Source organism: Paenibacillus vini (assembly GCF_018403325.1).
Classification (GTDB): Bacteria; Bacillota; Bacilli; order Paenibacillales; family Paenibacillaceae; genus Fontibacillus; species Fontibacillus vini.
In genome coordinates this window covers 1-55,984 of sequence record NZ_BOSL01000023.1, presented here as the reverse complement: position 1 = coordinate 55,984, position 55,984 = coordinate 1, and the positions used below count along the sequence as shown (strand labels likewise).

At 49.2% G+C, this 55,984-nt stretch carries 64 protein-coding genes, 1 rRNA gene and 1 other annotated feature (1 of these 66 cut by a window edge); of the genes, 2 read left to right on the top strand and 63 right to left on the bottom strand.

Annotated features, from left to right (window positions below; translation table 11 throughout):
* The 54 genes from rpsM to KJS57_RS23685 form a co-directional block, all read right to left on the bottom strand.
* Positions 1-363, bottom strand: the 5' portion of a protein-coding gene (gene rpsM, locus KJS57_RS23950) for a 30S ribosomal protein S13 (RefSeq protein WP_211025606.1). 6 nt of this gene lie to the left of the window's left edge; only the first 363 of its 369 coding nucleotides appear in the window; its start codon is at positions 361-363; its stop codon lies beyond the left edge, outside the window.
* 20 nt (positions 364-383) lie between these two features.
* A complete protein-coding gene (gene rpmJ / locus KJS57_RS23945) occupies positions 384-497 on the bottom strand; it encodes a 50S ribosomal protein L36 (protein WP_003333770.1) in 114 nt (37 codons plus the stop codon).
* Between the two features lie 152 nt (positions 498-649).
* The gene (gene infA, locus KJS57_RS23940; protein ID WP_006676514.1) at positions 650-865 is read right to left on the bottom strand and encodes a translation initiation factor IF-1; all 216 of its coding nucleotides are present in this window, start codon (positions 863-865) and stop codon (positions 650-652) included.
* Between the two features lie 2 nt (positions 866-867).
* On the bottom strand, positions 868-1,182 hold the full coding sequence (locus KJS57_RS23935) for a KOW domain-containing RNA-binding protein (protein ID WP_213656563.1): 315 nt from the start codon (positions 1,180-1,182) through the stop codon (positions 868-870).
* A gap of 3 nt (positions 1,183-1,185) precedes the next feature.
* Positions 1,186-1,938 (bottom strand): type I methionyl aminopeptidase, encoded by a 753-nt coding sequence (map, locus tag KJS57_RS23930; protein WP_211025602.1) that lies wholly within the window; start codon positions 1,936-1,938, stop codon positions 1,186-1,188.
* Positions 1,939-1,942: 4 nt separating this feature from the next.
* Positions 1,943-2,587, bottom strand: a complete 645-nt coding sequence (locus KJS57_RS23925; RefSeq protein WP_211025600.1) for an adenylate kinase — start codon at positions 2,585-2,587, stop codon at positions 1,943-1,945.
* 95 nt (positions 2,588-2,682) lie between these two features.
* On the bottom strand, positions 2,683-3,984 hold the full coding sequence (gene secY, locus KJS57_RS23920) for a preprotein translocase subunit SecY (protein ID WP_211025598.1): 1,302 nt from the start codon (positions 3,982-3,984) through the stop codon (positions 2,683-2,685).
* A complete protein-coding gene (gene rplO / locus KJS57_RS23915; protein ID WP_211025596.1) occupies positions 3,984-4,424 on the bottom strand; it encodes a 50S ribosomal protein L15 in 441 nt (146 codons plus the stop codon). Before rplO ends, secY begins: the two co-directional genes overlap by 1 nt.
* A 108-nt stretch (positions 4,425-4,532) precedes the next feature.
* On the bottom strand, positions 4,533-4,718 hold the full coding sequence (gene rpmD / locus KJS57_RS23910; RefSeq protein WP_211025594.1) for a 50S ribosomal protein L30: 186 nt from the start codon (positions 4,716-4,718) through the stop codon (positions 4,533-4,535).
* Positions 4,719-4,730: 12 nt separating this feature from the next.
* Positions 4,731-5,228, bottom strand: coding sequence for a 30S ribosomal protein S5 (gene rpsE, locus KJS57_RS23905; protein ID WP_211025591.1), 498 nt, complete (start codon positions 5,226-5,228; stop codon positions 4,731-4,733).
* Positions 5,229-5,253: 25 nt separating this feature from the next.
* The gene (gene rplR, locus KJS57_RS23900; protein WP_211025637.1) at positions 5,254-5,622 is read right to left on the bottom strand and encodes a 50S ribosomal protein L18; all 369 of its coding nucleotides are present in this window, start codon (positions 5,620-5,622) and stop codon (positions 5,254-5,256) included.
* Positions 5,623-5,705: 83 nt separating this feature from the next.
* Positions 5,706-6,248 carry a 50S ribosomal protein L6 gene (rplF, locus tag KJS57_RS23895; RefSeq protein WP_211025589.1) on the bottom strand — a complete coding sequence of 181 codons (543 nt, stop codon included), beginning with the start codon at positions 6,246-6,248 and terminating at the stop codon, positions 5,706-5,708.
* A 30-nt stretch (positions 6,249-6,278) separates the two neighbouring features.
* Positions 6,279-6,677, bottom strand: coding sequence for a 30S ribosomal protein S8 (gene rpsH / locus KJS57_RS23890; protein WP_211025587.1), 399 nt, complete (start codon positions 6,675-6,677; stop codon positions 6,279-6,281).
* Positions 6,678-6,708: 31 nt separating this feature from the next.
* A complete protein-coding gene (locus KJS57_RS23885; RefSeq protein WP_009226651.1) occupies positions 6,709-6,894 on the bottom strand; it encodes a type Z 30S ribosomal protein S14 in 186 nt (61 codons plus the stop codon).
* A 49-nt stretch (positions 6,895-6,943) separates the two neighbouring features.
* Complete coding sequence (rplE, locus tag KJS57_RS23880) at positions 6,944-7,483, bottom strand: 50S ribosomal protein L5 (protein ID WP_211025585.1); 540 nt, start codon at positions 7,481-7,483, stop codon at positions 6,944-6,946.
* Positions 7,484-7,516: 33 nt separating this feature from the next.
* The gene (rplX, locus tag KJS57_RS23875) at positions 7,517-7,870 is read right to left on the bottom strand and encodes a 50S ribosomal protein L24 (protein WP_211025583.1); all 354 of its coding nucleotides are present in this window, start codon (positions 7,868-7,870) and stop codon (positions 7,517-7,519) included.
* 39 nt (positions 7,871-7,909) lie between these two features.
* Positions 7,910-8,278, bottom strand: coding sequence for a 50S ribosomal protein L14 (gene rplN, locus KJS57_RS23870; protein WP_211025581.1), 369 nt, complete (start codon positions 8,276-8,278; stop codon positions 7,910-7,912).
* A 36-nt stretch (positions 8,279-8,314) separates the two neighbouring features.
* Positions 8,315-8,578 carry a 30S ribosomal protein S17 gene (rpsQ, locus tag KJS57_RS23865; protein ID WP_211025579.1) on the bottom strand — a complete coding sequence of 88 codons (264 nt, stop codon included), beginning with the start codon at positions 8,576-8,578 and terminating at the stop codon, positions 8,315-8,317.
* A 50-nt stretch (positions 8,579-8,628) separates the two neighbouring features.
* Positions 8,629-8,829: a 50S ribosomal protein L29 gene (rpmC, locus tag KJS57_RS23860; RefSeq protein WP_044482515.1), complete on the bottom strand. Its 201-nt coding sequence runs from the start codon at positions 8,827-8,829 to the stop codon at positions 8,629-8,631.
* Complete coding sequence (gene rplP, locus KJS57_RS23855) at positions 8,819-9,253, bottom strand: 50S ribosomal protein L16 (RefSeq protein ID WP_059040326.1); 435 nt, start codon at positions 9,251-9,253, stop codon at positions 8,819-8,821. Before rplP ends, rpmC begins: the two co-directional genes overlap by 11 nt.
* A gap of 2 nt (positions 9,254-9,255) precedes the next feature.
* The gene (rpsC, locus tag KJS57_RS23850) at positions 9,256-9,924 is read right to left on the bottom strand and encodes a 30S ribosomal protein S3 (protein WP_211025577.1); all 669 of its coding nucleotides are present in this window, start codon (positions 9,922-9,924) and stop codon (positions 9,256-9,258) included.
* A gap of 13 nt (positions 9,925-9,937) precedes the next feature.
* Positions 9,938-10,270 (bottom strand): 50S ribosomal protein L22, encoded by a 333-nt coding sequence (rplV, locus tag KJS57_RS23845; RefSeq protein ID WP_211025575.1) that lies wholly within the window; start codon positions 10,268-10,270, stop codon positions 9,938-9,940.
* A 35-nt stretch (positions 10,271-10,305) separates the two neighbouring features.
* On the bottom strand, positions 10,306-10,584 hold the full coding sequence (gene rpsS / locus KJS57_RS23840) for a 30S ribosomal protein S19 (RefSeq protein ID WP_211025573.1): 279 nt from the start codon (positions 10,582-10,584) through the stop codon (positions 10,306-10,308).
* Between the two features lie 76 nt (positions 10,585-10,660).
* On the bottom strand, positions 10,661-11,491 hold the full coding sequence (rplB, locus tag KJS57_RS23835; RefSeq protein WP_211025571.1) for a 50S ribosomal protein L2: 831 nt from the start codon (positions 11,489-11,491) through the stop codon (positions 10,661-10,663).
* 27 nt (positions 11,492-11,518) lie between these two features.
* Positions 11,519-11,809, bottom strand: a complete 291-nt coding sequence (rplW, locus tag KJS57_RS23830; RefSeq protein WP_211025569.1) for a 50S ribosomal protein L23 — start codon at positions 11,807-11,809, stop codon at positions 11,519-11,521.
* Positions 11,809-12,432 (bottom strand): 50S ribosomal protein L4, encoded by a 624-nt coding sequence (rplD, locus tag KJS57_RS23825; protein WP_211025567.1) that lies wholly within the window; start codon positions 12,430-12,432, stop codon positions 11,809-11,811. Before rplD ends, rplW begins: the two co-directional genes overlap by 1 nt.
* Positions 12,433-12,458: 26 nt before the next feature.
* On the bottom strand, positions 12,459-13,082 hold the full coding sequence (gene rplC / locus KJS57_RS23820; RefSeq protein WP_213656562.1) for a 50S ribosomal protein L3: 624 nt from the start codon (positions 13,080-13,082) through the stop codon (positions 12,459-12,461).
* Positions 13,083-13,125: 43 nt separating this feature from the next.
* Positions 13,126-13,434 (bottom strand): 30S ribosomal protein S10, encoded by a 309-nt coding sequence (gene rpsJ, locus KJS57_RS23815; protein ID WP_009226637.1) that lies wholly within the window; start codon positions 13,432-13,434, stop codon positions 13,126-13,128.
* Between the two features lie 271 nt (positions 13,435-13,705).
* Positions 13,706-15,049, bottom strand: a complete 1,344-nt coding sequence (locus tag KJS57_RS23810) for a globin-coupled sensor protein (protein ID WP_213656561.1) — start codon at positions 15,047-15,049, stop codon at positions 13,706-13,708.
* A 203-nt stretch (positions 15,050-15,252) separates the two neighbouring features.
* Positions 15,253-16,443: an elongation factor Tu gene (gene tuf / locus KJS57_RS23805; RefSeq protein WP_211025561.1), complete on the bottom strand. Its 1,191-nt coding sequence runs from the start codon at positions 16,441-16,443 to the stop codon at positions 15,253-15,255.
* A 104-nt stretch (positions 16,444-16,547) separates the two neighbouring features.
* The gene (gene fusA / locus KJS57_RS23800) at positions 16,548-18,626 is read right to left on the bottom strand and encodes an elongation factor G (protein WP_211025559.1); all 2,079 of its coding nucleotides are present in this window, start codon (positions 18,624-18,626) and stop codon (positions 16,548-16,550) included.
* A 44-nt stretch (positions 18,627-18,670) separates the two neighbouring features.
* Positions 18,671-19,141 (bottom strand): 30S ribosomal protein S7, encoded by a 471-nt coding sequence (gene rpsG / locus KJS57_RS23795; protein ID WP_044482526.1) that lies wholly within the window; start codon positions 19,139-19,141, stop codon positions 18,671-18,673.
* A 66-nt stretch (positions 19,142-19,207) separates the two neighbouring features.
* Complete coding sequence (rpsL, locus tag KJS57_RS23790) at positions 19,208-19,630, bottom strand: 30S ribosomal protein S12 (protein WP_211025557.1); 423 nt, start codon at positions 19,628-19,630, stop codon at positions 19,208-19,210.
* Positions 19,631-19,770: 140 nt separating this feature from the next.
* Positions 19,771-20,022, bottom strand: coding sequence for a ribosomal L7Ae/L30e/S12e/Gadd45 family protein (locus KJS57_RS23785; RefSeq protein WP_211025555.1), 252 nt, complete (start codon positions 20,020-20,022; stop codon positions 19,771-19,773).
* A 223-nt stretch (positions 20,023-20,245) separates the two neighbouring features.
* The gene (rpoC, locus tag KJS57_RS23780; RefSeq protein WP_211025552.1) at positions 20,246-23,860 is read right to left on the bottom strand and encodes a DNA-directed RNA polymerase subunit beta'; all 3,615 of its coding nucleotides are present in this window, start codon (positions 23,858-23,860) and stop codon (positions 20,246-20,248) included.
* Between the two features lie 84 nt (positions 23,861-23,944).
* Positions 23,945-27,490, bottom strand: coding sequence for a DNA-directed RNA polymerase subunit beta (gene rpoB / locus KJS57_RS23775; RefSeq protein ID WP_211025549.1), 3,546 nt, complete (start codon positions 27,488-27,490; stop codon positions 23,945-23,947).
* A gap of 323 nt (positions 27,491-27,813) precedes the next feature.
* On the bottom strand, positions 27,814-28,419 hold the full coding sequence (locus KJS57_RS23770) for a class I SAM-dependent methyltransferase (protein WP_213656560.1): 606 nt from the start codon (positions 28,417-28,419) through the stop codon (positions 27,814-27,816).
* Positions 28,420-28,623: 204 nt separating this feature from the next.
* Entirely contained in the window at positions 28,624-28,989 is a 366-nt protein-coding gene (gene rplL / locus KJS57_RS23765) for a 50S ribosomal protein L7/L12 (RefSeq protein WP_211025545.1), read from the bottom strand.
* Positions 28,990-29,046: 57 nt separating this feature from the next.
* The gene (gene rplJ, locus KJS57_RS23760) at positions 29,047-29,550 is read right to left on the bottom strand and encodes a 50S ribosomal protein L10 (RefSeq protein ID WP_213656559.1); all 504 of its coding nucleotides are present in this window, start codon (positions 29,548-29,550) and stop codon (positions 29,047-29,049) included.
* 37 nt (positions 29,551-29,587) lie between these two features.
* Positions 29,588-29,739: a sequence feature (ribosomal protein L10 leader region), on the bottom strand.
* Between the two features lie 82 nt (positions 29,740-29,821).
* Complete coding sequence (rplA, locus tag KJS57_RS23755) at positions 29,822-30,514, bottom strand: 50S ribosomal protein L1 (RefSeq protein WP_211025541.1); 693 nt, start codon at positions 30,512-30,514, stop codon at positions 29,822-29,824.
* 211 nt (positions 30,515-30,725) lie between these two features.
* On the bottom strand, positions 30,726-31,151 hold the full coding sequence (gene rplK, locus KJS57_RS23750; RefSeq protein WP_044482537.1) for a 50S ribosomal protein L11: 426 nt from the start codon (positions 31,149-31,151) through the stop codon (positions 30,726-30,728).
* Positions 31,152-31,222: 71 nt separating this feature from the next.
* Positions 31,223-31,756 (bottom strand): transcription termination/antitermination protein NusG, encoded by a 534-nt coding sequence (nusG, locus tag KJS57_RS23745; protein ID WP_044482538.1) that lies wholly within the window; start codon positions 31,754-31,756, stop codon positions 31,223-31,225.
* Between the two features lie 23 nt (positions 31,757-31,779).
* Complete coding sequence (gene secE, locus KJS57_RS23740; protein ID WP_211025536.1) at positions 31,780-31,971, bottom strand: preprotein translocase subunit SecE; 192 nt, start codon at positions 31,969-31,971, stop codon at positions 31,780-31,782.
* A 21-nt stretch (positions 31,972-31,992) separates the two neighbouring features.
* Positions 31,993-32,142, bottom strand: a complete 150-nt coding sequence (gene rpmG, locus KJS57_RS23735) for a 50S ribosomal protein L33 (RefSeq protein ID WP_071784256.1) — start codon at positions 32,140-32,142, stop codon at positions 31,993-31,995.
* Positions 32,143-33,137: 995 nt separating this feature from the next.
* Positions 33,138-33,791 (bottom strand): RNA polymerase sporulation sigma factor SigH, encoded by a 654-nt coding sequence (sigH, locus tag KJS57_RS23730; protein ID WP_373316857.1) that lies wholly within the window; start codon positions 33,789-33,791, stop codon positions 33,138-33,140.
* A 158-nt stretch (positions 33,792-33,949) separates the two neighbouring features.
* Complete coding sequence (locus KJS57_RS23725; RefSeq protein WP_211025532.1) at positions 33,950-34,471, bottom strand: NYN domain-containing protein; 522 nt, start codon at positions 34,469-34,471, stop codon at positions 33,950-33,952.
* Positions 34,472-34,477: 6 nt separating this feature from the next.
* A complete protein-coding gene (gene rlmB / locus KJS57_RS23720) occupies positions 34,478-35,236 on the bottom strand; it encodes a 23S rRNA (guanosine(2251)-2'-O)-methyltransferase RlmB (RefSeq protein ID WP_213656558.1) in 759 nt (252 codons plus the stop codon).
* A gap of 31 nt (positions 35,237-35,267) precedes the next feature.
* A complete protein-coding gene (locus KJS57_RS23715; RefSeq protein ID WP_244861690.1) occupies positions 35,268-35,741 on the bottom strand; it encodes a Mini-ribonuclease 3 in 474 nt (157 codons plus the stop codon).
* A 65-nt stretch (positions 35,742-35,806) separates the two neighbouring features.
* Positions 35,807-37,216, bottom strand: a complete 1,410-nt coding sequence (gene cysS / locus KJS57_RS23710) for a cysteine--tRNA ligase (protein WP_211025528.1) — start codon at positions 37,214-37,216, stop codon at positions 35,807-35,809.
* 91 nt (positions 37,217-37,307) lie between these two features.
* Positions 37,308-37,964, bottom strand: coding sequence for a serine O-acetyltransferase (cysE, locus tag KJS57_RS23705; RefSeq protein ID WP_211025526.1), 657 nt, complete (start codon positions 37,962-37,964; stop codon positions 37,308-37,310).
* Positions 37,965-38,641: 677 nt separating this feature from the next.
* Positions 38,642-40,102, bottom strand: a complete 1,461-nt coding sequence (gltX, locus tag KJS57_RS23700; RefSeq protein WP_211025524.1) for a glutamate--tRNA ligase — start codon at positions 40,100-40,102, stop codon at positions 38,642-38,644.
* A 29-nt stretch (positions 40,103-40,131) separates the two neighbouring features.
* Positions 40,132-40,620 carry a 2-C-methyl-D-erythritol 2,4-cyclodiphosphate synthase gene (ispF, locus tag KJS57_RS23695; protein WP_211025522.1) on the bottom strand — a complete coding sequence of 163 codons (489 nt, stop codon included), beginning with the start codon at positions 40,618-40,620 and terminating at the stop codon, positions 40,132-40,134.
* Positions 40,617-41,336 carry a 2-C-methyl-D-erythritol 4-phosphate cytidylyltransferase gene (gene ispD, locus KJS57_RS23690; RefSeq protein WP_213656557.1) on the bottom strand — a complete coding sequence of 240 codons (720 nt, stop codon included), beginning with the start codon at positions 41,334-41,336 and terminating at the stop codon, positions 40,617-40,619. The genes ispF and ispD overlap by 4 nt, the downstream gene beginning before the upstream one ends.
* Before the next feature lie 95 nt (positions 41,337-41,431).
* Positions 41,432-42,520 (bottom strand): PIN/TRAM domain-containing protein, encoded by a 1,089-nt coding sequence (locus KJS57_RS23685; RefSeq protein WP_211025518.1) that lies wholly within the window; start codon positions 42,518-42,520, stop codon positions 41,432-41,434.
* Positions 42,521-42,725: 205 nt separating this feature from the next.
* Here KJS57_RS23685 and KJS57_RS23680 point away from each other — a divergent pair, with 205 nt between their 5' ends.
* Complete coding sequence (locus tag KJS57_RS23680) at positions 42,726-43,121, top strand: nucleoside triphosphate pyrophosphohydrolase family protein (RefSeq protein WP_211025516.1); 396 nt, start codon at positions 42,726-42,728, stop codon at positions 43,119-43,121.
* Positions 43,122-43,456: 335 nt separating this feature from the next.
* On the opposite strand, the gene pssA is transcribed toward KJS57_RS23680, so the two are convergent.
* From pssA to KJS57_RS23640, 8 genes are all read right to left on the bottom strand, one after another.
* On the bottom strand, positions 43,457-44,188 hold the full coding sequence (gene pssA, locus KJS57_RS23675) for a CDP-diacylglycerol--serine O-phosphatidyltransferase (RefSeq protein WP_211025514.1): 732 nt from the start codon (positions 44,186-44,188) through the stop codon (positions 43,457-43,459).
* A 51-nt stretch (positions 44,189-44,239) separates the two neighbouring features.
* On the bottom strand, positions 44,240-45,316 hold the full coding sequence (disA, locus tag KJS57_RS23670; RefSeq protein WP_211025633.1) for a DNA integrity scanning diadenylate cyclase DisA: 1,077 nt from the start codon (positions 45,314-45,316) through the stop codon (positions 44,240-44,242).
* 13 nt (positions 45,317-45,329) lie between these two features.
* Complete coding sequence (gene radA / locus KJS57_RS23665) at positions 45,330-46,697, bottom strand: DNA repair protein RadA (protein ID WP_211025513.1); 1,368 nt, start codon at positions 46,695-46,697, stop codon at positions 45,330-45,332.
* Positions 46,698-46,963: 266 nt separating this feature from the next.
* A complete protein-coding gene (gene clpC, locus KJS57_RS23660) occupies positions 46,964-49,408 on the bottom strand; it encodes an ATP-dependent protease ATP-binding subunit ClpC (protein ID WP_213656556.1) in 2,445 nt (814 codons plus the stop codon).
* 36 nt (positions 49,409-49,444) lie between these two features.
* Positions 49,445-50,503, bottom strand: a complete 1,059-nt coding sequence (gene mcsB / locus KJS57_RS23655) for a protein-arginine kinase McsB (protein ID WP_211025511.1) — start codon at positions 50,501-50,503, stop codon at positions 49,445-49,447.
* A 12-nt stretch (positions 50,504-50,515) separates the two neighbouring features.
* Positions 50,516-51,040, bottom strand: coding sequence for a protein-arginine kinase activator protein McsA (gene mcsA, locus KJS57_RS23650; RefSeq protein WP_211025510.1), 525 nt, complete (start codon positions 51,038-51,040; stop codon positions 50,516-50,518).
* A 243-nt stretch (positions 51,041-51,283) separates the two neighbouring features.
* The gene (locus KJS57_RS23645; protein WP_211025509.1) at positions 51,284-51,742 is read right to left on the bottom strand and encodes a CtsR family transcriptional regulator; all 459 of its coding nucleotides are present in this window, start codon (positions 51,740-51,742) and stop codon (positions 51,284-51,286) included.
* 271 nt (positions 51,743-52,013) lie between these two features.
* Complete coding sequence (locus KJS57_RS23640) at positions 52,014-54,290, bottom strand: Kelch repeat-containing protein (protein WP_213656555.1); 2,277 nt, start codon at positions 54,288-54,290, stop codon at positions 52,014-52,016.
* A 351-nt stretch (positions 54,291-54,641) separates the two neighbouring features.
* Between KJS57_RS23640 and KJS57_RS23635 the strand changes: the two genes are divergently transcribed.
* Entirely contained in the window at positions 54,642-55,352 is a 711-nt protein-coding gene (locus KJS57_RS23635) for an HAD family hydrolase (protein WP_213656554.1), read from the top strand.
* Between the two features lie 507 nt (positions 55,353-55,859).
* Here the strand turns inward: KJS57_RS23635 and rrf are convergent.
* Positions 55,860-55,976, bottom strand: a 5S ribosomal RNA gene (rrf, locus tag KJS57_RS23630).
* Positions 55,977-55,984 lie beyond the last annotated feature (8 nt).

Sequence of the window (55,984 nt, the reverse complement as noted above, 5' to 3'; positions counted from 1 at the left end):
CTTCTTGTTCGCTACAGTACGACGAGGACCCTTACGAGTACGGGCATTCGTTTTAGTACGTTGTCCACGAACCGGCAATCCACGACGATGACGAACACCGCGGTAGCAGCCGATTTCAATCAGACGCTTAATATTTAAGGAAATTTCACGACGAAGGTCACCTTCAACCTTGACCGTCTTGTCGATCGTTTCGCGTAGTTTGCTAACCTCATCTTCCGTCAAGTCACGAACACGAGTGTTCGCACTGATGCCTGTTTCAGACAGGATTTTCTGAGAAGTCGTTTTACCGATTCCGAAAATGTAAGTTAAGGCGATCTCAACGCGTTTATCACGTGGCAAATCCACACCAGCTATACGTGCCATTTTACGCTACACCCCCTTCTTTAACCTTGTTTTTGTTTGTGTTTCGGATTTTCGCAAATCACCATGACATTGCCTTTGCGACGAATGACTTTGCATTTTTCGCAAATTGGCTTCACAGAAGGTCTTACCTTCATGTTGATTACCTCCCTAAAGTTTTGCGAAGCAAAACTCTCTTCGTAGGATGAATATGAACTAAGTTTTACGGATGTAAAACGAACTTCCCAAAGTGCTTAAATTACTCAACCTGAATATCATAACATAAAACTGTTCCAAATGGTATTGGAATCTATTTGCGGTACGTAATACGACCTTTACTAAGGTCATAAGGTGACAATTGAACAACCACTTTGTCTCCCGTCAGGATCCGGATAAAGTGCATCCGCAATTTCCCGGAAACATGCGCGAGAATTTGATGACCGTTCTCAAGCTCTACTCTAAAAGTAGCATTAGGCAACGGTTCGATAACCGTACCTTCAACTTCAATAACATCTTCCTTGGCCACTGTCATTCTCCTTTCTCTTCGGCGTTTGAGTTGGCGGATTCCATATATACGTTCACTGCATAGCGCAATTTCCCGTTCGTTACCCGACCGCTTTCTTGCAAACTATGAACTACTTCGCTGCTGATCATCGACTGAAGCTCGAGATGCTGTAAATTTTTCCGTTTAGGCTGGTCAAACTTTCGTTTGTCCCCATCCGCAATAAGTACGAATCTTTCATCCACAATCCCGATGATCACATAAACGGTACCTGCGTCTCTACCCCTCAGTGTTTTCACGATTTGGCCAACTTGAGGCTCTGGATGGTGTTTCACCTTCATCACCTACGCATCCAGCTTCGTGAGAATTTCCAGTCCGTCAGCCGTAACTGCCACCGTATGCTCAAAATGAGCGCACAAGGAACCGTCAACGGTAACGACTGTCCAATCATCTTCCAACGTTCTCACATACCGCGTACCGGCGTTGACCATCGGTTCGATCGCCAGCACCATGCCGGGTTTCAACCGCGGCCCACGATCCGGTGTGCCGTAATTCGGAATTTGCGGTTCTTCATGAAGCTCTGTTCCTATGCCGTGACCGACATATTCCCGAACCACCGAGAATCCCGCATCTTCGATAAACTGCTGGATCGCATGCGAAATGGTGTACAAGCGTACATCAGGTTTGACAAGTGCAAGGCCTGCATAGAGAGATCCTTCGGTAACTTCCAGAAGCCGTTTGGCTTCATCAGATATAGTCCCGACCGGATAAGTCCAAGCCGAATCACCGTGGTAACCGCGATATTCGGCGCCAATGTCAAGGGTGATGATGTCGCCTTCGTTCAATTTGCGTTTGCCGGGAAATCCATGTACCAATTCTTCGTTGACCGAAGCGCAAATGCTGTAAGGAAAACCGTTATAACCTTTGAAAGACGGCACAGCGTTTTGACTGCGAATGAATTTGTCGGCGATTTGATCGAGTTCCCCCGTCGTAATTCCAGGCTCAATCGATTGAGCTATGAGCCTATGCGTTTCCGCTACGATTCGCCCCGCTTCTCTCATGAAGCCCAGTTCACTTTCGGATTTACAAATGATCATTAAGCTAACCTCGCAGTATGGATACGATCTCTGACGAAACCGTTCCGATTTCCTGTTCTCCATCTACTTGACGCAGCAGGCCCTTATCTTCATAGAACGTGAGGAGAGGTGCCGTTTTGTTGATATATTCGTCCAGCCGTGTTCCTACGCTCTCTTCGTTATCGTCGGAGCGCTGGTACAGCTCGCCGCCGCACTTATCACAAACACCTTCCTGAACAGGAGGATTAAAGATCACATGATAAGTGGATCCGCAAGACTTACAAATGCGGCGTCCCGTAAGACGCGCCAGCAACTTGTTCCGGTCCACTTTCAGGTTGATGACATGATCCAGTTTTTTATCTAATCCGCTTAGCAGATCCTCCAGCGCTTCCGCTTGCGAAAGGGTTCTTGGAAAACCGTCCAATAAGAAACCTTTTTCGCAATCGGACTGCTGCAGACGTTCGCGGACGATACCGACCGTTACATCATCAGGCACCAGAAGGCCTTGATCCATGTATTCCTTCGCCTTGATCCCAACAGGAGTACCCTGTTTGATTGCAAGACGGAACGCATCACCGGTGGAGATGTGAGGAATGCCGAATTCGTTTACGATGACCTCTGCTTGTGTTCCTTTTCCTGCTCCAGGAGGTCCCATGAATAGAATGTTCATGTCTATCACTCCCTCCAAGAATGAATCAACTATAAGAAACAGAACAATAGGCGCCAGGTGAGTTCAGAATCGAGCTCGTACCTGGAACCTATCGCTTACTTATTGATAAAGCCTTTATAGTGGCGTTTGATCAATTGGCTTTCGATTGTCTTCATCGTATCCAGTGCAACACCGATTACGATCAGGATCGAAGTACCCCCGATTTGAACGCTTTGTGGCAGTCCGGCCAATGCACCAAGGCCCATTGGAAGGATCGAGATCAACGCAAGGAAGATAGCACCCGTCATCGTCAAACGGGTCAAAACCCGAGTGAGATAAGTCGCTGTCGTTTTTCCTGGACGGATCCCCGGAATGTATCCGCCGTTCTTCTTCATGTTGTCAGCCATCTGCTGCGGGTTCATCTGTACGAAAGTATAGAAGAATGTGAAACCGATGATCATGACGACATAAAGCACCATGCCGAGCGGGGCGCTGGTTGCCAGGTTCTTAGTAATCCATTGTGCCCAAGCATGCGTCGACCAAAAGCTGGCGAGCACAGCAGGGAACTGAAGCAAGGAAACCGCAAAGATTACCGGAATTACACCCGCTGCGTTAATTTTGAGCGGAATATGTGTATTCTGGCCACCGTACATTTTGTTACCTACAACCCGTTTAGCGTATTGTACCGGAATCTTCCGGATCGCTTGTTGAATGTAGATAACACCAATAACGATCAAAACACATACAAGCACGATTGCAATCGACTTCACCACGTTCATGAAGGCTTGACCTTCCACGATGAACTCGGATTTGGAAATCGTTTGGATCTGCGAAGGAATCCCCGCAACGATCCCGGCAAAGATAATCAGTGAAATTCCGTTACCGATTCCTTTTTCCGTGATCTGTTCGCCCAGCCACATCAAGAAGGACGTACCTGCTGTCAAGACAATCGCAATCACCAGATAGTCCGCAAAGCTTGCATTTGGCACCATCTCGACATTGTACATCCGGTTAAAACCGACCGACGTAGCGAATGCCTGGATTATCGCCAAAATCACCGTACCATAACGGGTAACCTGAGCCATCTTCTTCTTACCGTGCTCGCCTTGTTTCGCCCATTCCGCGAATTTCGGAATGACGTCCATGGAGAGCAACTGAACAATAATGGAGGCCGTAATGTACGGCATAATCCCGAGCGCAAAGATCGAGAAGTTCTTGAGTGCGCCGCCCGAGAAGGTGTTCAAAAGCCCGAACAGATTATTCGCCGCATTACTATCCATTGATTCAAACACCGAAGTATCTACACCCGGAACCGGAACAAACGAACCGATCCGATAGATAAGGAAGATAAACAGTGTGAAGAGAATACGGTTGCGCAGGTCTTGAACATGCCAAATGTTCTTAATGGTTTTAAACATTAGATCACCTCGGTTTTACCGCCGGCAGCCTCGATTTTCTCTACCGCAGATTGAGAGAACTTATTCGCTTTAACTGTCAGTTTGACAGTAACTTCACCGTTGCCAAGAACCTTGATTCCGCTTTTTGCGTTCTTCACGATTCCTTGTTCAAACAACAGTTCAGGAGTTACTTCCGTACCCGCTTCAAAGCTGTTCAGTTCTTCGATGTTCACAATCGCGTACTCTTTCCGCGTCGGATTGTTAAATCCGCGTTTTGGCAAGCGACGATACAACGGGTTTTGTCCGCCTTCGAAGCCCGGACGTACACCACCGCCGGAACGAGCGTTTTGACCTTTGTGACCACGCGTAGATGTTTTACCCATACCGCTACCTGTACCGCGACCTACGCGTTTGCGTTCTTGGCGGGATCCAGGAGCTGGGGAGAGCTCATGTAACTTCATCGTTCGTTGCACCTCCTTATTTATTGTTTGGCATTTGAGCGTGCCGATAATCCGGTTCTCGGATTATCTAGGCGGGCTCAATGCGACGATTCGCAGCTAGTGCTAGGATTATTCGGCGATTTCTTGAACCGCAACCAAGTGGCTTACTTGATTAACCATACCACGAATGGCAGGGCTATCGTTGTGAACCACGGATTGGTTAATTTTGCGAAGTCCCAAAGTTTTTACGGTAGTACGTTGGTTCTCCGGACGACCGATCAAACTACGCACGAGGGTAATTTGCAGTTTAGCCATGAGATTCCCTCCTTAACCGAGAAGTTCTTCGACGGATTTACCGCGTAATTTCGCAACATCCTCAGCACGCTTCAGGCGGGACAAGCCCTCTAAAGTCGCATTGACCATGTTGATGGAATTCGAAGAACCTAAAGATTTTGTCAAAATGTCGCCAACGCCTGCAAGTTCAAGTACGGCACGAACAGGACCGCCAGCGATAACCCCGGTACCTTCGGATGCTGGTTTCAAAAGCACACGGCCAGCACCGAAATGACCAACTACTTGGTGAGGGATCGACGTTCCTACGAGTGGAACATGCACAAGATTTTTCTTAGCATCTTCAATTCCTTTGCGAATCGCATCTGGAACTTCGCCTGCTTTGCCGATACCGGCGCCAACCCAGCCTTTGCCGTCGCCGACAACCACGAGTGCGCTGAAACTAAAACGGCGTCCGCCTTTAACTACTTTAGCTACGCGGTTAATGTTTACAACTCTTTCAGTCAGTTCTAAAGTGTTCGGATCTACACGCAAGTCGTTAACCTCCTTTTAAAATATTTTAGAATTCAAGGCCTGCTTCGCGCGCTGCATCAGCCAGCGCTTGAATACGTCCATGGTACAGATATCCACCGCGGTCGAATACAATGCCTTTTACGCCTTTTTCTTGGGCGCGTTTTGCAACCAGTTCACCGACTTTACGTGCAGATTCCACGTTACCGCCGTTGCTGATTTCGCTGCTCAATTCTTTATCGATGGTCGAAGCAGATGCGATCGTTACGCCAGCTACATCGTCAATCAGTTGAGCATAGATATGTTTGGAAGAACGGTATACGTTAAGTCTTGGACGTTCAGCCGTTCCTTGGATTTTTTTCCGCACACGCAAATGTCTTTTCAGACGGGCTTTATTTTTATCGCCTTTTGTAATCATGACTTCCATTTCACTCCCTTCGGTTTACCTTCACAAGCCGTTCAATTCAAGACGCTAGGAGGATTAGCCCGCTAAGAAGAAGTTTATTTCTTCTTACCGGCTTTACCTTCCTTACGAATAATGCGTTCGCCTTCGTACTTAATCCCTTTACCTTTGTAAGGCTCAGGCTCGCGAACAGCACGAATATTCGCAGCATATTCGCCTACGCGTTCTTTGTTAATCCCGCTTACGATGATTTTCGTATTCGAAGGAACTTCGAATGCGATACCTGGTTCCGGAGTGATTTCAACCGGGTGGGAATAACCCACGTTCAGAACGAGTTTCTCGCCGGATTTGCTTGCGCGGTATCCAACGCCAACCAGTTCGAGGGTTTTTGTGAATCCTTCGGTAACCCCGCTCACCATGTTGCTTACTACACTGCGTGTAGTGCCATGCAGGGAGCGATGCAATTTATTGTCGGAAGGACGTTCAACCACGATTTCATTGTCTTGAACGGTTACCTTCATATCCTTGTGAAGCTCACGAGTCAAAGTGCCTTTCGGCCCTTTCACTGTAATGACGCTATGATCAAGTGTGACATCCACACCACTTGGTACTGTAATTGGTTTGCGACCAATACGAGACATTTGCTGCACCTCCTTGTTTTGTGACGTTAATTACCAAACGTAGCAGACAACTTCGCCGCCGGCTTTCGCCTGACGAGCTTCTTTATCGGTCATAACTCCCTTAGAAGTGGAGATAATCGCGATACCCAAACCGCCGAGGACACGAGGAACTTCGTTGCTCTTCGTGTAAACGCGAAGGCCTGGCTTACTGATTCTTTTCAACCCCGAGATAACGCGCTCGTTGTTAGGGCCGTATTTCAAGAAAATACGGATGATCCCTTGTTTATTATCATCGATATATTCTGCATCACGGATAAAACCTTCACGCTTCAAGATCTCAGCGATTTGTTTTTTGATCGTGGACGCAGGCAGTTCTACTGTTTCGTGGCGAACAGTGTTCGCGTTACGAATACGAGTAAGCATATCTGCAATTGGATCTGACATAGTCATACGTGTAAACCTCCTTCCCGTTGTTGATGGATTACCAGCTTGCTTTTTTCACGCCAGGAATCTGGCCTTTATAAGCTAATTCACGGAAGCAAATTCTGCAAATTTTGTACTTCTGCAATACCGAGTGTGGACGACCGCAACGCTCACAACGGGTGTATGCCCGTACTTTGAATTTCGGTGTGCGTTGTTGTTTAACTTTCATCGAAGTTTTTGCCACTTAGCCTGACACCTCCTAAATAGTTTCGGAGAAAAGAAACGAATCGTTCTTACTTCGCAAATGGCATTCCGAGACCGGCCAGCAATTCGCGGGACTCTTCATCGGATTTTGCCGTAGTTACGATAACGATATCCATACCGCGCACTTTATCTACTTGGTCATACTCGATTTCAGGGAAGATTAATTGTTCCTTGAGGCCGAGTGTATAGTTACCGCGTCCGTCGAATGCTTTCGTCGATACGCCGTGGAAGTCACGGACACGCGGAAGCGTTACGTTGAACAGTTTGTCGAGGAAATGGTACATGCGCTCGCCGCGAAGAGTAACCTTCACGCCGATCGGCATGTTCTCACGGAGTTTGAAACCTGCGATAGATTTCTTAGCGCGAGTGATAACCGGCTTTTGACCTGCAATCAGCTGCATATCGCTTACTGCGGAGTCCAGTACCTTCGAGTTAGCTACTGCGTCACCTACACCCATGTTGATGACAACCTTCTCGATTTTTGGCACTTGCATTACTGTTGTATAGTTGAATTTTTGAATCAAAGCAGGTGTTACTTCGTTCAAAAAGCGTTCTTTCAATCTTGCCATGAATCATGTACCTCCTTTCTTTACATTCCTGGATTAGTCGATTACTTCACCGGATTTTCTTGCTACACGAACCTTTTTACCGTTGTCCAATACTTTGTAACCGATACGAGTTACTTTTCCGCTCTTAGGATCAACGTGCATAACGTTCGATGCATGAATCGGAGCTTCCTTCTCGATGATGCCGCCTTGTGGGTTCAGCTGATTAGGTTTTTGATGTTTCTTCACCATATTCACGCCTTCTACCAGCACACGGTTTTCACGAGGATAAGCGGCGATGACGCGGCCTTTTTTGCCTTTGTCTTTACCGGAGATCACGATGACCGTATCGTCCTTTTTGACATGCAGCTTATTGTTATGGGATTCCAGAACTTTTTTCAGTCTAGGCATTCTTTACACCTCCTGTATATCGGGGTTGGGGTTTTCCAATTAGATAACTTCCGGAGCCAAGGAAACGATTTTCATGAAGTCCTTGTCGCGAAGTTCGCGTGCGACTGGTCCGAAAATACGAGTACCGCGTGGGCTCTTGTCATCCTTAACTACAACCGCTGCGTTCTCATCGAATGCGATGTAAGAACCGTCTTTACGACGAACCGAACGTTTCGTACGAACGACAACCGCTCTGACTACATCACCCTTTTTGACAACGCCGCCTGGTGTTGCTTGTTTCACAGAACAAACGATCAAATCACCGATTTGCGCTGTGCGACGACCAGTACCGCCCAAAACGCGGATACACATCAATTCCTTCGCGCCGGAGTTGTCAGCAACATGCAAACGTGTAAATGGTTGAATCATGGTAATGTCCTCCTTTCAGTCTAAGCTTCCCTGCTATTAGATAATAATCGCTTTTTCAACGACTTCAACGAGTCTCCAGCGTTTGTCTTTAGACAATGGACGAGTTTCGGAAATTTTAACCGTATCACCGATTTTCGCAGTGTTGTTCTCGTCATGCGCTTTAAATTTCTTAGTGTATTTAATGCGCTTGTGGTACAAGTCATGCTTCTTGTAGGTTTCAACAGCTACAACGATGGTTTTATCCATTTTGTCGCTGACAACTTTACCGATTTGCACTTTACGGCTATTGCGTTCTTCCATGGTTAGCCTCCTTCCTGGACTTAGGCGCTTCGCATTCACAATGCGCAATATTAACTAATGATCCCGAGTTCTCTTTCACGTAATACGGTTTTAGCACGAGCTATTTCCTTACGCACGTCACGAATCCGAGTCGGGTTGTCAAGCTGGCCAGTGGCCAATTGAAAACGGAGGTTAAAGAGTTCTTCTTTAAATCCTGCCACTTTTTGTTCAATCTCAGCAGTGGTTAAGTTGCGAAGTTCATTAGCTTTCATTTGCTTCACCACCCAATTCTTCACGTTTCACAAACTTCGTTTTGATCGGCAGTTTGTGGGCGGCAAGACGCATAGCTTCACGCGCGATTTCCTCCGATACACCGGCAAGCTCAAACATGATTTTGCCAGGTTTCACAACTGCGACCCATTTTTCTACGTTACCTTTACCGCTACCCATCCGAACTTCAAGAGGCTTTTGAGTAATCGGTTTGTCAGGGAAAATTTTGATCCATACTTTACCGCCCCGTTTGATGTAACGCGTCATCGCAATACGCGCTGCTTCAATTTGACGGTTTGTAATCCAAGTTGGCTCAAGAGCTTGCAGGCCGTATTCACCGAAGTTCAATTCAGTGCCGCCTTTAGCTTGGCCTCTCATATTACCGCGTTGTTGCTTGCGGTGTTTAACACGTTTAGGTACCAACATGATTAGTTGCCTCCTTCCTGAACAGCTTGTTGTTTCTTAGCCGTAGGAAGAACCTCTCCACGATAGATCCATACTTTTACGCCGATACGTCCATAAGTCGTATGAGCTTCTGCCGTACCGTAGTCGATGTCGGCGCGGAGTGTATGAAGTGGAACAGTTCCTTCACTGTAGCCTTCCGAACGAGCAATTTCAGCACCGCCGAGACGACCGCTGACTGCTGTTTTAATCCCTTTCGCTCCCGAACGCATAGTTCTTTGGATCGCTTGTTTGAGCGCACGACGGAAAGAAACGCGACGTTCCAATTGTTGTGCGATGCTCTCAGCGACAAGAATCGCGTCAAGATCAGGGTGTTTGATTTCAGAAATGTTGATGTGAACTTTTTTGCCGCCTGCGATTTTAGTGATTTCATTGCGCAGGTTTTCAACCTCCGAACCACCTTTACCAATTACCATACCTGGTTTGGCAGTATGAATCGTAACGTTCACGCGGTTAGCCGCTCTCTCGATTTCAATGCGAGATACTGCGGAGTCTTTCAGTTTATTTTTCAGGTGTTCACGAATTTTAACGTCTTCAAGCAAAAGATCACCGAAATCCTTGCCTGCGTACCATTTGGATTCCCAATCACGGATAATCCCTACTCGTAATCCGACCGGATTTACCTTTTGGCCCACACGTTTTCCCTCCTTATTTTTCGGATACCACCAATGTGATGTGGCTGGTGCGTTTGTTGATCCGGCTTGCGCGTCCCATTGCACGAGGACGGAAACGTTTCATAGTCGGACCTTGGTTTACGTAAGCTTGCGAAATAACCAATTTATTAACATCCAGAGAATAGTTATGTTCAGCATTGGCAATCGCCGAGTTCAAAAGCTTCTCCACAACCGGGGAAGCCGCCTTTGGAGTATGGCGGAGAATCGCGATAGCTTCGCCAACTTGCTTGCCGCGGATCAAGTCAACAACGAGTTGAACTTTACGCGGGGCAATGCGGATAGACCTTGCATGTGCTTTTGCTTCCATGTGTGTTACCTCCTCTCAAACGAAGAACTTATCGATTAACGTCTCGTTTTCTTATCGTCGTCCGTATGACCTTTGTAGGTACGGGTTGGAGCAAACTCGCCCAGTTTATGTCCTACCATATCCTCGGTTACATATACCGGTACATGTTTGCGGCCGTCATATACGCCGAACGTGTGGCCAATGAATTGCGGGAAGATTGTAGAACGACGGGACCAAGTTTTGATCACGACTTTCTTGTTAGAACCGTTCACTTCTTCCACTTTCTTGAGCAGGTATCCATCGATAAATGGCCCTTTTTTAAGACTGCGACTCATTTCTTTATCCTCCCTTCGTTACGCTGCTTGTTTCGATCTTTCATCCACTACCGCGAAGTGATCCGCAGAGTGCGGATTACTTCGTACGGCGGCGAACGATATATTTATCAGACGCTTTGTCCTTTTTACGCGTTTTGTAGCCAAGGGTTGGTTTGCCCCAAGGAGACAATGGCGATTTACGACCGATCGGAGCGCGACCTTCACCACCACCGTGTGGGTGATCGTTAGGGTTCATGACGACACCGCGCACTTCAGGACGTTGTCCAAGCCAGCGGCTACGGCCTGCTTTACCAATCTTCACGAGTTCGTGGTCTCCGTTGCCTACAGCGCCGATAGTAGCGCGGCAAACCTTGAGAACTTTACGAACTTCGCCGGAAGACAGGCGGATCGTTACGTATTTTTCTTCTTTACCAAGCAATTGTGCTTCTGTACCAGCTGCGCGTACGAGTTGTCCGCCTTTGCCAGGCTTCAGCTCAATGTTGTGGATAACTGTACCTACTGGAATGTTTTCGAGCGGCATTGCGTTACCGATTTTGATATCGGAGCCAACGCCGGATTCGATCATGTCGCCCACTTTCAGGCCTTTAGGAGCCAGAATGTAGCGTTTTTCACCATCGGCATAGTGGATCAAAGCGATGTTGGAAGTCCGGTTCGGGTCGTACTCGATTGTAGCAACTTTACCTGGAATTCCGTCTTTGTTCCGTTTGAAGTCGATAATCCGGTATTTACGTTTGTGTCCGCCGCCATGGTGACGAACCGTAATTTTACCTTGGTTGTTGCGGCCAGCCGTTTTGCTCAGCGGAGCCAACAACGATTTTTCCGGTGTATCCGTAGTGATTTCTTCGAACGTAGACACGGACATGCCGCGTCTTGCCGGAGATGTCGGTTTATACTTTTTGATAGGCACTAGATTTCCCTCCTTACTTTAACGATTTTATACCGATTCAAAGAACTCAAGCGGTTTGCTGCCTTCCGCCAAAGTAACGAACGCTTTCTTCCATTCCGGAGTATATCCGAAGTGACGTCCGTAACGTTTTGGCTTAGCAGGAACGCGCAGGGTATTCACATTGCTCACTTTAACACCAAAGATCGCTTCCACAGCTTTTTTGATTTCGGTCTTGTTGGCTTTGATATCCACTTCGAATACATATTTCAATTCGTTCATGTAATCAGCCGTACGTTCCGTAATCACCGGGCGCTTGATAATATCACGAGGATCTTTCATTACGCGAGCACCTCCTCTACCTTCTGAACTGCTTCCTTCGTAATGATCAGTTTGTCGTGCGTCAGCACGTCAAGAACATTAATGCCGTCGGCCGCTACGAATTTCACACCAGGAATGTTGCGAGCGGAAAGCGCTACGTTGTCGTCATAAGAAGGAGCTACAACGAGAGCTTTACGATCTACTTTCAGGTTGTTCAAAATCGCTGCGAATTCTTTTGTCTTAGGTGCGCTCAGGCTCAATGCATCAAGAACGATGATATCCTGATCGATCACTTTCGAAGACAAAGCCGATTTAATCGCCAAACGACGTACTTTCTTCGGCAATTTATAAGAATAGCTGCGCGGAGTTGGTCCGAATACCACACCGCCGCCTACCCATTGCGGGGAGCGAATGGAGCCTTGACGAGCACGGCCCGTTCCTTTTTGTTTCCAAGGTTTACGACCGCCGCCGCGAACTTCGGAGCGTCCTTTTACTTTATGGGTACCAAAACGCAGGGAAGCGCGTTGCATAACGACTGCTTCATGCAGAACATGTGTATTTGGCTCGATGCCGAATACCGCGTCGTTCAGTTCAACTTCGCCTACTTGGCTACCGCTGACATTAAAAAGTGCTACTTTTGGCATTTGTTGTTCCTCCTTTCTTCAGTCAATTATTTCTTAAGAGTTTGTTTGATTTTTACGAAGCTGTTTTTAGGACCTGGGATCGAGCCTTTAACGAGCAAAACATTACGTTCAGCGTCCACTCTGATCACTTCAAGGTTCTGAATAGTAACTGTTTCGTTACCCATATGTCCTGGAAGGCGTTTGCCTTTAGGAACGCGGTTCGCTTGAATGGAACCCATGGAACCTGGTCTACGATGATAACGGGAACCGTGCGCCATAGGGCCGCGGCTTTGTCCCCAGCGTTTGATAACGCCTTGGAACCCTTTACCTTTCGAAATACCAGTTACGTCAACAAATTCGCCTTCTGCAAACATATCGACTTTGACCTCTTGGCCAACTTCATATCCTGCAAGATCAACACCGCGAATTTCGCGAACGTAGCGCTTAGGCGTTGCGTTTGCCTTTTTAGCATGACCTGCTTCAGGCTTAGTAGTTCTAGATTCTTTCTTATCGGAGTAACCGATTTGAATGGCTTCGTAGCCGTCGTTCTCCAGATCTTTCTTTTGCAGAACAACGTTACCGCTCGCCTCAATAACCGTTACAGGAATAACATTCCCTTCCGGAGTAAACACTTGAGTCATTCCAAGCTTTTTCCCTAAGATACCTTTCATGTTGACACCTCTTTTCCTTTCCTATTCCAATGCTTATTGGGTATTACAATTTGATTTCGATATCTACACCGGACGGCAGGTCCAAGCGCATCAAGGCATCCACAGTTTGTGGAGTCGGATTAACAATGTCGATCAGACGTTTATGCGTCCGTTGTTCGAATTGTTCCCGCGAATCCTTGTACTTGTGTACCGCACGGAGAATAGTAATTACTTGTTTCTCAGTTGGCAACGGAATCGGCCCGGATACACCAGCACCCGAACGTTTTGCTGTTTCAACAATTTTCTCTGCGGATTGATCAAGAATTCTGTGGTCGTAAGCTTTCAAACGAATACGAATTTTTTGCTTTGCCATTTTAGTCCCTCCTTCTATCGCCCAATTTGGTATCGGACATACTCCGTGAAAATTTTCCGACCACCCTCCCATGGCAAAGGGGCCGGGTGTGTCAGTAACCTCTCACATCATCGCAACGTCACAGAACAACATTCATTATTATATAGAAAAGGCGGGCGCTTTGCAAGCTTTTATACAAAAGTTTTTATTGTGGTTTTTCATGGGTATTTACTCCCCGTTCTAATATTCAAAAAAGGCGCATTTCTCAAGGAAATACGCCATTTAACTTCTATTATAAATTCAGGGAAATTCTGTTCAGGCGTTCCACCGACTCTGCGACTGTGGCCGTAGATGATCCGATTCCTTCTATAGTAGTAATCAATTCGCGGATTTGTTCTTCTAACAATATAATATCCTCCGCACTATTCTTCATCGAGTTCAAGATATGGATAAACATGTCTCCGCTTTCCTTCGATTGCGCTTTCCCTTGTTCCGCCAATCCCCGAACTTCCTCTACAGCATGTACGACTCGGGTCGAGATTTCTGCAGATTGATGGGCGAGATCCGCAATTTGAACCACCGTACTTTTCGCTTCTTCCGATAGCTTGTTCACTTCCCGGGCAACAATCGCAAACCCTAACCCCTGTTCACCAGCTCTTGCCGCTTCTATAGATGCGTTCAACGATAGAAGTTTGATCCGGCTTGCAATGTCCTCTACGGCACTCACAACTTTATTAATTTGTGCAGAGGATTGTCCAAGATGCTTCAGCGATTCTTCCATAGAGCTGGTCTTTACATGAATGACCCCGATGTGCTCCTGTAGAAGCTGCAAAATGTCTCTTCCCTCTTCAGCCTGTTCTCTTGTATTTGAGGCGGTCTTTGAAGAATTCCGGATGGACATACTCACCTCATTGCTACTGGTTACCAGCTCTTCAACGGCTGCGTTCGTTCCTAAGCTTAAATCTTCAAGCTCCTCACTAAAAGTGGTGATTTTGCTTTTTAACTCATTTTTCACCAGTTCATATTGTTGTTCTTTCTCAAGGATGTTCTCCTTTTCATAAGCTTCCAACACCAGCTGCTGTTCTAGGTTTAACAGCTTTGTCGTTGTCCGCACCATTTGCAAAAGAAGCTGTTCGTCTTTAACTTCCTGGTAAATTGTCTGCAAAAACGCATTTTGCAGATTTTGAAATGCCGATAGATACCATTTTGGCTCCAATCCGACGCGCTTATGGACTTTAGCGATTTTTAGCCGTTTCATAATAAATGCTTGATCGACATTCCCACTGAACATATCAAGCAGATGTTCTCTTAGGGTTTCCTTCAGTTTTTCAACCGTGCTGTGTTCTTTAATGATTTCCTCTAGCTTGGATACATCCAGCACCGACTGATAAAAAGAATCCACAATCCAGTCGATCTTTCTAGAGATCATAGGTCTCATATGATGGAGCAGGTGAATATCCCCTTCATGAAAATCAATCATTCTCAATTGCTCATTTATCTCGGTCTGTCCGTCGATAACAAGCTGGTTTTCGTCCCATACCCAATCCGGTTTGACAACGGAAGCGGAATAATTGTAATGGTTGGCTTGTGCAGAGGGGGATGATGGGCGGCTTAGAAAAGAAAAGGGGCATTTCATCGAGTGTTTATCCTCTCTTTGGGGATGTCTGATGATCTTAATGAGAGAATTATAACTGTGCTAAAAATCACTGTAAAGATAAATTTCTACATTATTCGACATATTTATTGCACTAAATGTCGAATTGGACGATTTTATCAACTGTAATATAAAAAAAGATCCGTCCCCTAAGGAACGGATCTCTCAAGCAATAAATTGCTTTATTATTTGCTGATTTTAACAACGGCACCGGATCCAACTGTACGGCCGCCTTCACGAATGGAGAAACGAGTTCCTTCTTCGATAGCGATCGGGTTGATCAGTTGAACAGTAACTTCGATGTTGTCACCAGGCATAACCATTTCAGTACCTTCTGGCAGGTTGATAACACCTGTTACGTCAGTTGTACGGAAATAGAATTGTGGACGGTAGCCAGTGAAGAAAGGCTTATGACGTCCGCCTTCTTCTTTAGTCAATACGTATACTTGAGCGGAAAACTCAGTATGCGGATTAACGGAAGCTGGCTTTGCCAATACTTGGCCGCGTTCGATTTGAGCACGGTCTACACCGCGGAGCAATGCGCCGATGTTGTCGCCCGCTTCAGCGGAATCGAGCAATTTACGGAACATTTCAACGCCTGTAACAACCGATTTCTTAGTTTCTTCGCGGATACCCACGATTTCGATTTCGTCGCCGACTTTAACAGTACCGCGCTCTACACGACCTGTAGCAACAGTACCACGGCCAGTGATGGAGAACACGTCTTCGACAGGCATCAGGAACGGTTTGTCCACTGGACGCTCTGGAAGCGGAATGTACTCGTCGATGATTTCGAACATTTCAACGATTTTCTTAGCCCAGTCACCAGTAGGGTTTTGAAGAGCTTCACGAGCGGAACCTTGGATGATTGGAGTGTCATCGCCAGGGAACTCATATTCGTTAAGCAGGTCGCGAACTTCCATTTCAACGAGTTCGATCAATTCAGCGTCTTCAACCATGTCGCATTTGTTCAAGAATACAACGATGTAAGGAACGCCTACGTTACGGGACAACAGGATGTGCTCGCGAGTTTGCGGCATTGGGCCGTCAGCTGCGGATACAACCAGAATCGCTCCGTCCATTTGTGCAGCGCCAGTGATCATGTTTTTAACATAGTCGGCGTGCCCTGGGCAGTCAACGTGTGCATAGTGGCGGTTAGGAGTTTCATACTCAACGTGGGACGTCGAGATTGTGATACCGCGCTCGCGCTCTTCTGGAGCTTTGTCGATTTGGTCGAATGCTACAGCAGCACCGCCATATGTGGTAGACAATACAGTCGTGATGGCTGCAGTCAGAGTTGTTTTACCATGGTCGACGTGACCGATAGTACCGATGTTAACATGCGGTTTTGTACGTTCGTATTTAGCCTTTGCCATTTTAAACATTTCCTCCTTAAAATATGGATTGTTATGTTGGACTAACCAGGGAATCCATCCCCTAAACAGGTTCCAAAGATTCCCCGGTCAGTAGGTACTGAAATTTATTCTCCGCCCTTGTTCTTGGACACGATTTCTTCAGCGATAGTCTTAGGAACTTCTTCATAGTGAGAAAGCTCCATCGAGAATACGCCGCGTCCTTGTGTACCGGAACGCAGGGTAGTCGAGTAACCGAACATTTCGGAGAGAGGTACTTTAGCACGGATAATTTGCGCGCCCCCACGGGAATCCATACCTTCGATCCGTCCGCGGCGGGAGTTCAGCATACCCATAACGTCGCCCATGTACTCCTCAGGAACCGTTACTTCAACTTTCATGATTGGCTCAAGCAGAACTGCTTGGCACTTTTCCTTGGCTGCTTTAAGCGCCATGGAACCGGCAATCTTAAACGCCATTTCACTGGAGTCAACGTCATGGTAAGAACCATCAACGATGGTTGCTTTAACGTCTACCAATGGGAAGCCTGCAAGGACACCATTCTTCATGGCTTCTTCAATACCTTGCTGAGCAGGCGCGATGTATTCTCTAGGTACGGAACCGCCGACGATCTTGCTCTCGAACTGGTTACCGCTACCTGCTTCCAGTGGTTCGAACTCAACCCAAACGTGACCGTATTGACCACGACCACCGGATTGGCGAACGAATTTACCTTCAACGCGAGCCGGAGCTTTGAACGTTTCACGGTAAGCAACCTGAGGTTTACCTACGTTAGTCTCAACTTTGAATTCGCGGCGCATCCGGTCGATGATGATATCCAGGTGAAGCTCACCCATACCAGCAAGGATCGTTTGACCCGTTTCTTCGTCCGTATGAGCACGGAGCGTAGGATCTTCTTCAGTCAATTTACCGAGAGCAACGCCCATTTTGTCTTGGTCGGCTTTCGTTTTAGGCTCAACCGCGATTTCGATAACCGGATCAGGGAAGTTCATGGATTCGAGAATAACCGGAGCCTTCTCATCACACAGTGTATCACCTGTTCCCGTATCTTTCAAACCTACGGCTGCCGCAATATCACCGGAATAAACTTCGGTGATTTCTTTACGGGTGTTGGCATGCATTTGCAGGATACGTCCGATCCGCTCACGTTTGTTCTTTGTTGCATTCAGCACATACGAACCGGATTGCAAAATACCGGAGTACACGCGGAAGAACGTCAGTTTACCCACGTAAGGGTCAGTCATAATTTTAAATGCCAATGCGGAGAACGGCTCTTCGTCGGAAGAGTGACGTTCCACTTCGGTACCGTCATCCAAGTGACCTTTGATGGCCGGGATATCGATTGGAGCCGGCAGATAATCTACAACAGCGTCCAATACGAGCTGGATCCCTTTGTTACGGTAAGAAGAACCGCACACTACAGGGAAGATTTTAACTTCTACTACACCTTTACGAAGAGCTGCTTTCAGTTCTTCAACAGTGATTTCTTCACCTTCAAGGTATTTCATAGTCAATTCTTCGTCCAACTCGGCAACCTTTTCTACCAGTTCCGCGCGAAGTTCTTCAACTTTTGCTTGGTACTCGGCAGGAATTTCGGTTTCTTCGATGTTTTGGCCCAAGTCGTCTTTGTACATATACGCTTTTTGCTCAACGATGTCGATAATTCCGACAAAGTCGCTTTCTGCACCGATTGGCAGTTGGATCGCAACCGCATTCGCTTGCAGACGTTCGCGCATATCATTGACAACGTTCAGGTAGTCCGCACCGATGATATCCATTTTGTTTACATAAGCGATCCGAGGAACGCTATATTTGTCAGCCTGTCTCCAAACAGTTTCTGACTGAGGCTCAACGCCTTCCTTCGCACTGAAAACGCCTACTGCCCCGTCCAATACACGTAGGGAACGTTCAACTTCTACAGTGAAGTCAACGTGTCCCGGGGTATCGATGATATTTACGCGGTGACCCTTCCAGGAAGCGGTAGTAGCAGCGGACGTAATCGTAATCCCGCGCTCCTGCTCTTGCTCCATCCAGTCCATTGTTGCAGCACCCTCGTGAACTTCCCCGATTTTGTGCGTAATGCCTGTATAGAACAAAATACGTTCCGTTGTAGTTGTCTTACCGGCGTCAATATGCGCCATGATCCCGATGTTACGTGTATTTTTCAAGGAGAACTCTCTTGTCATGAATTAGTCTCCCTTCAAAATATTTTATTAAGTTGAACCGAATCCTACCAGCGGTAGTGTGCGAACGCTTTGTTCGCTTCGGCCATTTTGTGCGTATCTTCGCGTTTCTTAACGGAAGCGCCTGTGTTGTTGGATGCGTCGATGATCTCAGCAGCCAAACGCTCTTCCATCGTTTTCTCACCGCGGTTGCGGGAGTAGTTTACGAGCCAACGTAATCCCAAGGATGTACGTCTTTCTGGCTTAACTTCGATAGGTACTTGGTAGTTGGCACCGCCCACACGGCGAGCTTTAACTTCCAATACAGGCATGATATTTTTCAAAGCTGCTTCAAATACTTCCATTGGGTCATTACCCGTACGTTCTTGAATCAGGTTGAACGCATTGTACAGAATGCTTTGAGCAACTCCACGTTTACCGTCGAGCATGATGCGGTTGATCAGACGAGTAACAAGCTTGCTGTTATACACCGGATCTGGCAACACATCTCTCTTTGTAACTGGACCTTTGCGTGGCATAGTTATCCCCCTTTCAGTATTAATCCAAACCTCTTGTCGGTTCAATAAGCTGACTTAATGATCAACTTAGGATTTTTTTGCTTTCGGACGTTTAGCGCCGTATTTCGAACGGGCTTGCATCCGGTTGTTTACACCAGCGGTGTCCAAAGCTCCACGTACGATATGATAACGTACCCCTGGAAGGTCCTTGACCCGGCCGCCACGAATCAAAACTACGCTGTGCTCTTGCAGGTTATGACCGATACCTGGAATGTACGCCGTTACCTCAATGCGGTTCGTCAAACGAACACGGGCATATTTACGAAGTGCGGAGTTCGGTTTCTTAGGAGTCATAGTACCTACACGAGTGCACACTCCACGTTTTTGCGGGGAGCTCAGATCAGTAGCCTCACGCTTCAGGGCGTTAAACCCTCTTTGCAATGCTGGCGACTTCGATTTGTACACTTTGTCTTGACGTCCTTTACGGACTAGTTGGTTAATTGTTGGCATGTTGTTGCCACCCCCTTCCTCAATTCTCATGATCCTTCACAAACCTTTTTTAAGCCCACAGACCCAGGCGGTTCATTAAAGAACAAATGAAAAGTTTTTGCCGGAGGGATAACCCCTTTTAGCAAAAACGTTCCTATCAACTATTGTCTTACAATCGCAGCCATTGCCGCACCGACTTCAATCCCGCAAGCTTTGCCGAGGTTGGTCATCGTATCAACCAGTGTCACTTTAACGTTTCGCTGATTGCATAAAGCAATGATCTTTGACGTAAGGCGCGGATCTGCATCTTCAGCCACATAGACTTCTTCGGCTCGTCCAAGTTCCACCATTCTCATAGTTTGCTTGCTGCCGATTTTAACATGAGCGTCCTGTAGACCTTTATCATTAGACATAATTACCGTCCTCCAAAGCACAGGAATATCCGTACTCACGCACTTTGATATATTAGCATTCCAGCTAGGCGATGTCAAGCAATGATTTGAAAGTTTTTAGTTGAAAAACAAACATTGATTGCTTTGATCTCATAAAGAAGAAGCAGAAATCCATCATCATAGATATGAAAAACAACGGCGCGGAACGGGTTTTACCCGAACCGCACCTGTTGTTTAATCCAAGCTATTCTACAGAGACTGGCTCCAGACCTTCTTCAACCGTGTCGTCACCAGCCGGTTCAACAAACTGAATGCTCCGGTAACGGTTCATCCCCGTACCCGCAGGAATCAGTTTACCGATAATGACGTTCTCCTTCAAGCCGAGGAGTTTATCCACTTTGCCTTTTATAGCGGCATCGGTAAGCACCCGTGTCGTTTCCTGGAAGGAAGCGGCGGACAGGAAGGAGTCCGTTTCGAGCGATGCCTTGGTGATCCCGAGCAATACCGGTTTAGCCACAGCAGGCTCTTTGCCGGACAGGATTGCATCCTTGTTGGCAACCTCGTATTCATGAATATCGACGAATGCACCAGGCAAGAGCGGCGTATCACCGGCATCTACGATGCGGATTTTACGCAGCATCTGTCTGACCATAACTTCGATATGCTTGTCGTTGATTTCTACGCCCTGGTTCCGGTAAACGCGCTGAACTTCCTGAAGGATGTAGTTCTGCACGCCGCGGATACCCTTGATGCGCAAAATTTCTTTAGGGTCAATGGAACCGTCGGTCAACTCGTCGCCCGCTTCGATTTCCTGGCCTTCGCTTACGCGCAGACGGGAACCGTAGGTAACGGAGTAAACCTTCGTTTCCGCTTCGCCTTGAACCTCGATTTCACGACGGTCCTTAGCTTCACGGATTTCCTTGATGACGCCGTCGATTTCACTGATCGTGGCTTGACCTTTTGGATTCCGGGCTTCAAAGAGCTCCTGAATACGCGGCAAACCTTGAGTGATATCGTCACCCGCAACGCCCCCGGTATGGAACGTACGCATGGTGAGCTGGGTTCCTGGTTCACCGATGGATTGGGCGGCGATAATGCCGACTGCTTCACCGATTTCCACGTGTTTGCCGGTCGCGAGGTTACGGCCATAGCACTTCTTACAAACGCCATGGCGTGCGCGACAGCTGAGCACGGAACGGATTTGCAGTTTCCCTACACCGGCATCGACGATTTCATGCGCTCTGTCGGAATCAATAAGTTCGTTGCGATGAACGATAATTTCACCCGTTTTCGGATGTTTGATCGTTTCAAAGCTATAACGTCCTTCGATCCGGTCGTACAGATCCTCGATAACCTCTTTACCGTCCTGGATAACGCTGACCATAAAGCCTTTATCCGTACCGCAATCTTCTTCGCGGACGATAACGTCCTGGGCTACGTCTACCAGACGACGAGTCAGGTAACCGGAGTCGGCTGTCCGAAGCGCTGTATCCGCCAAACCTTTCCGCGCGCCGTGCGTCGAAAGGAAGTACTCGAGGACGGTCAGACCTTCGCGGAAATTCGATTTGATTGGGAGTTCGATGATCCGACCCGACGGGTTGGCCATCAGACCCCGCATCCCACCGAGCTGGGTGATCTGCGATTTGTTACCGCGCGCCTTGGAATCCACCATGAGCATGATGGAATTGTAACGGTCCATCGATTTCATGAGCACTTCGGTAATTTGATCCTTCGCTTTGGACCAGATATCGATAACACGGTCATAACGTTCTTCGTTCGTAATGAGACCCCGGCGGTACTGTGTCGTAATCACTTGTACCTTGTCATCCGACTCGCGCAGGATAGACTGTTTCTCATCCGGTACGATAACGTCCGAGACAGCGATACTTACGCCGGCCCGAGTCGAATATGTGAAACCGGTTTGTTTGATTCTGTCCAAAATGATCGAAGTTTCTGTGGTGTGATAGATTTCAAAGCAACGGCCGATAATTTCGCCGAGATACTCTTTACCTACGCCACCTGCTTGTTTAGCATTCATAATCCGTTCCCAAACGTTCGCGCCTTTGTCATGGATGAAGTAATCATCAGGCGTGCCTTGGAACAGGTTGACTCTAGAAGGTTCGTTAATATACGGGAAGCTCGAAGGGAAGATATCGTTGAAAATAATTTTCCCTACGGTCGTAATAAGCAGCGCATTTTGTTGTGCTTCCGTAAATCCGGTCTTGCCGAGCGCCTTAGCAGGAATGGCTACGCGTGCATGCAATTCCGCGGTTCCACGCTGATAAGCGGAGAACGCTTCGTTTACGGAGCCGAGAATCATCCCAGCGCCTTTGGCTTCCTTGTTATCCATTGTCAGATAATAAGATCCGAGAACCATATCCTGAGAAGGAGTAACGACTGGCTTGCCGTCTTTAGGGTTCAGGATGTTGCCGGACGCCAGCATCAGAATACGGGCTTCCGCTTGAGCTTCTGCGGACAACGGTACGTGAACGGCCATTTGGTCACCGTCAAAGTCGGCGTTATAAGCCGTACATACGAGCGGGTGAAGCCGGATGGCGCGGCCTTCGACCAGAATCGGTTCGAACGCCTGGATCCCGAGTCTGTGAAGCGTAGGGGCGCGGTTCAGCAGAACCGGATGCTCCTTAATGACTTCTTCGAGCACATCCCATACCTCAGGGCTGACGCGTTCCACTTTGCGCTTAGCGCTCTTGATATTGTGAGCAAGACCTTTGTTGACCAGTTCTTTCATCACGAAAGGTTTAAACAGCTCGAGAGCCATTTCTTTCGGAAGACCGCACTGATACATCTTCAGGTAAGGACCTACGACGATAACGGAACGGCCGGAATAGTCGACCCGTTTACCGAGCAAGTTTTGCCGGAAGCGGCCTTGTTTACCTTTCAGCATATGGCTGAGGGATTTCAAAGGACGGTTACCCGGTCCAGTTACCGGACGGCCGCGGCGACCATTATCGATCAGGGCGTCGACGGCTTCTTGCAGCATCCGTTTTTCGTTCTGCACGATAATGTCCGGCGCGCCCAGATCAAGCAGGCGTTTCAGACGGTTGTTCCGGTTAATAACCCGGCGGTACAAATCGTTAAGGTCAGACGTTGCGAAACGTCCGCCATCCAACTGTACCATCGGACGAAGTTCCGGAGGAATAACCGGAAGCACGTCGAGAATCATCCATTCCGGCTCATTGCCGGAGCTCTTGAACGCTTCGATGACTTCCAGGCGTTTGATCGCCCGGTTGCGGCGTTGGCCTTGGGCCGTGCGCAGCTCTTCTTTCAAAAATTCCAATTCCTTGTCGATATCGAGATCCTGAAGCAGCTTTTTGACCGCTTCAGCGCCCATGCCGGCTTGGAATCCGTAGCCATACTTTTCACGGTAGCTGCGATATTCCTTCTCGGACAGAAGCTGCTTTTTCTCCAGTGGAGTTTCACCTGGATCTGTAACCACATAGGATGCAAAATAAATGATCTCTTCAAGGGAGCGCGGCGACATATCGAGCGCAAGGCCCATCCGGCTCGGGATCCCTTTAAAGTACCAAATATGCGATACAGGTGCGGCCAATTCAATATGACCCATCCGCTCGCGGCGAACCTTCGCTCTTGTTACTTCGACGCCGCAGCGATCGCAGACAACGCCTTTGTAACGTACGCGTTTATATTTACCGCAATGACATTCCCAGTCTTTGGTCGGGCCGAAAATTTTCTCGCAAAACAGCCCTTCCTTTTCCGGTTTCAATGTACGGTAGTTAATCGTTTCCGGTTTCTTAACTTCTCCGCGGGACCAAGAACGAATTTTATCTGGGGAAGCAAGCCCAATTTTCATAAACTCGAAGTTGTTGACGTCCAACAAGGAGCATCCCTCCTTAACCAAGTCCTGATATTGACAATCTCCGGTTATCAATCATCTTTGGGCGGCTTGCGCCGCCCTAGATGCTTATTCTACTCCGACTTCCGCACCTTCCAGGTTCAGACTCAGTTTGTCCCCGGACGCATCGTCTTCGTCGTCGATTTCCTTCATCTCGATCTCTTCTTCGTTTTCGGTAAGGATCTTGACGTCCATACCCAAACTTTGAAGTTCCTTGATCAAGACCTTAAACGATTCCGGTACACCAGGTTCCGGTACGTTCTCGCCTTTGACGATCGATTCGTAGGTTTTCACCCGGCCGACCACATCATCCGACTTGACGGTCAAAATTTCTTGCAGTGTATAAGCAGCGCCGTAGGCTTCGAGCGCCCAAACTTCCATCTCCCCGAAACGCTGTCCGCCGAACTGTGCTTTACCACCGAGCGGCTGCTGCGTAACGAGCGAGTAAGGACCTGTCGAGCGGGCATGGATTTTATCATCAACCATGTGCGCCAGTTTGATCATGTGCATGACGCCGACGGTAACTTCGCGTTCGAATTGCTCACCTGTACGGCCGTCGTATAGAACGGTTTTACCATTGCGCTGCATTCCGGCTTCTTCCATCGTGTCGAACACGTCATACTCGTTCGCACCGTCGAATACCGGAGTAGCCACATGGATACCGAGCTTCAGAGCTGCCATACCAAGGTGAATTTCCAACACCTGACCGATGTTCATCCGGGATGGAACCCCGAGCGGGTTCAGTACAACCTGTACAGGCGTACCGTCCGGCATGAACGGCATATCTTCCTCTGGCAGAATACGGGCTACGACCCCTTTGTTACCATGACGGCCGGCCATTTTATCGCCTTCGGAAATTTTACGTTTTTGGGCAATATATACCCGAACAAGTTGATTAACGCCCGGTGGCAACTCGTCGCCATTCTCACGAGTAAACACCTTAACGTCGACAACAATACCGTCGGTACCATGCGGTACACGCAGGGATGTGTCACGTACTTCGCGTGCTTTCTCGCCGAAGATGGCGTGCAGAAGGCGCTCTTCTGCGGTAAGTTCCGTCACTCCCTTCGGAGTAACTTTACCGACCAGGATATCGCCCGCGCCGATTTCCGCACCGACACGGATGATGCCGCGCTCGTCAAGATTGCGAAGCGCTTCTTCACCGACATTCGGAATATCGCGGGTAATCTCTTCAGGACCCAGCTTCGTATCGCGGGCTTCGGATTCGTATTCCTCGATATGGATCGAGGTGTACACATCCTCTTTCACGAGTTTCTCACTAAGCAGGATCGCATCCTCGTAGTTGTAGCCTTCCCAAGTCATAAAGGCAACGACTACGTTCCGGCCAAGAGCCAATTCGCCCATTTCTGTCGATGGCCCGTCCGCGAGAATGTCACCCTTCTTGATAACATCGCCGCGTTTGACGATCGGACGCTGGTTAATGCATGTTCCTTGGTTCGAACGCATAAATTTGTGTAATTTATGTTTAACAAGGTCGCCTTTTACTTCCTTGCCATCCACTTTCTCGACGCGGCGCAGCCAAATTTCGTTTGCTGCGGAACGCTCGATGATCCCGTCGTATTTCGAAACGATACATACACCGGAGTCTTTGGCCGATTTATGCTCCATCCCTGTTCCGACAAGCGGAGCCTTAGGAATGAGAAGCGGAACCGCCTGACGCTGCATGTTCGAACCCATCAGTGCACGGTTCGAGTCATCGTTCTCCAAGAAAGGAATGAGCGCGGTCGCGACGGACACAACCTGCTTAGGCGATACGTCCATATAGTCAACGCGGTCGCTCGGCATAGTCAAAATGTTGTCGGACTGCTTGTTATAACGAACGATAACATTCTCATCGCGGAACGTGTTGTCATCATTCAACACCGCGTTCGCCTGTGCAATGATGTAGTTATCCTCTTCATCGGCAGTCAGGTAAGCGATTTGATCGGTAACTTTGCCCGTATTCGGGTCAACCCAACGGTACGGAGCTTCGATGAAGCCATACTCGTTGACGCGAGCGAACGTCGACAAAGAGTTGATCAAACCGATGTTCGGTCCTTCCGGTGTCTCGATTGGACACATACGGCCATAGTGGGAATGATGGACGTCACGAACTTCAAAGCCCGCGCGTTCCCGCGTCAAACCACCAGGTCCGAGTGCGGACAGACGGCGTTTATTCGTAAGTTCAGCAAGCGGGTTCGTCTGGTCCATAAACTGCGACAACTGCGAACTGCCGAAGAACTCCTTAATCGATGCGATAACAGGACGGATGTTGATCAGCGCTTGCGGCGTAATCACGTTCGCATCCTGGATCGACATTCTTTCGCGCACGACGCGCTCCATCCGGGACAAACCGATACGGAACTGGTTCTGCAGCAATTCGCCTACGGAACGCAGTCTACGGTTACCGAGATGGTCAATATCGTCCGTGCTTCCGACGCCGTGCAACAGGTTCAGGAAGTAGCTGATCGACGAAATGATATCGGCCGGCGTAATATGCTTCACCGATTTATCGATATTGCGGTTCGCGATCACCTTAACAACCTTGCCGTCTTCGATCGGAGAGAAAATATCGATCGTTTGCAAAGGCACGTCGTTAGCATCAAGAACACCGTTGGCCACATGATAGTTTTTGAAACCTACCGAGTTTTCCAAGAACGGCAAGATTTGATCAAGCAAACGGCGGTCCACCATCTGACCAGCTTCGGCGATAATTTCACCGGTGTTCGTGTCGATGAGAGACTCAGCCAAACGTTGGTTGAACAAACGATTCTTGATGTGGAGCTTTTTATTGATTTTATAACGGCCTACATTGGCCAGGTCATAACGCTTAGGATCAAAGAAACGCGCCACAAGCAAACTCTTAGCATTATCAAGAGTCGGCGGCTCACCCGGACGAAGACGCTCATAGATTTCAATGAGAGCTTTTTCCGTAGAGTCGGTGTTGTCCTTATCCAGCGTGTTGCGAATATATTCATCGTTGCCGAGCAAATCGAGAATCTCAGCATCCGTACCGAATCCAAGCGCACGAAGCAACACAGTTACCGGAATCTTACGCGTACGGTCGATCCGGACATAAACGATATCCTTCGCATCCGTCTCCAGTTCCAACCATGCACCGCGGTTTGGAATTACTGTTGCGGTATAAGTTTTCTTTCCGTTCTTATCCACTTTCGTGCTGAAATAGACGCTAGGAGAGCGAACCAACTGAGTGACAATTACCCGTTCCGCACCATTAATAATGAATGTGCCGGTTTCCGTCATCAGCGGGAAATCTCCCATGAATACTTCCTGCTCTTTGACTTCGCCGGTTTCCTTATTAATGAGCCGGACTTTAACCCGAAGCGGCGCCGCATACGTAACATCACGTTCCTTAGCGTCGTCTACTGTATACTTCGGTTCTCCAAGACTGTAATCGATAAATTCCAACACCAGATTTCCGGTGAAATCCTGAATCGGCGAGATATCCTGGAACATTTCCCGAAGGCCTTCTTCCAAGAACCACTCGTAGGATTTCTGTTGGATTTCGATCAGGTTCGGAACTTCGAGTACCTCGTTAATTCGTGCATAACTTCGCCGAGTGCGTCGACCATATTGAACAAGATGTCCTGCCAACTTATACCCACCCCTCATGTCTACTCACTTAAAAATTCATTGCGAACCCGTGTTTGTACCCTTATAATAGGACCATACGGATTCATCCACAAATAAAGAAAAGCCCTTATCGAATGCTTTCGAAAAAAGAGCATCATTATCCGTGTCATTTCCAGCCTGATGTCCCCGTATTCAGTAGATTTACCCGAAATGTACATATTATACGTAAAACGATATGATTTTATGCATCGTTTCACAAAAGTATTGACATTTCAGCAAGGTAAAGCCACAGAGGGCATCCTAATACTGACATTTTATAATAATAACACAACCACTTTTTCAAGTCAAACTATTTTTTTGGTTGCCTTGTAAATCCGATACCCCTTGTCCTTCGTCACTTCTTCCACGCTATCAAATAAAGACTCCAGCTTCAACTTTGCCGACGGCGCCCCTTGCTTTTTCTGAATAACAATCCATAGAGAACCCCCAGGCCTCAATCTTTCATGAGCCCCTTCAAAAATCGCATGTACCGTCTCTTTGCCTGCCCGAATCGGTGGATTTGTCAGCACTACATCAAAATCCCGATCTCCTAGCTCCGCAAATAAATCGCTTTGGAGAACCGTTACATTCGAAATCCGGTTAGCCGCTGCATTTTCGCGAGCCAGTTCGACCGCACGGCTATTGACGTCGATCATAGTTACATGACCTTGATCAGCCATGCGGGCAGCCGAAAGACCGATCGGTCCATAGCCGCAACCTACGTCAAGCACGTCTGCGTTTGCGGGAATCTCCATAGCTTCTATCAAAGTTCTACTCCCGAAATCCACGCCGCCTTTGGAGAATACCCCGGCATCGCTGACAAAACGGAAATTCTGCCCCCGGAGCGTTGCGTCCCACATTTTCCGGTCATGTGCAGCAGAAGGCTGATTCGTATAATAGTGATCTGGCATTTTACCGGTGACCTCCGTTGATCAGTTAATTGTTTTTGGGACTGGGGATCCTTTGCGAACGGACTCCTCGCCACGAAGTTCACCTAGGCAGATGCACGCGAGCAAGAGAGCACCAGACCCAAAAGCGTTTGTCCGAAACTTACGCAGGTTATAAACAAACCCCTTGAATGAATTCAAGGGGTTTGTCATTAGATAGAAGAGAAATTACTTCACTTCTACAGAAGCGCCTGCTTCTTCCAATTTCGCTTTTACTGCTTCTGCTTCTTCTTTGCCCACTTTTTCTTTCAGTGGTTTTGGAGCGTTGTCAACCAGGTCTTTTGCTTCTTTCAAGCCGAGGCCAGTGATTTCGCGAACCACTTTGATAACGTTGATTTTGGACGCGCCTGCATTGTTCAGGATTACGTCGAATTCAGTTTGCTCAGCTGCTTCAGCTGCGCCGCCGCCGCCACCAGCTACAACTACAGGAGCTGCAGCAGTTACGCCGAATTCTTCTTCGATAGCTTTAACAAGATCGTTCAGTTCAAGAACGGTCATAGCTTTGATTTCTTCCAAAATTGTTTCTTTAGACATGGTAGAACCTCCATTATTTTAATTTGATAATTTTAGATTGCTTGATTCAGAAGCAGCTTACGCGCTTGCTTCTTCTTTGTCTGCAACGGCTTTGACTGCCAGCGCGAAGTTGCGAACTGGAGCTTGAAGCACGCTGAGGAGCATCGAAAGGAGACCTTCGCGGGACGGAAGATCCGCCAACGCTTTAATTTGGTCAACGCCGACTACACGGCCTTCAACCACGCCACCTTTTACTTTCAACGCTTCGTTCTTCTTCGCGAAATCGCTAAGAATCTTAGCCGGAGCTACTGCGTCTTCAGCACTGAATGCGATAGCCGTAGGGCCAGTCAGCACTTCGTTCAGTTCAGAAAGTTCAGCAGCTTCTGTTGCGCGGCGAACGAGCGTATTCTTCAATACTTGGAATTCTACGCCAGCTTCACGAAGCTGTTTGCGCAATTCCGTAACTTGGGCAACATTCAGACCGCGGTAATCCGCTACTACAGTCGTTGCGCTCTCGCGCAATTTCGCAGTTACGACTTCAACGGCTTCTTGTTTTGCTTGAATCACTTTTGCGTTTGCCAACCTGTACACCTCCTGATAGATTTACTCGGCCTTCTTCATTTCCATGAAAAAAGCCTCCGCAGAATCACGAAGGCCTGACGAATCATTAACCACAGATGAACTGCGGTAAATTGAAATTCTATCACAACACCTCGGTAGGAAATTAAGCACTAAGGCACCTACTGTCTACGGTAAGCATATTCAAATTGAATTGTCGTATCAAAAACAACTTGTTTAGTTTACCAAGAGATTCACTCGATGTCAATCCCATTACTCACCGAGGCGAGCGGTATTATCTGTAAACAGTTGTATTAACACGAGCGCTAGGGCCCATCGTCGAAGAAATCGCGATGTTTTTCAAATACACGCCCTTGGCAGCAGCCGGTTTAGCCCGGTTCAATGCGTCGATGAGAGCTTTGAGGTTCTCATTGAGTTGTTCGGAAGAGAAAGATACTTTTCCGATTGGCGCATGGATTTGACCTGCTTTGTCCAGACGGTACTCGATTTTACCCGCTTTGATTTCTTGAACGGCTTTAGCTACGTCAAACGTAACTGTACCTGCTTTAGGGTTAGGCATGAGGCCTTTACCACCGAGCAGACGGCCGAGTTTACCAACTTCACTCATCATATCCGGTGTCGCTACGCAGACATCGAATTCGAACCAGCCTTGTTGGATTTTGTTGATCATGTCTTGATCGCCTACGAAGTCAGCGCCGGCAGCTTCCGCTTCCTTAACTTTCTCGCCTTTGGCGAATACCAGAACGCGTTGCGTTTTACCCGTGCCATGAGGCAGGACAACGACACCACGAACGGCTTGGTCTTGTTTACGAGGGTCTACGCCCAAACGAACTGCTGCTTCAACGGTTTCGTCGAATTTCGCAGTCGCTGCCTTTTTCACCAGTTCAACGGCTTCTGAAGGCTCATATGTCGCTTCGCTGTCGATCAGCTTAGCGGCTTCAAGGTATTTTTTACCGTGTTTAGCCATGAAATTGTTCCTCCTTTGTGGTATTAGCGGAATATCCTCCCACTGAGGATGAAAATCAGGATTATGCATTACGCAATATAATTTTCATCCGGTCTCTGAAAAGATGAGCTACCCGAAGGTGAGCTTATTTTTTCAGAGGCAACTTCTGTTGCAAAAGTCTTGATGTCGTTTCTAGGTTGTTTAGCAACTCAGTTGTTTTACGCGCCAAGAATTAGTCTTGGATCGTGATGCCCATGCTACGAGCAGTACCTTCTACCATGCGCATTGCCGATTCAACGGAAGCTGCGTTAAGGTCAGGCATTTTTTGCTCCGCGATTTGACGAACAACGTCGCGTTTCACGGTAGCCACTTTTTTCTTGTTTGGTTCGCCGGAACCCTTCTCGATCTTCGCAGCAACGCGAAGCAGAACAGCTGCCGGAGGAGTTTTGGTGATGAATGTAAAAGAACGGTCTTCAAACACCGAAATCTCAACTGGAATGATCAAACCTGCTTGATCGGCAGTACGAGCGTTGAATTCTTTACAGAATGCCATGATGTTGACACCTGCTTGACCCAAAGCTGGACCTACCGGAGGCGCAGGATTCGCTTTCCCTGCAGGAATTTGCAGTTTTACCACTTTGATAACCTTTTTCGCCATGTAAAACACCTCCTTGCCCTAATAGTGGTAGACGGAGCGCAATGCCCCTCCCACGTGAAACCCTAAGAAACCTATATCTTTTCCACTTGAGTGTAATCCAGTTCAAGCGGGGTTTCTCGTCCAAACATGTTGACGTGAACCTTGAGCTTGCTCTTGTCGACCAGAATTTCTTCGATGGATCCGACAAAATTGGCAAACGGGCCAACCTTGATGCGTACGGATTCTTTCAAGTCGAACTCGATAACCGGTTTCGGTTCTTCCATGCCCATATGCTGCAAAATCTGTTCCACTTCTTCAGGGAGCAGAGGCGTAGGTTTGGAACCCGATCCCGTGGAGCCGACAAATCCAGTAACGCCCGGCGTGTTGCGAACAACATACCAAGAGTCGTCGGTTTGGATCATTTCTACCAAGACATATCCCGGGTAAACTTTACGCATGACGGTCTTCTTCTTACCGTCTTTGTTTACCACTTCTTCTTCCATAGGAACAAGAACGCGGAAAATCTTGTCTTCCATGCCCATGGACTCGACGCGCTTCTCCAAATTGGCTTTGACTTTGTTCTCATACCCGGAATAGGTATGAACTACGTACCATCTTTTTTCCATATCAAGCCACCTATGGACCCTTCTTAAATTATCGCTTCGATCACAGCAGAGATGCCGATATCAAGTACCCAAAAATAAATCGCGACAACTGCAATTGTACCCAGCACAATCAGCGTATAATTGGTCAGCTCTTTACGATTAGGCCAGCGAACCTTTTTAAGCTCTGCCCAGCTTTCAGAGAAAAAAGAGATCAACGACTTGAAACTTCGTTTCATGCGCGACTACACCTCCAAAGACTATCTGGTTTCGCGATGAGGAACTTGCTCGTTGCAAAACTTGCAAAATTTCTTCATCTCCATGCGGTCGGGGTGGTTACGCTTGTTTTTCGTTGTCGTGTAGTTTCTTTGTTTGCAGTTCGTACAAGCCAACGTAATAATTACCCGCATGATGTGCACCTCCCGAAGACATTCCTTTATGAGAAAGTCTTATTGTTTAAACCTAAAAATGAAAAACACAAATTTAGGCCTACCTAAAACACTTTATCACATGGCCCTACCCGTGTCAACGAGCGAGACAAGCTTCTCTCTTCGTTAAATTGAGGTAATTCCTGAATGACTCTTGAATCTGGAAATTGTCAGCTGGAGCAGGTTCTGGATTCGAATGCGTATCTTTCTAGTATGGCACAGCTTTTAATAGGTTAAACGCAAATACAGCTTCTTTTCAAACGTGTAGTCGTACTCCAGAAATATGCAGGGGTGCGGGCTTCGAGTTGCGTCGGTTGATGCTCCTCCTGGAGGTAAGCCACCTCGCCTGGACTACCTGATGACGGGATGGTTTGGTCGATCAATATAATGATAATGCGCGCGCGGAAAATACTTTTTAACGGACACAGGAGACCTTAAGTCACCCAAAACACCTTGTTTTCCATACTAACGGACACAGTAGCTCTTAACTCCACTATTTTCTTACGAAAACAGCAATTCATCCTGCTTTAAGGGCCGTGGTGTCCGTTAGTTTCCTAAACGTTACATTTAACGTGGAATAAGGTCTCTCGTGTCCGTTAGAAGTTAGCGATTGGAAAAGGAGTACACAAGCTTACAAACACAGAAGCACTAATAAACAAATACTGAAATACGCAATACGCAATACACAATACGCATAACGCAATACAAAATACGCAATACGCACACACCATACACCATACACCATACACAAGCCTCAAATGTGCAAGCCCTATGCCCACAAAAACACAATCACAATCACAATTACAATTACAATTACAATTACAATTACAATTACAAATCACAACTACAGTCGCAATCTCAAATTCAAAATTCACAATTAAAAATTCAAATACAAATTCAAACATCCATTAAACAGCAAAAAAGGGCGACGGCTGATCCGTCCTCCCTCTATGTTCCGTATAATTTCAACTATAAGTTCAAATGCCTCCGTCGCGCACTTCCAGATAACGTTCCAGCTTGCGTTTCACTCTTTGCAACGCATTGTCGATGGATTTCACATGCCGGTTTAAATCGACCGCAATTTCCTGATATGAGCGCCCATCCAGGTACAGCATCAACACCTTGCGTTCCAGGTCACTGAGTATTTCAGACATTTTATCTTCAAGTCCGACAAATTCCTCTTGATTAATGATCAATTCTTCCGGATCACATACCCGGGAGCCGCAAATGACATCCAAGAGCGTCCGATCGGAATCCTCATCATAAATTGGCTTGTCCAATGAGACATAAGAATTGAGCGGAATATGCTTCTGGCGGGTCGCCGTCTTGATTGCCGTTATAATCTGACGTGTAATGCACAGCTCGGCAAACGCTTTGAACGAAGCGAGCTTATCCCCCCGAAAGTCCCGGATCGATTTATAAAGGCCGATCATGCCTTCCTGAATAATATCCTCACGGTCGGCACCGATCAGGAAATAGGATCTAGCTTTGGCACGCACAAAACTGCGGTACTTGTTAATCAAGTACTCAAGCGCTTCACTGTCACCGTTGCGGACGGCTTCGACAATGTCTTCGTCATTTTGGACCTCATAATCTAGCCTTATCCACGTCTCCAGGTTGACACTCACCACAAATCCCTCCGGCTGCAACGCACGGTGCCCCGTCACTCAGTCAAGTAATACGAACAGTATATATGATGGCGCATATTAGCGTCAACCGAAAAAGTACCAAAAGATGTAAAGTCGAACTTTGTCAAGAGTATTTGGGAGCAAAACCACAGAATGCACTTTCATTCCCTGCGCCATCGTTCGAACATTTTTCTCACTTCAGGACTCAGCTTTCCGTCAATCGTGTTCCTGCTGGAGTTGCTGCTGCGTTCCTGCAATCTCACCTGGATTTCCTTCTCGCTTTGCTCCACTTGGGTCAGCAATTCGCGCGCCGAAACCCGTAGCGCTCCCTGCCCGAATATGACATGCTGCTCCACCATATCGCTTGTAGCGACATAAATCTGCCTGCGGCGATTCGTCAATTCCCCGACCAGACGTTCAATGCATTCATCCGCCGTCTCTTTTTCTTTGGTGAAATGGATATCGACTTTATATTGGGCGAATGACTTGCCGAGTCCGGGTACCCGGTAAGCATCAAAGACGACGATCACCTTTCTCCCCGAAAAGGCTTGGTAGTCGGCCAGCCTGGCCAACAAACGGTCCCGGGCCTCCTCCAGATCGTTCTTGGACAAGGAGGCGAGCTCGGGCCACCCGCCGATCATATTGTATCCGTCTACCAGGAGACAATCGCGCGTGTCGCGCATAGAACTCTAGCCCTCGGCGCGGCGTCTGCGAAGCACTTCATACATCACAACGCCCGCGGCAACCGAGGCGTTCAGGGAATTCAGCTGTCCGTTCATCGGAAGCTTCAGCAGCACATCGCAGGTCTCCCGGACCAGGCGGCCCATTCCCTTATTTTCATTCCCGATCACGATCGCCACCGGACCGGTAAAAATATTGCCGCTGCTGCCGCTATAAATTTCATCCTTAGCGGCGACATCGGTACCGACGACCCAGACGCCGCCTTCCTTAAGCTGCTCCATCGTCTGTACCAGATTTGTCACTCGGGCTACAGGGACATATTCGACCGCCCCGGCCGAGGTCTTGGATACGGTCGCGGTGACTGCGGCGGAGCGCCGTTTAGGGATAATCACCCCATGAACTCCCGTACATTCCGCAGTCCGCAAGATCGAACCCAGATTATGCGGATCCTCAATTTCGTCCAGCACGAGCAGGAACGGCGCTTCACCCCGTTCGGCAGCTCTTGCAAGCAGATCTTCAACCTCAACGTAGGCGTATGGCGCCGCCTGGGCTACAACGCCCTGATGCTGCAAACCCGGGGCCATTTGGTCCAGCTTCCGCTTGTCCACGAATTGAACGATAATTCCCCGGTTTTTGGCCTCCGTCACTATCGGTTGGGTCAGATGTTTTTGGGCGCCTTCGGCTACCCATATTTTATTGATCGTGCGTCCGGCTCTGAGCGCTTCAAGCAGCGAGTGCTTCCCGGCGATCCATTCTTGGTCCTCCATATAATCCTCCTGGGTTTATAAATTCAGGGATCTAAATCCCTTCAAGTTCATGATCATATTGTTCGAAGCCTTGCGCAATCAAGCTGCGCAAGCGGTCATGCGCCCCGGTATAGTACAGAAAGCCGATCAGGCTTTCGAACGCGGTAGCATGACGGTAATCCAGCACATTCGCATTTTTGGGAATGGTGCCGGATTTGGCGTTGCGGCCTTGCCGCACAACGTCCCGCTCTTCCTCGGTCAGCTGCGGCTCCAGCAGGGCCAGCAGCCCGGCCTGGGCTTTGGCGGAGACGTATTTCGTCGACAGCCGGTGCAGGTGGTGCGGCCGGAGATTCGGCCGGGCGATCACATGCTGGCGGACGGCGACCTCGAAGACGGCGTCGCCGATGTACGCGAGTGCGAGCGGCGGCAGGAGCCGGGCCGGCTTGGACGGCGGCTCCGGGAACCAGAGCGCCGCAGGGGCTGCGCCAGGCGCAGCGGCAGCGCCCTCAGGCGCCCGCCCGGTCATGCCGGCGGGCTCTTCGGCGTTCTGTCCGCTGCGCGGCAACGGGCTGCCGTTTGCTTCCGGGCCCGTCATTTGCGCCGCCATCTCATGCCTTGCGGCGTATCTTCCAGCAGGATGCCCTGCTCCTGCAGCAGATCGCGGATCTCGTCGGCACGGGCCCAGTTCTTCGACTTCCGCGCTTCCGTACGCTCTTCGATCAGCGCCTCGATCTCCTCGTCGAGCAGCTCCTGCTCTTCTTCGGCGGCAATCCGCAGCACGCCGTTCATCTCCTCGAACAGGGTCAGCGCCGCTTCCAGATCGGCGTGAGACACCTCACTGCTCTGCAGCAGGCCGTTCACTTCACTTACCCACTCAAACACCGCCGTAATCGCATCCGGCGTATTAAAATCATCTTGCATTTTCGTATGGAATGCAGTGCGAATGTCCTGCAACTTACGCTCCCATTCCTTCGTCACCGCCGTACCTTCCCCGCTTCCAGCCGACTCCTGCAGCCGGTAACGTAAATTGCCCAGCGCGTTGGCGATCCGCTCCACGCCGCGCTCCGCCTGCATCATCGATTCGTCCGTGAAATTCAGCGGATTGCGGTAATGGGTAGTCAGCATGAAATAACGGATCGCTTCACGCTTGTACTTGGACCGGAGATCCTTCACCAGCACCCCGTTTCCGAGCGACTTTGACATTTTTTCCCCGCCGATATTAATATATCCGTTATGCATCCAATAGCTCGCCAGCGGCTTGCCCGTAACTGCTTCGGACTGGGCTACCTCGCACTCATGGTGCGGGAACTGCAAATCCTGGCCGCCGCCGTGAATGTCCAGCGTGTCCCCGAGCAGATGGCGGGACATGGCCGAGCACTCGATATGCCATCCGGGCCGCCCAGGACCCCACGGGCTATCCCAGTGGATTTCACCCGGCTTGGCGGCTTTCCACAGCACGAAATCCTCCGGATTTTCTTTCCGCTCATCCACATCGATCCGGATACCGAACTGAAGCTCGCCGATATTTTGCCCCGACAGCTTGCCATAGCCTTCGAATTTTCCCGTCCGGAAAAAGACGTCCCCGCCCTTCTCGTAAGCATAGCCTTTGCTTTCCAGGTCGCGGATAAACTCGATGATGATGTCCATATTTTCGGTGACCCGGGGATTGGACGTGGCGCGAGGAATGCCGAGCCCTTCCAGATCCTCGTAATAGGCGTCGATAAACATCGAGGCTACCTCCGGTACCGACAGGTCCATTTCCTCCGCTTTGCGGATCAGCTTGTCGTCGACATCTGTGAAATTGACTACGAAATTCACATCATATTTCTGATTCTCCAAATAACTGCGCACGACATCGAAAAAAATCATCGGACGTGCGTTTCCAATATGAATATAACCGTATACGGTCGGTCCGCACACATAAACCGAAGCCTTCCCCGGCTCCTGGGTCACAAATTGTTCCTTCATTCGGGTAAGCGTGTTGTAAATTTGCAGCGCCATACTCTCGATCCTTTCACATTTAAGGTTCTGTTCTATTTTAACCGTGAATCATTCTAACATAGACAGTTTATTGCAGATTGATTTTGTTGTTCTACTCCGCTGTCTGCTTTTCCGGCAGTTCTTTTCTCAGGCTTTGTACTTCGCTTTGCAGCTGCTCGATCTCCTGTTGAAGCGAGCGCATCGCATCGACTACCGGATCCGGCAGTTGATGGCTCAAACGATCCAGCCGCTTGCCGCCCTGGCGGACCACTTTGCCCGGGATGCCGACTACCGTGCTGCCCGCAGGCACTTCTTTGAGGACTACAGAGTTTGCGCCAATATTGCATTGATCCCCTATCGTAAAAGAACCCAATATTTTCGCCCCCGACCCGATGACCACGTTATTGCCGATCGTCGGATGCCGTTTGCCCTTCTCCTTCCCGCTGCCGCCCAGCGTAACGCCTTGATAAATGACAACGTCATCGCCGATTTCGCAGGTTTCCCCGATCACCACGCCCATCCCGTGGTCGATGAACAACCGGTTACCGATCCGTGCTCCGGGATGAATTTCGATGCCGGTAAAAAAGCGGCTGACCTGCGAGACGATCCGAGCCAGCGTAAACCAGCGCCGCCGGTAAAAAACATGGGCGACCCGATGGCTCCATATCGCATGCAAACCGGAATAGGTAAAAACCACCTCGAACCAGCTTCTGGCAGCCGGGTCATTCTCAAACACCGCCTGAATATCGGACCTCATTCTTTTGAACATAAGCGTTATCCCCCTCAATCTGCTGCTTACGCCTCACTACGGTCAATGGATGCCAAGTTGCCTGATGAATATGCCAAAAAAGCGCCCCCGCAGCTTTCGCTGCAGAGACGCCTGATGCGTGGTTCCACTCTGCTTCGGATACAAGCCGGCCTTAAAGCCTTGGCTTAATCCCTCATGAGGTCCTTAACGCGGACGATACGGCAGAATCTACCGGGCCTCACGGCCTCGCTCGAATCTGCGGCTCCCGGGTGCATTTCCGCCGCGCGTATTGAGATAACTCTCAGCCACAAAGCGGGTGTACCCGCTTACCGGTTATCTTCTCTGGACAATACTGACGCTATAACGTACTTCTCCCGTTCTATGCCGATGCCTCTATCTTACATGATAGTCCACAAAACTGACAATAAGAGGTTGTTCAAAAAGTCATCTTTCCATGACGAAGCAGATAAGGATGAGGATTCGACGTCGAATCTTGAATTCAGCCGGGCCTTCCGTTGCTCACGTACCTTATGAGCCAATGCTTACGAAGTCGTTTTCTACGAAAACGTTTAGCTCCGCTACTCAGTCCCTATCTTCATCCAACCTAAAGCGTTTTGTAAAAACGCACTTCGGAAGCATACACTTCGGTCCTGAAAACCCGACTTTTTGAATACGCACAATAAATGATTTAAAACTACCTAAGCGCCGCGGATTTGCGACTTCAGCCGGTCGATAACGCGATCGCGGCCGAGCAGGTAAATGGTCTGGTTCAAATCCCGGCCATGGGTTTGACCGGTCAACGCGACGCGGATCGGCATAAAGAGACCTTTTCCTTTTACGCCGGTTTCTTTCTGTACTTCCTTGATCAGGACGGCCATTTGCTCCGGCGTGAATTCCGCCGCGGCCTCCACCTTGCCGAGGAAGGCGCTCAGCACGTCCGGTACTTGCGGCTCGGCCAGGATCGCGGCCGACTCTGCATCCAGCTCCAGATGCGTGCGGAAGAACAGGTCCGACAATTCAACGATGTCGGATGCCGCCGTCATTTGCTCCTGGTACAGGGCGACCAGCGTTTTGGCCCAGGCTTGCTGTTCCGGCGTCAATTCCTCAGGCAGACGGGACGCCGCCTGCAAATGCGGAATCGCAAGCGCGGCGATGAGATCCGGGTCGGCATTTTTAATATAATGATTATTCAAGTGAGCCAATTTATGCTTATCGAAAACCGCAGGACTGCGCGACAGCCGGTTCGCATCGAAAATCGAAATCAGTTCGTCCTTGGAGAAAATCTCCTCTTCCCCTTCGGGCGACCAGCCCAGCAGGGCGATGAAGTTAAACAAAGCTTCAGGCAAATAGCCGAGCTTATCGTATTGTTCGATGAACTGAATGACGGATTCGTCGCGTTTGCTCAGCTTCTTATGGTTGTCGCCGACGATCAGGGTCATATGACCGAAACGCGGCGGCTCCCAGCCGAAAGCTTCATAGATCATCAATTGACGCGGCGTATTCGACACATGGTCTTCTCCGCGCAGCACATGGCTGATTTTCATGAGATGATCGTCGAGCGCTACGGCGAAATTGTAGGTTGGGATGCCGTCTTTTTTCACAATGACAAAATCGCCGCTGACGTCGGATTCGAACGTGATCGGCCCTTTAACAAGATCGTCGAAGGTGTAGGTGCGGCCTTCCGGTACCCGGAAACGAATGCTTGCCACACGGCCTTCAGCTTCAAACGCAGCGCATTGCTCCGGCGTCAAATCGCGGTGTTTGCCGGAATAACGCGGCATTTCCCCACGCGCAGTTTGCTCCTCGCGCTCTTGCTCCAGCTCTTCCTCCGTGCAGTAGCACCGGTAAGCCAAACCGCGGTCTAGCAGGTCCTGCCAATAAGTCCGGTAGATGTCCAGCCGTTCTGTCTGACGGTAAGGCCCATACTCCCCGCCCACGTCGACGCTTTCGTCCCAATCCATGCCCAGCCATTTGAGATAGGTGAGCTGGCTTTCTTCTCCGCCGGCCACATTCCGCTTTACGTCGGTATCCTCGATACGGATGATGAATTTACCTCCGTGATGTCTGGCAAACAAATAATTGAACAACGCCGTTCTGGCGTTACCGATATGTAAATGCCCTGTAGGACTCGGCGCATAACGCACGCGAACCTCTGTCATAGTAATCCCCTCCAGATTTAAAATAACGCCTAAGATGATAGCACATCCGAGAGCAGGCATACAATACATTGCGATGCAATGCCCTCGCCGCGGCCCGTAAACCCTAGATGCTCAGTCGTCGTCGCCTTCACATTCACCCGCTGCGGATCGGCTTCGAGCGCTTCGGCAATTACCTCGACCATCTGCGGAATGTACGGCGCCATTTTTGGAGCCTGCGCGATGATTGTCGCATCGAGATTGCCGAGGCGATATCCTCTCTCCTTCGCCATTGCCCAGACCCGACGCAGCAGCACCAGGCTGTCCGCATCCTTAAAGGCCGGATCCGTATCCGGGAAGTGCCGGCCGATATCTCCCAGTGCCAGCGCGCCCAGAATGGCGTCGCTCACAGCATGGAGTAACACGTCGGCATCGGAATGCCCGAGCAGTCCCTTTTCGTAAGGAAGGGTCACCCCTCCAATGATACAAGGTCTTCCCTCCACCAACTGATGCACATCAAATCCTTGTCCAACTGCGATCATAGTTTGTCCTCTCCCCTGTATTCCTTCTTATTCGCGATAATTTCGGCAAAGTCCAAATCCTCAGGCGTAGTAATCTTAATGTTGCTGTACCCGCCTTCCGTCACTTTAACGGGAATGCCCAGCCGTTCAACAAGCATCGCGTCATCTGTACCGATAAAGCCTGCGGTCTCGGCATCTTCATGAGCCCGCAGCAGATCGGATCGGCGAAAAGCCTGCGGAGTCTGAATCGCCCACAAGCTGCGGCGGTCCGGCGTCGCGGTCACCCGTCCTTGCCCGTCGACCTGCTTCACCGTATCCTTCACCGGAACGGCGAGAATGGAAGCCCCATGCTCTACGGCCGCCTCATAACAGGACGTCACCTGCCCGCTCGTGACAAAAGGGCGGACGCCGTCATGCACCAGTACCCAGGGTGTCCCGATGTTAAGCAGGCCCCGGTATACCGAATGCTGACGCTCGGCGCCGCCCGGTATTACTTTCACTTGTTTCGCAATGCCGTACTCGGCGATCCAGGCGCGGCATCGATCCACATCCTGCTCCCCGGTGACGAGCACAATTTCACCTATCAACGGATGGCGGTCAAACACTTCCAGCGTATGAACGATAATCGGCTTTCCCTTCAAAGAGAGAAACTGCTTGCTCTCCTTCGTGCCCATTCTCGTTCCCCGACCGGCTGCCACCACGATAACCCCGACTTCCGGGGCGGATTCCGTTTTCATGATCTCTTGCCTCACCTGCCAGATAGTAAGCGGGACTCTGCGGTCGTTCGATACACCGTCTTTAGTTCCCGCATTTATCTCCCATCATACCGAATTTACTGGGCTTTTTCCAACAGTTTCGGTTTGGCGAAGATCATCCGGCCCGCGGACGTTTGCAGTACGCTCGTTACCAACACCTCAGTGATGGTGCCGATGAAGTCACGGCCGCCTTCAACGACGATCATGGTGCCGTCATCCAGATAGGCGACGCCTTGTCCGTGTTCCTTCCCGTCCTTGATCACCTGCACCATGATTTCCTCGCCCGGAAGCACGACCGGCTTGACCGCATTGGCGAGATCATTGATGTTCAGCACGGAGACGCCCTGTAATTCACACACCTTGTTCAGGTTGAAATCATTGGTTACGACTTTACCCTGCAGCACCTTGGCCAGCTTGACCAGCTTGCTGTCGACTTCGGAGATCTCTTCGAAATCCCCTTCGTAAATCATCACCTTCACATCGAGTTCCTTCTGGATTTTGTTCAAAATATCCAGTCCCCGCCGTCCGCGGTTCCGTTTCAGCAAGTCGGACGAATCGGCGATATGCTGAAGCTCCTCCAGCACGAATTCCGGGATGACGATTGTTCCCTCGATGAAACCTGTTTTGCAAATGTCGGCGATACGCCCATCAATGATCACGCTGGTATCCAAAATCTTATGTTCCTCAAGCCGCCGCTCTTCCTCGGGATTCCCGCTGCCCCATTTTCCTGAAATCCATAAGGAGGACAGCTCCTCTTTTTTCTCCAATCCGACGTATAGGCCCATGTAACCGAGCAGCATGGAAATCGCAAACTGGGCAAAGCCTTCCAGGGTTCCAAACCAGGACAAAACGGGATAGACCATTAAAGAAAGAAGAAGTCCTGCAGTCAGTCCGGCCGCTCCCGCCGCCAAGTCCTTCATCGGGATTTGTGTCAGCGCCGTGATCCATTGTCTCACCTTTACAGAGACGACATCGGCCGCAAGCGAGAAGAAAAACAAAAACAGGCACGCTCCCGCCGCCGCCAGTATAAATTGGGCCAACAGAGGACTCATCCCTTCAAACCAGCTCTTGAGCGGCTGAGGGAACACTCCCGCTACGCCCTCCATGGTATAACCGAACCATGCACCGCAAAGTCCGGATACGATCAGTAAACTCTTTTTCAGCATGACGCTCTTCACCTCCTGATTATGTATCATCAATATCCAGTATGATCCAATTTTTGGTGACGTAATCGGAGGGGAAGCAATTTTTTTGTCGGCCTCTTAAGAATTAAATTCGGAAGGAACCCGCAGTGAGCGGGATTTCAGGTTGATAAGTAGGGAAAGGGTGGCATATAATGAACTCAATTCATAATATTGAGGTGGATGGAAAATGAGCGCACCGAGCCTTCAATCTTTTCAAGATCAAGTTTCTGAACTGTTGCTCCGTCACCGCAGTCTGCTGGATGTCATGTCTAAAATGGGACAAACTAATGCCGCTGCAGTCCGCACCGTGACCAAGGCGGTTACCGAATGCGGATGTGTGGAGCTTCATGCCACCAAACAGGAATTTGAACCCGGCATGAGCCTGGAGCAGGCCAAGGAAAGAATTAATGAGCACGTCCGGGGAGAACTCTGCGAAAACTGCCGGGATGCAATCAGCAATGAACTTGGACGCAGCTTGTTCTATACTTCCGCGCTTTGCAACCTGCTCGGCATCGAGCTCGACGAAGTGCTGGAAAAAGAATCGCAAAAATGCTCTACCCTGGGCTTATTCAATATGTCCTAAGATTAGGAACTTAAGATCGCAAAAAAAGGCATCGCTTTCCGCACAATTGCAGAAGGCAATGCCTTTTTCTTTGGTTGTTATTAGTATGAGTTCAAAAAGACAGGTTTTCAGGACCGAAGTGTATGCTTCCGAAGCGCGTTTTTACAAAACGCTTTAGGTTGGATGAAGATAGGGACTGAGTAGCGGAGCTAAACGTTTTCGTAGAAAACGACTTCGTAAGCATTGGCTCATAAGGTACGTGAGCAACGGAAGGCCCGGCTGAATTCAAGATTCGACGTCGAATCCGCTTCATGATCTGCTTCGTCGTGGAAAGATGACTTTTTGAACAACCTCTATTAACGTTTGGGACGGTAGGCCCGCTCGGAATCATCGTCGTCCCTGCGCTTACGGCGCAGCAGCTTATCGACGTTCTGTTTCAAACCATACCCCGCGTACAGTACCAGCGGGACGAAGATCAGTTTGGAAATCTGCTCCGGGAACATGACCGCAATCGCAACAGCCAATATAACGACAAACGGCGTAATGGCTACGGCTTTCCTCGGCAACCCGAGCTTCTTGAAATTCGGATATTTGACCGAGCTTACCATCAGGTAGGACAGCAATAGCATCGAAATAATGAAATAAGGCGCAGAGAAGTCCTTGTGAAACAGCGATAAAGTAGCCAGAACCCCACCTGCGGCGGGAATTGGCAAACCTATGAAGTAACCCGGGATTCCTTTCTGGACATTGAATCTGGCCAGTCTCAGCGCTCCGCACATCGGAAAAATGGCGGTAACGACCCAGACAAGACCGGTTTGCGGCAGATCATGGAATGAAATTAAATACATAATGAGTGCCGGAGCAATGCCGAAGGAGATGATATCCGATAACGAGTCAAGCTGCTTGCCGAATTCGCTTTGACAATTCAAAGCTCTGGCTACCCGTCCGTCAAGACCGTCCAGCAGCATGGCGACAATAACCATAATCGCTGCCAAGCTGAATCTGCCGTCAAGCGCGAGCATCATGGCCAGCATTCCGAGAAACAGGTTACCTAAGGTAAACAGGTTCGGAATTGATTTAGTAATCATCTTTTCACCTCAAATAGATATCCTTAACATCATCATCTGATTGTAGGAGAATTAAATTTGTCTGTCAATGAACACCTGTTCCTGAAGACGCTTCAAGCCTTCCTTAATCGCCCGGGCCCGCACTTCGCCGATGCCGTCGACCTCATCCAGCTCTTCGATGGTGGCCATCAGAACGCTTGGAAGCTCCCGGAAACGCTCCACCAGGTTGTGGATGATCACATTCGGAAGACGCGGGATTTTGTTCAGGACGCGGTAACCGCGTGGAGAAACCAGATCCTCCGAGACGGCCGCCGAAGTCGGATAACCGAGCAAACGAGTAATATGGTTGTCGTCCAGCAGCTCGTCGTCACTGGAACGCTTGAGCCCGAGAATAATTTCACGGATCGCCTCGTCACTGCCGTCCTTCGCGTAATCCTTATACAGCAGCCACGCCTCTTCCTCCATATTGCTGACCAGTTCTTCCATCTGCATGCTGATCAGCCGTCCCTCGGTACCAAGCTCATTAATAAACCGCTTGATCTCCATTTTGATGCGAATGACCATCTCCACGCGTTGAATTACATTGATGACTTCCGGTATTGTAACCAATTCTTCGAACTCTGAAGCAGTCAGGTTGGTGAGGGCCTGATTCAGTACCGCTCTATATTTCTCCAGCGTTTGAATTGCCTGATTGGCTTTCGTAAGGATTACGCCGATTTCCTTCAGAGCATAGCGCAGGCCGCCTTGATACAGCGTAATGATGTTCCGCCGCTGGGAGATCGATACCACGAGCTTACCCGTCTGCTTCGCAACCCGCTCTGCCGTACGGTGACGGATCCCGGTCTCCGCGGAGGAGATGGAGGAATCCGGAATGAGCTGGGTATTGGCATATAAAATCCGTTTCAAATCCTCGCTTAAAATAATGGCACCGTCCATTTTGGCGAGTTCGTATAAATAGTTTGGCGAAAAGTCACAGTTGATGGAAAAGCCGCCTTCGACCACTTCCATCACTTCCGGACTGTAACCGACGACTATGAGGCCGCCGGTCTTGGCTCGAAGTACGTTTTCGAGCCCGTCACGAAAAGCGGTACCCGGTGCAACGAGCCTAAGCAAATCGTTCATTTTCTCCGCTTGGGTTGTTTCTTTCATCATTTAGTGCCCCCTAATCTAACGCAACAGCTAGCGCATCTGCAACGGTATTCACACCGATTAATTGTATTTCTTTCGGTCCTTTCCACCCTTTCATGCTCTTCTCGGGGAGAATGACCCGTTTAAATCCGAGTTTGGCAGCTTCCTTCACCCGCTGCTCCGCCCGGGACACCGCCCGGACCTCGCCCGTCAATCCGACTTCGCCGAAAAATACGTCATAAGGCTTAGTCGGCAGATCGCGGAAGCTGGAGGCGATGCTTACGGCGATCGCCAAATCTACGGCCGGTTCGTCAAGTTTGACGCCGCCGGCAAGGTTTACATAGGCGTCCTGATTTTGCAGGAACATCCCCATCCGTTTCTCGAGCACCGCGATGATCAGGTTCATCCGGTGATGATCCACCCCTGTCGCCATTCTTCGGGGCGAAGGGAACTGCGTGGACGCGACCAGCGCCTGAAGCTCGACCAGCATCGGCCGGGTTCCCTCCATGGAGGCTACTACCGTAGAACCCGCAACGCCCAGCGGACGCTCGGACAGGAACAGTTCCGAAGGATTCGCTACTTCCGCAAGTCCGGCTTCATTCATTTCAAAAATGCCGATTTCGTTAGTCGAACCGAACCGGTTCTTTACCGCCCGGAGCAAACGATAGGAATGATGGCGTTCCCCTTCAAAATAAAGCACCGAATCCACCATATGCTCCAGCATACGCGGTCCTGCAATAGCTCCTTCTTTAGTGACGTGGCCCACCAGCACCGTGGCGATGCCCTGCCCCTTCGAGATCCGCATGAAGCGGGCCGTGCACTCGCGAACCTGAGACACGCTTCCCGGCGCGCTCGTCACTTCCGGCAAATACACCGTCTGAATCGAGTCGATGACCAGGAAATCCGGCTTCACCTGATTGATCGCTTCCTCAATGCCATCCATGCTGCTTTCGCACAACACGTACAGCTCGGGAGAGAGCGCACCGAGCCGTTCCGCCCGAAGCTTGGTCTGCCGGGTCGATTCCTCCCCGGAAATATACAGCACCCGAAGTCCGGCTTTGGCCATTTCGTGCGAGGTCTGCAGCAAGAGCGTGGATTTCCCGATCCCCGGGTCCCCCCCTACAAGGATCAGCGATCCGGGAACGATGCCTCCGCCAAGAACTCGGTTTAACTCGGCAATTCCCGTTTGAATCCGCGGCTCCTGGCCGCTCTCTATATTTATGATCGGAAGCGGCTTTTCTTTCGTATGAAATAAGCCTGAAGTAAGTCCTTGGGTTTTGACCACTTTTTCCGTTTCTTCCACCATGGTGTTCCAAGAACCGCATCCCGGGCATTTTCCATACCATTTAGGCGATTCATATCCGCATTCGGTACAATAAAACTTTGTCTTTACTTTAACCATTTATCTCTCCTTCTCCACACTGCAAAATTTGACAAACCTTGCAGGTCGCACCACAAAGGTACCATTAAAAGTTTACCATTCTTTCAGAATTAACGTAAAGTTTTTTCCCGTCAAAACGGGCTTTTCCCTGCTTATGTGTCGACTTGCTCCATTTCTTGCGTTATGTAGGTCATTCTATGTAAAAAGCTCCCAAAGCATCGCTTTGGGAGCCTCTTACTACATATATCGGATTTAACCGGTTTCTTTTACAGTGACTTCACCGCAAGTTAAGCATTTTTTGAAAAAAGGCCCGATTTCTCTACGGTCAACGCGCCGTTCTCCTCGTCGATCGTGAGCGAATCTCCCTTCTTCACAGTGCCGGTCAGCAATTCCTCGGACAGACGGTCCTCGATATGCTTCTGGATCGCCCGGCGAAGCGGACGCGCTCCGTATGCCGGATCGAAGCCCTCTTTGGCAAGGAAGGCCTTGGCCTTATCGGTGAGGATGAAGTCCACTTCATGCTCCCGCAGCCGCTTGCGCAGCTCCTCGGACATGAGCGACACGATTTGACCGATATGACTTTCTTCCAAGGAGTGGAACACGATGATTTCATCAATCCGGTTCAAGAATTCCGGACGGAAGCTCTTCTTGAGCTCTTCCATCACTTTGCCCTTCATGTTGTCATAATCTGCGCCTGCATCCTCTACGGCAGTGAAACCAAGGCGTGTATTCCGCTTGATCGCTTCCGCCCCTACGTTGGAGGTCAGGATGATCAGTGTGTTGCGGAAGTCGACTACCCGGCCTTTGGAATCGGTCAACCGGCCGTCTTCCAGCACTTGCAGCAGGATGTTGAATACTTCCGGATGAGCTTTTTCGATTTCATCCAGCAGGACTACGGAATAAGGCTTGCGGCGTACTTTCTCGGTCAATTGGCCGCCTTCCTCATACCCTACATATCCCGGAGGCGCACCTACCAGACGGGCCGTGGAGTGCTTCTCCATGTACTCCGACATGTCGATGCGGATAACGGCATTCTCGTCGCCGAACATCGATTCGGCGAGTGCTCTTGCCAGCTCGGTTTTACCTACCCCGGTCGGACCGAGGAAAATAAACGAACCCATCGGACGCTTCGGATCCTTGAGGCCTGCACGTGCCCGGCGGATTGCCCGGCTGACGGCTTTTACGGCTTCGTCTTGGCCGATTACCCGCTCATGCAGGATTTGTTCCATATTCAGCAAACGCTCGGTTTCTTCTTCTTTCAGTTTGATAACCGGGATTCCCGTCCAGCTGGCTACCACCTGAGCGATATCCTCCGGAGTTACCTCGGAATCCGTACGGCCCTGTTTTTCTTTCCATTGGTTCTTCGTTACATCCAGCTCTTCGCGAATCTTCTGCTCGGTATCGCGAAGCGCGGCCGCTTTTTCGAATTCCTGGCTCTGAACCGCAGCGTCTTTCTCCTTGCGGATGTCGTCCAGACGGTTTTCAAGCTGCTTCAAATTTGGTGGTACCGTATAGGAGTTCAGCCTTACTTTGGAGCCCGCTTCGTCAATCAGGTCAATCGCTTTGTCCGGCAGGAAGCGGTCCTGGATATAACGGTCGGACAGCTTGACGGCCTGTTCAATCGCTTCGTCGGTAATCTTCACGCGGTGATGCGCTTCATACCGGTCACGAAGTCCGTGCAGGATCTGAATCGCTTCATCAACCGACGGCTGATCTACCGTAATCGGCTGGAACCGGCGTTCCAGCGCGGCGTCTTTTTCAATATATTTACGGTACTCATCCAGCGTCGTGGCCCCGATGCACTGCAATTCGCCCCGGGCGAGCGCAGGCTTCAGGATATTGGATGCGTCGATGGCGCCTTCGGCACCGCCCGCTCCAATCAAGGTATGCAATTCGTCGATGAACAGGATGATATTTCCGGCTTGGCGGATTTCATCCATGATCTTTTTCAGGCGATCTTCAAATTCACCGCGGTATTTGGTACCGGCGACAACGGACCCCATGTCGAGGGTCATAACTCTTTTATCGCGGAGGGTTTCCGGAATTTCATTGTTGATGATCTTCTGCGCCAGGCCTTCGGCAATCGCCGTTTTCCCGACGCCGGGTTCGCCGATGAGCACCGGATTGTTCTTGGTCCGGCGGCTAAGCACCTGGATAACCCGCTCGATTTCTTTACTGCGTCCGATAACCGGGTCGAGATTCCCTTCCTTGGCGGAAGCCGTCAAATCACGGGCCAAGCTGTCCAGCGTCGGTGTATTGACATTGGCAGGCGCTCCATGATGGCTTGATACGGCTTCGCTGCTGCCAAGCAGCTGCAGTACTTGCTGGCGGGCTTTGTTCAAGCTGATGCCGAGATTGTTCAGCACGCGTGCCGCAACCCCTTCACCTTCCCGAATCAAGCCAAGCAAAATGTGCTCGGTACCGACATAGGTATGACCCAATTTGCGCGCTTCGTCCATGGACAGCTCAATAACCTTTTTGGCTCTTGGCGTATAGGCGATATTAGACGGCTGTTCTTGTCCGCGGCCGATCAGGGTTTCCACTTCATCTTGAATTTTCTCGAGTCCGAGTCCAAGGCCGATCAGCGCTTTGGCGGCAATCCCTTCTCCTTCGCGGATCAATCCGAGCAAAATATGCTCAGTACCAATATTATTGTGACCTAGTCTGACTGCTTCTTCCTGGGCCAAGGCCAACACCTTCTGGGCACGTTCCGTAAATCTTCCAAACATCATATTGTTTGCACCTCCATATAAAATCTATCGTTTCAGTTATTTACCCACTTTTTCCCGAATCAGCTTGGCGCGGTACATATCCCGCTCGCCAGGCGATAAGTTTTCGCCGAATAATTTCTGCAGAAAACCAGGCTGCGTCATGACATTAAGCTCATTCAGCACACCTGCGGGAACGTCATCGATCAAACCGATATCCACGCCAAGCCGGACGTCGGAAAGCCGCTGAGCCGCTTCCTTCGAATCCATAATCGCAGCGTGGGATAAAATCCCGTAAGAACGCATTACACGGTCAATCATCCTCAAGCGCGATTCGGACAGCAGTCTTTCGCGGGCATTTTTCTCATGCTCGATAATCTGCAGGACAACACCATACAAATTCTCAATAATTTCCGTTTCGCTTTGTCCTAGTGTAATCTGATTTGAGATTTGAAACAAGTTCCCCATCGCTTCGCTGCCTTCGCCGTATATGCCACGCACCGTAAGTCCTACCTGGGATACAGCGGATAATATCCGGTTGATCTGCTGCGTAAGCACCAATGCCGGCAGATGCATCATGACTGAGGCACGTAATCCCGTACCAACGTTGGTTGGACAGCTGGTCAGAAAGCCCCGGTTCCCATCAAAGGCATAATCTACATGATCCTCGAAAATGTCGTCAATCTCGGTCGCCTTATCCCAAGCTTCTTGCACTTGAAAGCCGGGATATAAACATTGAATTCTCAAATGGTCTTCTTCGTTCACCATAATGCTCAAACTTTCGTCTTCACTGATAAAGACGGCGCCTTTTCGGGATTCTCCGGCCAGATTCGGACTGATCAGATGCTTCTCGACCAGAATCTTCTTGTCCAGCTCCTCCAAATCGGCGAGTAGAACCGGGTGGAGCATGCCGTATTGCTGCAGCCGCTCATCCGTCAGCACTTCCCGCAACAAACCCAGCACTTCTTCCGACTGTTGATTCGTCGCCAGCATCGGAAACGGATGATGTATCAAGTTACGCGCGATCCGCACCCGGGTGCTGATGACGATATCCGATTCCTTTCCGCCCTGGCTCATCCATTCGCTTAACGGCTGTTCTGTAAAACGAAGATTAGGCATGATACTCTCCTCCTACTCTGCGGGAATATTCTTTTCAAGTTCACGGATCTGGTCCCGGAGCGCAGCCGCTTCCTCAAATTCTTCCTGAACAATCCGGTACTGCAATTCTCGCCGGAGGTCGTCCAGCTTGCGCTGTACCTGGATATGACTGCCCGCCCGTTTCGGCACTTTGCCCACATGGACCGTGTTGCCGTGCACTCTTTTGAAGAGCGGATCGAGTCGGTCATTAAAATATTTATAACAAGAGCTGCAGCCAAAACGTCCGATCTTGCTGAACTGGGAATAGGTTAGACCGCACTCCTCACAGCGGATGTTCTCGTTTTGTTTAGCTGCGCTGGGATGTCCCTGAATACCAGGATGAAAATCCATCAGTCCCGACAGCAGATTATGAATGGAGAATCCGCCTGTCGTTCCGGGAATCATCTCCCCTTTTTCTCTGGCACAAGCTTCACAAATATGAAATTCCGTCTTTTCCCCATTTACGATCTTCGTAAAATGAAGCGTAGCTGGGCGTTTGCCGCACTCTTGGCATTGCATTGGGATGTCCCTCCTCTTATGGATAGACTCAACACATACTTATAGATGTTGTTCAACAAATCATCTTTCCACGACGAAGCAAATCATGAAGCGGATTCGACGTCGAATCTTGAATTCACCCGGGCCTTCCCTTGCTCACGTACCTCATGTACGCTCCGCTACTCCGTTCCTAGCTTCATCCAACCTTCTCGGTCCTGAAAACCCGACTTTTTGAACTTGCATTTTAAGAGGCTGTGCCGGTCATTAACCGAGTAATGATATCAGCATCGCCTTCATCAGCCGCGCCCGGATCTGATCGCGGTACGGCAGCTTCACCATCAGTATTTCCCTGGATACTGCCGCCCTCATTAGGGCAGCCTCTCGGCTGCTAAGAAACCTGGCCTCTTCCAATTGATAAATCAGCCCCTCCGCCGCAGACTGGCCGATTTCGTCGCCAATCGTCTGATGAAGGTGCGTATGCAAAGTGGTCGGGCCCGGTAATTCGATCCGCCTAATTCGGACATAACCGCCGCCCCCGCGTTTGCTCTCCACCAGATAACCCTTCTCCAGGGTGAATCTTGTGCTAATCACATAGTTAATCTGGGAAGGAACGCAGGAAAACTGATCGGCCAGATCATTACGCTGAATTTCTATCGCCCCTTCGGGACTTTCGTGCAAAATGCTTTTGAGATATTTCTCAATAATATCGGAGATATTGCGCATCACACATCCTCCATTGCTCATTACTCCAACATACCGCGCCACCGATGTAACTGATCTGCTATATATAAACAAAGCATCGCATGTATGAATAGTATTAACCGTATGCGCCGGTTTGAATATGGGATGGTCATGATATGTTGACTTTGACTTTCTTTGACTTTAACTTTATTATAGCACAAATTTCCGATTTGCCAAGAGGGACCGAAACACGTGAAAAACACCCCCGATTCATCATGAATCGAGGGCGTGTGTACTTTGCATTTAGAGCACTTTATTTGGATGGCGCGGAAATCAGCACTTCCTTACCTGTTGCGAGATCCTTTTTGTAGGTTCCTGCCCATTTCCCGTACTTGTTATTGTCCTGTCTGTCAAAGACAATTGCCTTACTATCTACCGAAACTAACATATAGCTGTAGCGGGCCGTATTTTGCTTGAGTACCTTTTTCTGCTTACCGTCGATCGAGTTCCTTACGATTTTATCCGGGGTTTCATAAATGACCGAATTATCAAAAAAGTAACGATCCCCGCCCCAGCCTTCCGCCTCAAACAATTTCTTGTCACTGCCGTCGCCTAGCGCGGAATACACTTTTCCGTCATTTGCATCACCATAATAAACTCTATCTTTATACGTATCAAAGCTGTATATCCGGGCCAAGTCCTTTTCCCAGGTCCCGTCCTTCTTGAGGGAATGCAGCATGTAGCCTTTGTTCACAGCCTCCCTGTTCTCTTTTGAATCCGGGTAAGTGGTGTATAGCAAATAGTCGCCGGCCAATTCAAGCTTGTCGGGGAAAAATTGTGCGCTCCGTCCATACGTATAGCTCAAAACCTGCAGACTGCTTCCGTCATATTTGTAACGAACCGGCATTCCCCACTCTTCGTAGGCATCCCGTTTCGAACGTTCCCAAGCATATATATATTCCCCGTCAAAAGCCCTCATCCCCAGATCAAGCGACGCGCCTTGCTGAGTTTTACGACGGAAGATAGAAGCCGAATCCGTGTCCAATCCGTATTTTGTCGGATAAGGGATCATCTCGCCGAAAGTGTCGCCGAGCTTTAATTTCTTCAAGTAATTGTCCTGAATGAAATACACTACATCCTGATCCAGCTTCACAAAATCAAACCGGCCGGTAAGCACAATTTCCGTCGTGTTTGTTCCATCCTGCTGACGAACAAGATACTGATGCGTATACTCCATATTTCCGAGCTTCCATCTGAAATTGGCCTTCACATTTTTGTAGTACAAGGTTTTGTAGGTCCAGCCGTCTTGCTTCAACTGTGTCTTAGTGGCGACAAGAGTCCCCTCAAACACCGTTCCCTTATTCGAAGTCCCGGTGTTTCCTCCATCTGAGGTCTTGGCGGCTTGCAGCATTTCCATAGGCTTAATGCCATTCTCGCTGCCTTTTCCGATAAAAATAATATTGCCATTAGGCATTGTAATCGATATCGGGTTTTCATGTTTGTACTTCATTACCGGACCCCTGGTCCACTTGTTGGTTTTCGGGTCGTAAACTTCAGTCGAGTTCAGCTGGCCTGTATTGTTGCCGCCTCTTCCTCCTGCGACGATCACCTTTCCGTCAGGCAGCAGCGCCGCTGCCGCATTGGAGCGGGCTGTCGACATATTGCCTACATCACTCCATAGATTTGTAGCCGGATCATATACTACAGCTTCGGATACCGGTTCGTTGCCCCTGCCGCCATGCAACACTCCGCCTGCCATGAAAAACCGGCCGTCAGCCATTGCCGTTTGGGCCTGGAAGCTAGTGAAGTAAGGCATCGTTGCAATGGAGTAAAACTTATCCGTATCGGCCTTATACAGTTGGCCTGCCGATATGTTCTCATCCAAACCTGCGCCATAACTGAGCGCATCGCCTTGCGGAGTAATATATAGCTCCCTGCCCATATCAGAAAATTGTACCGGTTCGGTCCAGGTGTCCGTGTCCGGATTATATTCGTACACATAAGGATATTTCTTCGTGTATAGCCGGTAGGAACCCATTACAAGCAGGTGACCATTCTTGAGCGTAACAGCATTCATTACCACGCCCTCTCTCTGAGGTCCCGGCATCGAGGCTATTTTGCTGAATTTATTGGTTTGCACATTATACAATTCCGCTTGCGTACTCTGATCATCCGAGCTATCTACACCGCCTAATATAACGATGTTCCCGTTCTGCAGACGGGCAAACGATTTGGGAAGCTTAAGTGAGGATCCTTGAACCTGCTGCCAGCTATCAGAACCTGTGTTGTACTTGAAAAGCTTCGCGCTCTCATTTTCATAGGCCAGGAACAAGACCTCCTGACTATTCAGTACAACCGCATCGATTATACCGGCTTTGGGAGCAGGAAAACTCTTTAATGCTTTAAAGGTTCCGATGCTCGAAGCCGCCGAGGACGGCGTCGTTGCAGTTGCCGCCGCGAACATCTTAGGAATCTCTCCCGCTGCGCTTACTTTATTAGTATGTACGAAATTCATAGGTGCCGGTGTTCCGATCAAAGCGGCAACCACACCGGCTGCGATTGTCCTTCTCGCAAATTTGTTATGTTTCATCTTGGCTGTTTTCCCCCTCATGTTGCACTCGCTGTGCTGTTTAAAGGACTTATAGTCTAGGCCTTCATAACTATTATCGGTTAAGGGATACTCACAATTTTAGATATCAGTTCTAATTTTCTTAGGACAAGTCGAAGGTTTCCCCCCTTCCCCAACTCCACTAAACGGATAAGTGGCTTAATCGCCAACTCCCTTTGACATTAAATAGGTTTCGGATTTATTTCTTATTGAACTAAATAATTCATCTATATCTGCCGCTTTTCGTGGTAAAATTAGTTTATGTAAATTGTGCAATCGTTTTCACTCACTCTTCACGTATATTTTATTGAATGGAGGCATCGCGCTAACGGTATGTATAATTCTTATATTTTCGATTTGTACGGTACATTAATCGATATTCACACGGATGAAGAAGACCCTATGGTTTGGGAAAGACTTAGCTACCATTTTCTTTACAGCGGTTATTCACTAGACCCAAATGTATTGAAAGACCAATATCGCAAAGAGGTCACAAGACAAATTTCAACCCCACTTATTGAATGCGAATTTCCTGAGCTGGATATTCAATTGATTTTCAAAAATATCGTTGCAGAACTAGGATACAATCCGGAAGAAAACTGGCTCGATGAAACGGTGCGTTGGTTTAGATTACTTTCTATACGAAGCTTAAAACTATATGATGGCGTTAAAGAAACTTTAAGCACATTAAAAGATCGGAATAAGAAAATTTATTTATTATCTAACGGACAAACGGCCTTTGTGGAAGCGGAAATGCGCATCCTTGGCATTACGGACTTTTTTGATGGCATAGCCATCTCCTCCAATCCGGGGATTTGCAAGCCTGATCCGCTGTTCTATACCTATCTTGCCGACACGTTTAATGTTGATTTGACTTCTGCCATTATGATCGGAAATGACGCGACTACTGATATTGCGGGCGCCAATCGCATGGGCATGGATGCGTGCTACTACCATTCCAATTGCTCCCCGGAGACGGAAACGGTGGATTGTAAACATCAGATTTGGGACGGAGATTTTAGGCGTATTTTAGAGCTGGGTTAATGATTGATCTTTGCGATAAATTGCCACTTTGCTTAGAAGTGGATGCAATTTGTGGCCAAGACATTCGGCCTTCTGAGAATTGTATTTTCTACAGTTAATTTGTTGATCCGATAGTCTTGAATAGAAGAAGAGCACTGCCGAGGTGATCGGCAGTGCTCTTCTTCTTTGTTTGGTGGCATCTTACTCCATGTATCAGAGTATTTGAATTCAGCTTAGTAGCATAGTGCCTTAACACCTACCCCATGTATAATTAACTGTATTTCCTACATCTAATTTTACTCCATTAGCTTTCCGGTCTAAATTAACTGCAAAAACTACAGCTATTTCGCCGGATTTGGCCCATTCCGAGTGGAAACCGCAGAAATAACTGTAGGTTTTACAGTTATTTGTCTGGAATGAGCTTATCTTGCAAAAATAACTGCAGGTTTTACAGTTAAGTTGTTGTAGAGATAGTCCTAAATAACAAAAAAAGCACCGCCGAGGTTATCGGCAGTGCTCTTCTTCATTGCTTGGCGGCGTCCTACTCTCCCAGGACCCTTCGGTCCAAGTACCATCGGCGCTGGAGGGCTTAACGGTCGTGTTCGGGATGGGTACGTGTGGAACCCCTCCGCCATCGCCACCAAACGGTTCAA

Excerpts from the sequence above, each read along its gene's own strand:
- rplR (WP_211025637.1), bottom strand. The coding sequence starts at position 5,622 with ATGATTACAAAAGGCGATAAAAATAAAGCCCGTCTGAAAAGACATTTG.
- mcsA (WP_211025510.1), bottom strand. The coding sequence starts at position 51,040 with ATGCAATGCCAAGAGTGCGGCAAACGCCCAGCTACGCTTCATTTTACG.
- clpC (WP_213656556.1), bottom strand. The coding sequence starts at position 49,408 with ATGATGTTTGGAAGATTTACGGAACGTGCCCAGAAGGTGTTGGCCTTG.
- KJS57_RS23645 (WP_211025509.1), bottom strand. The coding sequence starts at position 51,742 with ATGCGCAATATCTCCGATATTATTGAGAAATATCTCAAAAGCATTTTG.
- rplA (WP_211025541.1), bottom strand. The coding sequence starts at position 30,514 with ATGGCTAAACACGGTAAAAAATACCTTGAAGCCGCTAAGCTGATCGAC.
- KJS57_RS23935 (WP_213656563.1), bottom strand. The coding sequence starts at position 1,182 with ATGAAGGTGAAACACCATCCAGAGCCTCAAGTTGGCCAAATCGTGAAA.
- rpsQ (WP_211025579.1), bottom strand. The coding sequence starts at position 8,578 with ATGGAAGAACGCAATAGCCGTAAAGTGCAAATCGGTAAAGTTGTCAGC.
- fusA (WP_211025559.1), bottom strand. The coding sequence starts at position 18,626 with ATGACAAGAGAGTTCTCCTTGAAAAATACACGTAACATCGGGATCATG.
- gltX (WP_211025524.1), bottom strand. The coding sequence starts at position 40,102 with ATGACAGAGGTTCGCGTGCGTTATGCGCCGAGTCCTACAGGGCATTTA.
- KJS57_RS23810 (WP_213656561.1), bottom strand. The coding sequence starts at position 15,049 with ATGAAATGCCCCTTTTCTTTTCTAAGCCGCCCATCATCCCCCTCTGCA.
- rplE (WP_211025585.1), bottom strand. The coding sequence starts at position 7,483 with ATGGCAAGATTGAAAGAACGCTTTTTGAACGAAGTAACACCTGCTTTG.
- rplF (WP_211025589.1), bottom strand. The coding sequence starts at position 6,248 with ATGTCTCGTATTGGTCGCAAACCAATTACAGTACCAAGTGGTGTGGAT.
- rpmG (WP_071784256.1), bottom strand. The coding sequence starts at position 32,142 with ATGCGGGTAATTATTACGTTGGCTTGTACGAACTGCAAACAAAGAAAC.
- rplO (WP_211025596.1), bottom strand. The coding sequence starts at position 4,424 with ATGAAGTTACATGAGCTCTCCCCAGCTCCTGGATCCCGCCAAGAACGC.
- KJS57_RS23680 (WP_211025516.1), top strand. The coding sequence starts at position 42,726 with ATGAGCGCACCGAGCCTTCAATCTTTTCAAGATCAAGTTTCTGAACTG.
- rpmC (WP_044482515.1), bottom strand. The coding sequence starts at position 8,829 with ATGAAAGCTAATGAACTTCGCAACTTAACCACTGCTGAGATTGAACAA.
- KJS57_RS23635 (WP_213656554.1), top strand. The coding sequence starts at position 54,642 with ATGTATAATTCTTATATTTTCGATTTGTACGGTACATTAATCGATATT.
- rlmB (WP_213656558.1), bottom strand. The coding sequence starts at position 35,236 with ATGGAGGACCAAGAATGGATCGCCGGGAAGCACTCGCTGCTTGAAGCG.
- secY (WP_211025598.1), bottom strand. The coding sequence starts at position 3,984 with ATGTTTAAAACCATTAAGAACATTTGGCATGTTCAAGACCTGCGCAAC.
- mcsB (WP_211025511.1), bottom strand. The coding sequence starts at position 50,503 with ATGCCTAATCTTCGTTTTACAGAACAGCCGTTAAGCGAATGGATGAGC.
- rpsJ (WP_009226637.1), bottom strand. The coding sequence starts at position 13,434 with ATGGCAAAGCAAAAAATTCGTATTCGTTTGAAAGCTTACGACCACAGA.
- rplK (WP_044482537.1), bottom strand. The coding sequence starts at position 31,151 with ATGGCGAAAAAGGTTATCAAAGTGGTAAAACTGCAAATTCCTGCAGGG.
- KJS57_RS23725 (WP_211025532.1), bottom strand. The coding sequence starts at position 34,471 with ATGCGCGACACGCGCGATTGTCTCCTGGTAGACGGATACAATATGATC.
- map (WP_211025602.1), bottom strand. The coding sequence starts at position 1,938 with ATGATCATTTGTAAATCCGAAAGTGAACTGGGCTTCATGAGAGAAGCG.
- rplP (WP_059040326.1), bottom strand. The coding sequence starts at position 9,253 with ATGTTGGTACCTAAACGTGTTAAACACCGCAAGCAACAACGCGGTAAT.
- rplN (WP_211025581.1), bottom strand. The coding sequence starts at position 8,278 with ATGATTCAACCATTTACACGTTTGCATGTTGCTGACAACTCCGGCGCG.
- ispF (WP_211025522.1), bottom strand. The coding sequence starts at position 40,620 with ATGATCGCAGTTGGACAAGGATTTGATGTGCATCAGTTGGTGGAGGGA.
- disA (WP_211025633.1), bottom strand. The coding sequence starts at position 45,316 with ATGAAAGAAACAACCCAAGCGGAGAAAATGAACGATTTGCTTAGGCTC.
- cysE (WP_211025526.1), bottom strand. The coding sequence starts at position 37,964 with ATGTTCAAAAGAATGAGGTCCGATATTCAGGCGGTGTTTGAGAATGAC.
- KJS57_RS23785 (WP_211025555.1), bottom strand. The coding sequence starts at position 20,022 with ATGTCTAATGATAAAGGTCTACAGGACGCTCATGTTAAAATCGGCAGC.
- rpsH (WP_211025587.1), bottom strand. The coding sequence starts at position 6,677 with ATGACTATGTCAGATCCAATTGCAGATATGCTTACTCGTATTCGTAAC.
- tuf (WP_211025561.1), bottom strand. The coding sequence starts at position 16,443 with ATGGCAAAGGCTAAATACGAACGTACAAAACCGCATGTTAACATCGGT.
- rplX (WP_211025583.1), bottom strand. The coding sequence starts at position 7,870 with ATGCCTAGACTGAAAAAAGTTCTGGAATCCCATAACAATAAGCTGCAT.
- secE (WP_211025536.1), bottom strand. The coding sequence starts at position 31,971 with ATGAAACGAAGTTTCAAGTCGTTGATCTCTTTTTTCTCTGAAAGCTGG.
- rplV (WP_211025575.1), bottom strand. The coding sequence starts at position 10,270 with ATGGAAGCAAAAGCACATGCAAGGTCTATCCGCATTGCCCCGCGTAAA.
- rplD (WP_211025567.1), bottom strand. The coding sequence starts at position 12,432 with ATGCCAAAAGTAGCACTTTTTAATGTCAGCGGTAGCCAAGTAGGCGAA.
- KJS57_RS23640 (WP_213656555.1), bottom strand. The coding sequence starts at position 54,290 with ATGAAACATAACAAATTTGCGAGAAGGACAATCGCAGCCGGTGTGGTT.
- cysS (WP_211025528.1), bottom strand. The coding sequence starts at position 37,216 with ATGGCGCTGCAAATTTACAACACGCTTACCCGAATGAAGGAACAATTT.
- rplL (WP_211025545.1), bottom strand. The coding sequence starts at position 28,989 with ATGTCTAAAGAAACAATTTTGGAAGAAATCAAAGCTATGACCGTTCTT.
- pssA (WP_211025514.1), bottom strand. The coding sequence starts at position 44,188 with ATGATTACTAAATCAATTCCGAACCTGTTTACCTTAGGTAACCTGTTT.
- nusG (WP_044482538.1), bottom strand. The coding sequence starts at position 31,756 with ATGGAAAAAAGATGGTACGTAGTTCATACCTATTCCGGGTATGAGAAC.
- radA (WP_211025513.1), bottom strand. The coding sequence starts at position 46,697 with ATGGTTAAAGTAAAGACAAAGTTTTATTGTACCGAATGCGGATATGAA.
- rplW (WP_211025569.1), bottom strand. The coding sequence starts at position 11,809 with ATGAAAGATCCTCGTGATATTATCAAGCGCCCGGTGATTACGGAACGT.
- rpsG (WP_044482526.1), bottom strand. The coding sequence starts at position 19,141 with ATGCCACGCAAAGGTCCAGTTACAAAGAGAGATGTGTTGCCAGATCCG.
- KJS57_RS23925 (WP_211025600.1), bottom strand. The coding sequence starts at position 2,587 with ATGAACATTCTATTCATGGGACCTCCTGGAGCAGGAAAAGGAACACAA.
- KJS57_RS23685 (WP_211025518.1), bottom strand. The coding sequence starts at position 42,520 with ATGCTGAAAAAGAGTTTACTGATCGTATCCGGACTTTGCGGTGCATGG.
- rpmD (WP_211025594.1), bottom strand. The coding sequence starts at position 4,718 with ATGGCTAAACTGCAAATTACCCTCGTGCGTAGTTTGATCGGTCGTCCG.
- rplC (WP_213656562.1), bottom strand. The coding sequence starts at position 13,082 with ATGAAAGGTATCTTAGGGAAAAAGCTTGGAATGACTCAAGTGTTTACT.
- rpsS (WP_211025573.1), bottom strand. The coding sequence starts at position 10,584 with ATGAGTCGCAGTCTTAAAAAAGGGCCATTTATCGATGGATACCTGCTC.
- ispD (WP_213656557.1), bottom strand. The coding sequence starts at position 41,336 with ATGAAAACGGAATCCGCCCCGGAAGTCGGGGTTATCGTGGTGGCAGCC.
- KJS57_RS23715 (WP_244861690.1), bottom strand. The coding sequence starts at position 35,741 with ATGACCGGGCGGGCGCCTGAGGGCGCTGCCGCTGCGCCTGGCGCAGCC.
- rpmJ (WP_003333770.1), bottom strand. The coding sequence starts at position 497 with ATGAAGGTAAGACCTTCTGTGAAGCCAATTTGCGAAAAATGCAAAGTC.
- rpsL (WP_211025557.1), bottom strand. The coding sequence starts at position 19,630 with ATGCCAACAATTAACCAACTAGTCCGTAAAGGACGTCAAGACAAAGTG.
- KJS57_RS23770 (WP_213656560.1), bottom strand. The coding sequence starts at position 28,419 with ATGCCAGATCACTATTATACGAATCAGCCTTCTGCTGCACATGACCGG.